This window comes from Mycobacterium sp. NGS62 (genome assembly GCF_059812285.1).
Genome location: NZ_JCALCK010000006.1, coordinates 111,612 through 167,069 on the forward strand (window position 1 = coordinate 111,612; position 55,458 = coordinate 167,069).

The 55,458-nt window shown below is 64.8% G+C and carries 58 protein-coding genes and 1 pseudogene (2 of these 59 running past the window's edge); 30 read left to right on the forward strand and 29 right to left on the reverse strand.

Annotation, left to right across the window (positions count from 1 at the left end):
* Nucleotides 1-894 carry the 5' portion of a 3-oxosteroid 1-dehydrogenase gene (kstD, locus tag AC5Y49_RS17045; protein WP_499889072.1) on the reverse strand. The gene continues 786 nt to the left of window position 1, outside the view, so 894 of the gene's 1,680 nt are visible here — the first part of the coding sequence; it begins with the start codon at nt 892-894; its stop codon lies off the left edge, out of view.
* A 72-nt stretch (nt 895-966) separates the two neighbouring features.
* Between kstD and AC5Y49_RS17050 the strand changes: the two genes are divergently transcribed.
* The 3 genes from AC5Y49_RS17050 to dmpG are packed head-to-tail and all read left to right on the forward strand — an operon-like array spanning nt 967 to nt 3,724.
* The gene (locus AC5Y49_RS17050; protein WP_499889074.1) at nt 967-1,752 is read left to right on the forward strand and encodes a 2-keto-4-pentenoate hydratase; all 786 of its coding nucleotides are present in this window, start codon (nt 967-969) and stop codon (nt 1,750-1,752) included.
* Nucleotides 1,753-1,763: 11 nt separating this feature from the next.
* The gene (locus AC5Y49_RS17055) at nt 1,764-2,681 is read left to right on the forward strand and encodes an acetaldehyde dehydrogenase (acetylating) (protein WP_499889076.1); all 918 of its coding nucleotides are present in this window, start codon (nt 1,764-1,766) and stop codon (nt 2,679-2,681) included.
* The gene (gene dmpG / locus AC5Y49_RS17060; protein ID WP_499889078.1) at nt 2,678-3,724 is read left to right on the forward strand and encodes a 4-hydroxy-2-oxovalerate aldolase; all 1,047 of its coding nucleotides are present in this window, start codon (nt 2,678-2,680) and stop codon (nt 3,722-3,724) included. The genes AC5Y49_RS17055 and dmpG overlap by 4 nt, the downstream gene beginning before the upstream one ends.
* Here dmpG and AC5Y49_RS17065 read toward each other — a convergent pair.
* Nucleotides 3,714-4,649: a TIGR03619 family F420-dependent LLM class oxidoreductase gene (locus AC5Y49_RS17065; protein WP_499889080.1), complete on the reverse strand. Its 936-nt coding sequence runs from the start codon at nt 4,647-4,649 to the stop codon at nt 3,714-3,716. The two genes, dmpG and AC5Y49_RS17065, sit on opposite strands and share 11 nt — an antisense overlap.
* Before the next feature lie 208 nt (nt 4,650-4,857).
* Between AC5Y49_RS17065 and AC5Y49_RS17070 the strand changes: the two genes are divergently transcribed.
* The 5 genes from AC5Y49_RS17070 to AC5Y49_RS17090 all read left to right on the forward strand — a co-directional run bounded on the left by AC5Y49_RS17070 (nt 4,858) and on the right by AC5Y49_RS17090 (nt 8,547).
* Nucleotides 4,858-5,031: a hypothetical protein gene (locus AC5Y49_RS17070; RefSeq protein WP_499889082.1), complete on the forward strand. Its 174-nt coding sequence runs from the start codon at nt 4,858-4,860 to the stop codon at nt 5,029-5,031.
* A 67-nt stretch (nt 5,032-5,098) separates the two neighbouring features.
* Nucleotides 5,099-5,401, forward strand: a complete 303-nt coding sequence (locus AC5Y49_RS17075; RefSeq protein WP_499889084.1) for a hypothetical protein — start codon at nt 5,099-5,101, stop codon at nt 5,399-5,401.
* A gap of 88 nt (nt 5,402-5,489) precedes the next feature.
* Nucleotides 5,490-6,617 carry a hypothetical protein gene (locus tag AC5Y49_RS17080; RefSeq protein ID WP_499889085.1) on the forward strand — a complete coding sequence of 376 codons (1,128 nt, stop codon included), beginning with the start codon at nt 5,490-5,492 and terminating at the stop codon, nt 6,615-6,617.
* 2 nt (nt 6,618-6,619) lie between these two features.
* Nucleotides 6,620-7,402: an SDR family oxidoreductase gene (locus AC5Y49_RS17085; protein WP_499889292.1), complete on the forward strand. Its 783-nt coding sequence runs from the start codon at nt 6,620-6,622 to the stop codon at nt 7,400-7,402.
* A complete protein-coding gene (locus AC5Y49_RS17090) occupies nt 7,402-8,547 on the forward strand; it encodes a sulfotransferase family protein (protein ID WP_499889087.1) in 1,146 nt (381 codons plus the stop codon). Before AC5Y49_RS17085 ends, AC5Y49_RS17090 begins: the two co-directional genes overlap by 1 nt.
* A 3-nt stretch (nt 8,548-8,550) precedes the next feature.
* Here AC5Y49_RS17090 and AC5Y49_RS17095 read toward each other — a convergent pair whose 3' ends face one another.
* The gene (locus tag AC5Y49_RS17095; RefSeq protein ID WP_499889088.1) at nt 8,551-9,012 is read right to left on the reverse strand and encodes a hypothetical protein; all 462 of its coding nucleotides are present in this window, start codon (nt 9,010-9,012) and stop codon (nt 8,551-8,553) included.
* The gene (locus AC5Y49_RS17100; RefSeq protein WP_499889090.1) at nt 9,009-10,160 is read right to left on the reverse strand and encodes a 3-ketosteroid-9-alpha-monooxygenase, oxygenase component; all 1,152 of its coding nucleotides are present in this window, start codon (nt 10,158-10,160) and stop codon (nt 9,009-9,011) included. The genes AC5Y49_RS17095 and AC5Y49_RS17100 overlap by 4 nt, the downstream gene beginning before the upstream one ends.
* Before the next feature lie 115 nt (nt 10,161-10,275).
* On the opposite strand from AC5Y49_RS17100, the gene AC5Y49_RS17105 reads away from it, so the two are divergent.
* A complete protein-coding gene (locus tag AC5Y49_RS17105) occupies nt 10,276-10,800 on the forward strand; it encodes a gamma carbonic anhydrase family protein (RefSeq protein ID WP_499889091.1) in 525 nt (174 codons plus the stop codon).
* Here AC5Y49_RS17105 and AC5Y49_RS17110 read toward each other — a convergent pair.
* The 5 genes from AC5Y49_RS17110 to AC5Y49_RS17130 are packed head-to-tail and all read right to left on the reverse strand — an operon-like array spanning nt 10,797 to nt 15,320.
* Nucleotides 10,797-11,213 carry a nuclear transport factor 2 family protein gene (locus AC5Y49_RS17110; RefSeq protein ID WP_499889095.1) on the reverse strand — a complete coding sequence of 139 codons (417 nt, stop codon included), beginning with the start codon at nt 11,211-11,213 and terminating at the stop codon, nt 10,797-10,799. The two genes, AC5Y49_RS17105 and AC5Y49_RS17110, sit on opposite strands and share 4 nt — an antisense overlap.
* A complete protein-coding gene (locus tag AC5Y49_RS17115; RefSeq protein ID WP_499889097.1) occupies nt 11,201-12,079 on the reverse strand; it encodes a TIGR03619 family F420-dependent LLM class oxidoreductase in 879 nt (292 codons plus the stop codon). Before AC5Y49_RS17115 ends, AC5Y49_RS17110 begins: the two co-directional genes overlap by 13 nt.
* A complete protein-coding gene (locus tag AC5Y49_RS17120) occupies nt 12,076-13,245 on the reverse strand; it encodes a thiolase family protein (RefSeq protein WP_499889098.1) in 1,170 nt (389 codons plus the stop codon). Before AC5Y49_RS17120 ends, AC5Y49_RS17115 begins: the two co-directional genes overlap by 4 nt.
* Nucleotide 13,246: 1 nt before the next feature.
* The gene (locus AC5Y49_RS17125; RefSeq protein WP_499889100.1) at nt 13,247-14,308 is read right to left on the reverse strand and encodes a thiolase family protein; all 1,062 of its coding nucleotides are present in this window, start codon (nt 14,306-14,308) and stop codon (nt 13,247-13,249) included.
* Between the two features lie 10 nt (nt 14,309-14,318).
* Nucleotides 14,319-15,320 (reverse strand): Zn-ribbon domain-containing OB-fold protein, encoded by a 1,002-nt coding sequence (locus AC5Y49_RS17130; RefSeq protein ID WP_499889102.1) that lies wholly within the window; start codon nt 15,318-15,320, stop codon nt 14,319-14,321.
* Nucleotides 15,321-15,366: 46 nt separating this feature from the next.
* Here AC5Y49_RS17130 and AC5Y49_RS17135 point away from each other — a divergent pair, with 46 nt between their 5' ends.
* Entirely contained in the window at nt 15,367-16,398 is a 1,032-nt protein-coding gene (locus tag AC5Y49_RS17135; protein WP_499889104.1) for an LLM class F420-dependent oxidoreductase, read from the forward strand.
* A 125-nt stretch (nt 16,399-16,523) separates the two neighbouring features.
* On the opposite strand, the gene AC5Y49_RS17140 is transcribed toward AC5Y49_RS17135, so the two are convergent.
* Entirely contained in the window at nt 16,524-17,246 is a 723-nt protein-coding gene (locus tag AC5Y49_RS17140; RefSeq protein ID WP_499889107.1) for an acetoacetate decarboxylase family protein, read from the reverse strand.
* Between the two features lie 16 nt (nt 17,247-17,262).
* On the opposite strand from AC5Y49_RS17140, the gene AC5Y49_RS17145 reads away from it, so the two are divergent.
* Nucleotides 17,263-18,486, forward strand: coding sequence for a cytochrome P450 (locus AC5Y49_RS17145; RefSeq protein WP_499889109.1), 1,224 nt, complete (start codon nt 17,263-17,265; stop codon nt 18,484-18,486).
* A 38-nt stretch (nt 18,487-18,524) separates the two neighbouring features.
* Here the strand turns inward: AC5Y49_RS17145 and AC5Y49_RS17150 are convergent, their stop codons facing one another.
* Entirely contained in the window at nt 18,525-19,364 is an 840-nt protein-coding gene (locus AC5Y49_RS17150) for a type IV toxin-antitoxin system AbiEi family antitoxin (RefSeq protein WP_499889110.1), read from the reverse strand.
* 108 nt (nt 19,365-19,472) lie between these two features.
* On the reverse strand, nt 19,473-20,261 hold the full coding sequence (locus AC5Y49_RS17155; RefSeq protein ID WP_499889112.1) for a crotonase/enoyl-CoA hydratase family protein: 789 nt from the start codon (nt 20,259-20,261) through the stop codon (nt 19,473-19,475).
* A gap of 68 nt (nt 20,262-20,329) precedes the next feature.
* On the opposite strand from AC5Y49_RS17155, the gene AC5Y49_RS17160 reads away from it, so the two are divergent.
* Together AC5Y49_RS17160 and AC5Y49_RS17165 are read left to right on the forward strand one after the other, a co-directional pair.
* Complete coding sequence (locus AC5Y49_RS17160; protein WP_499889114.1) at nt 20,330-21,964, forward strand: acyl-CoA synthetase; 1,635 nt, start codon at nt 20,330-20,332, stop codon at nt 21,962-21,964.
* A gap of 18 nt (nt 21,965-21,982) precedes the next feature.
* On the forward strand, nt 21,983-23,533 hold the full coding sequence (locus tag AC5Y49_RS17165) for an acetolactate synthase large subunit (RefSeq protein WP_499889116.1): 1,551 nt from the start codon (nt 21,983-21,985) through the stop codon (nt 23,531-23,533).
* Nucleotides 23,534-23,537: 4 nt separating this feature from the next.
* Here the strand turns inward: AC5Y49_RS17165 and AC5Y49_RS17170 are convergent, their stop codons facing one another.
* The 9 genes and pseudogenes from AC5Y49_RS17170 to AC5Y49_RS17210 form a co-directional block, all read right to left on the reverse strand.
* Complete coding sequence (locus AC5Y49_RS17170; protein WP_499889118.1) at nt 23,538-24,383, reverse strand: TauD/TfdA dioxygenase family protein; 846 nt, start codon at nt 24,381-24,383, stop codon at nt 23,538-23,540.
* 14 nt (nt 24,384-24,397) lie between these two features.
* Complete coding sequence (locus tag AC5Y49_RS17175; RefSeq protein ID WP_499889120.1) at nt 24,398-24,733, reverse strand: hypothetical protein; 336 nt, start codon at nt 24,731-24,733, stop codon at nt 24,398-24,400.
* On the reverse strand, nt 24,726-25,997 hold the full coding sequence (locus AC5Y49_RS17180; protein WP_499889123.1) for an aromatic ring-hydroxylating oxygenase subunit alpha: 1,272 nt from the start codon (nt 25,995-25,997) through the stop codon (nt 24,726-24,728). Before AC5Y49_RS17180 ends, AC5Y49_RS17175 begins: the two co-directional genes overlap by 8 nt.
* Before the next feature lie 12 nt (nt 25,998-26,009).
* Nucleotides 26,010-26,759, reverse strand: a complete 750-nt coding sequence (locus tag AC5Y49_RS17185) for an SDR family NAD(P)-dependent oxidoreductase (protein WP_499889125.1) — start codon at nt 26,757-26,759, stop codon at nt 26,010-26,012.
* Nucleotides 26,752-27,018: pseudogene (locus AC5Y49_RS17190) on the reverse strand (2Fe-2S iron-sulfur cluster-binding protein); the annotation flags it as partial. The pseudogene AC5Y49_RS17190 and the gene AC5Y49_RS17185, both read right to left, overlap by 8 nt.
* Nucleotides 27,019-27,085: 67 nt before the next feature.
* Nucleotides 27,086-27,544, reverse strand: coding sequence for a MarR family winged helix-turn-helix transcriptional regulator (locus tag AC5Y49_RS17195; protein WP_499889127.1), 459 nt, complete (start codon nt 27,542-27,544; stop codon nt 27,086-27,088).
* A gap of 8 nt (nt 27,545-27,552) precedes the next feature.
* Nucleotides 27,553-28,860: a metal-dependent hydrolase family protein gene (locus AC5Y49_RS17200; RefSeq protein ID WP_499889129.1), complete on the reverse strand. Its 1,308-nt coding sequence runs from the start codon at nt 28,858-28,860 to the stop codon at nt 27,553-27,555.
* On the reverse strand, nt 28,788-29,117 hold the full coding sequence (locus AC5Y49_RS17205) for a hypothetical protein (RefSeq protein ID WP_499889130.1): 330 nt from the start codon (nt 29,115-29,117) through the stop codon (nt 28,788-28,790). The genes AC5Y49_RS17200 and AC5Y49_RS17205 overlap by 73 nt, the downstream gene beginning before the upstream one ends.
* Nucleotides 29,117-30,382: an aromatic ring-hydroxylating oxygenase subunit alpha gene (locus tag AC5Y49_RS17210; protein ID WP_499889132.1), complete on the reverse strand. Its 1,266-nt coding sequence runs from the start codon at nt 30,380-30,382 to the stop codon at nt 29,117-29,119. The genes AC5Y49_RS17205 and AC5Y49_RS17210 overlap by 1 nt, the downstream gene beginning before the upstream one ends.
* Before the next feature lie 100 nt (nt 30,383-30,482).
* Between AC5Y49_RS17210 and AC5Y49_RS17215 the strand changes: the two genes are divergently transcribed.
* On the forward strand, nt 30,483-31,937 hold the full coding sequence (locus tag AC5Y49_RS17215; protein ID WP_499889134.1) for an aldehyde dehydrogenase: 1,455 nt from the start codon (nt 30,483-30,485) through the stop codon (nt 31,935-31,937).
* Here AC5Y49_RS17215 and fadD17 read toward each other — a convergent pair.
* The 3 genes from fadD17 to AC5Y49_RS17230 are packed head-to-tail and all read right to left on the reverse strand — an operon-like array spanning nt 31,927 to nt 35,714.
* Nucleotides 31,927-33,435 (reverse strand): long-chain-fatty-acid--CoA ligase FadD17, encoded by a 1,509-nt coding sequence (gene fadD17, locus AC5Y49_RS17220; protein ID WP_499889136.1) that lies wholly within the window; start codon nt 33,433-33,435, stop codon nt 31,927-31,929. The two genes, AC5Y49_RS17215 and fadD17, sit on opposite strands and share 11 nt — an antisense overlap.
* Nucleotides 33,432-34,523 (reverse strand): acyl-CoA dehydrogenase family protein, encoded by a 1,092-nt coding sequence (locus tag AC5Y49_RS17225; RefSeq protein WP_499889138.1) that lies wholly within the window; start codon nt 34,521-34,523, stop codon nt 33,432-33,434. The genes fadD17 and AC5Y49_RS17225 overlap by 4 nt, the downstream gene beginning before the upstream one ends.
* Before the next feature lie 9 nt (nt 34,524-34,532).
* Nucleotides 34,533-35,714, reverse strand: a complete 1,182-nt coding sequence (locus AC5Y49_RS17230; protein WP_499889140.1) for an acyl-CoA dehydrogenase family protein — start codon at nt 35,712-35,714, stop codon at nt 34,533-34,535.
* 134 nt (nt 35,715-35,848) lie between these two features.
* On the opposite strand from AC5Y49_RS17230, the gene AC5Y49_RS17235 reads away from it, so the two are divergent.
* From AC5Y49_RS17235 to AC5Y49_RS17290, 12 genes are all read left to right on the forward strand, one after another.
* Nucleotides 35,849-36,040, forward strand: a complete 192-nt coding sequence (locus AC5Y49_RS17235; RefSeq protein ID WP_065012624.1) for a ferredoxin — start codon at nt 35,849-35,851, stop codon at nt 36,038-36,040.
* 69 nt (nt 36,041-36,109) lie between these two features.
* Nucleotides 36,110-37,024, forward strand: a complete 915-nt coding sequence (locus AC5Y49_RS17240) for a 3-oxoacyl-ACP reductase (protein ID WP_499889142.1) — start codon at nt 36,110-36,112, stop codon at nt 37,022-37,024.
* 260 nt (nt 37,025-37,284) lie between these two features.
* Nucleotides 37,285-38,049, forward strand: a complete 765-nt coding sequence (locus AC5Y49_RS17245; RefSeq protein WP_499889144.1) for an MlaE family ABC transporter permease — start codon at nt 37,285-37,287, stop codon at nt 38,047-38,049.
* A gap of 4 nt (nt 38,050-38,053) precedes the next feature.
* On the forward strand, nt 38,054-38,896 hold the full coding sequence (locus tag AC5Y49_RS17250) for an MlaE family ABC transporter permease (RefSeq protein ID WP_499889146.1): 843 nt from the start codon (nt 38,054-38,056) through the stop codon (nt 38,894-38,896).
* Nucleotides 38,897-38,956: 60 nt separating this feature from the next.
* Nucleotides 38,957-40,159, forward strand: coding sequence for an MCE family protein (locus AC5Y49_RS17255; protein WP_499889148.1), 1,203 nt, complete (start codon nt 38,957-38,959; stop codon nt 40,157-40,159).
* Entirely contained in the window at nt 40,159-41,208 is a 1,050-nt protein-coding gene (locus AC5Y49_RS17260) for an MCE family protein (RefSeq protein WP_499889150.1), read from the forward strand. The genes AC5Y49_RS17255 and AC5Y49_RS17260 overlap by 1 nt, the downstream gene beginning before the upstream one ends.
* Nucleotides 41,198-42,259 carry an MCE family protein gene (locus AC5Y49_RS17265; RefSeq protein WP_499889152.1) on the forward strand — a complete coding sequence of 354 codons (1,062 nt, stop codon included), beginning with the start codon at nt 41,198-41,200 and terminating at the stop codon, nt 42,257-42,259. Before AC5Y49_RS17260 ends, AC5Y49_RS17265 begins: the two co-directional genes overlap by 11 nt.
* Nucleotides 42,256-43,638, forward strand: coding sequence for a virulence factor Mce family protein (locus AC5Y49_RS17270; protein WP_499889154.1), 1,383 nt, complete (start codon nt 42,256-42,258; stop codon nt 43,636-43,638). The genes AC5Y49_RS17265 and AC5Y49_RS17270 overlap by 4 nt, the downstream gene beginning before the upstream one ends.
* A complete protein-coding gene (locus AC5Y49_RS17275; protein ID WP_499889157.1) occupies nt 43,635-44,789 on the forward strand; it encodes an MCE family protein in 1,155 nt (384 codons plus the stop codon). Before AC5Y49_RS17270 ends, AC5Y49_RS17275 begins: the two co-directional genes overlap by 4 nt.
* On the forward strand, nt 44,789-46,498 hold the full coding sequence (locus tag AC5Y49_RS17280) for a virulence factor Mce family protein (protein WP_499889159.1): 1,710 nt from the start codon (nt 44,789-44,791) through the stop codon (nt 46,496-46,498). The genes AC5Y49_RS17275 and AC5Y49_RS17280 overlap by 1 nt, the downstream gene beginning before the upstream one ends.
* Nucleotides 46,495-47,208, forward strand: coding sequence for an Rv1363c family protein (locus AC5Y49_RS17285; protein ID WP_499889161.1), 714 nt, complete (start codon nt 46,495-46,497; stop codon nt 47,206-47,208). Before AC5Y49_RS17280 ends, AC5Y49_RS17285 begins: the two co-directional genes overlap by 4 nt.
* On the forward strand, nt 47,208-47,690 hold the full coding sequence (locus AC5Y49_RS17290) for a mammalian cell entry protein (RefSeq protein ID WP_499889163.1): 483 nt from the start codon (nt 47,208-47,210) through the stop codon (nt 47,688-47,690). The genes AC5Y49_RS17285 and AC5Y49_RS17290 overlap by 1 nt, the downstream gene beginning before the upstream one ends.
* 19 nt (nt 47,691-47,709) lie before the next feature.
* On the opposite strand, the gene AC5Y49_RS17295 is transcribed toward AC5Y49_RS17290, so the two are convergent.
* Genes AC5Y49_RS17295 through AC5Y49_RS17305 form a run of 3 tightly spaced genes read right to left on the reverse strand, consistent with a single transcriptional unit; the run spans nt 47,710 to nt 49,945 of the window.
* A complete protein-coding gene (locus AC5Y49_RS17295; RefSeq protein ID WP_499889165.1) occupies nt 47,710-48,273 on the reverse strand; it encodes a hypothetical protein in 564 nt (187 codons plus the stop codon).
* 40 nt (nt 48,274-48,313) lie between these two features.
* Nucleotides 48,314-49,780: an alpha,alpha-trehalose-phosphate synthase (UDP-forming) gene (locus tag AC5Y49_RS17300; protein ID WP_499889167.1), complete on the reverse strand. Its 1,467-nt coding sequence runs from the start codon at nt 49,778-49,780 to the stop codon at nt 48,314-48,316.
* Entirely contained in the window at nt 49,781-49,945 is a 165-nt protein-coding gene (locus AC5Y49_RS17305; RefSeq protein ID WP_156657405.1) for a hypothetical protein, read from the reverse strand.
* Between the two features lie 155 nt (nt 49,946-50,100).
* Here AC5Y49_RS17305 and AC5Y49_RS17310 point away from each other — a divergent pair, with 155 nt between their 5' ends.
* Together AC5Y49_RS17310 and AC5Y49_RS17315 are read left to right on the forward strand one after the other, a co-directional pair.
* Complete coding sequence (locus tag AC5Y49_RS17310; RefSeq protein ID WP_499889169.1) at nt 50,101-51,036, forward strand: enoyl-CoA hydratase; 936 nt, start codon at nt 50,101-50,103, stop codon at nt 51,034-51,036.
* A gap of 96 nt (nt 51,037-51,132) precedes the next feature.
* Nucleotides 51,133-51,963 carry an SDR family oxidoreductase gene (locus AC5Y49_RS17315; RefSeq protein WP_499889171.1) on the forward strand — a complete coding sequence of 277 codons (831 nt, stop codon included), beginning with the start codon at nt 51,133-51,135 and terminating at the stop codon, nt 51,961-51,963.
* On the opposite strand, the gene AC5Y49_RS17320 is transcribed toward AC5Y49_RS17315, so the two are convergent.
* The gene (locus AC5Y49_RS17320; protein ID WP_499889176.1) at nt 51,946-52,833 is read right to left on the reverse strand and encodes an NAD(P)-dependent oxidoreductase; all 888 of its coding nucleotides are present in this window, start codon (nt 52,831-52,833) and stop codon (nt 51,946-51,948) included. The genes AC5Y49_RS17315 and AC5Y49_RS17320 overlap by 18 nt on opposite strands.
* Nucleotides 52,834-52,910: 77 nt before the next feature.
* Between AC5Y49_RS17320 and AC5Y49_RS17325 the strand changes: the two genes are divergently transcribed.
* A complete protein-coding gene (locus AC5Y49_RS17325; protein WP_499889178.1) occupies nt 52,911-53,702 on the forward strand; it encodes an SDR family NAD(P)-dependent oxidoreductase in 792 nt (263 codons plus the stop codon).
* The gene (locus AC5Y49_RS17330; RefSeq protein ID WP_499889179.1) at nt 53,699-54,565 is read left to right on the forward strand and encodes an alpha/beta fold hydrolase; all 867 of its coding nucleotides are present in this window, start codon (nt 53,699-53,701) and stop codon (nt 54,563-54,565) included. The genes AC5Y49_RS17325 and AC5Y49_RS17330 overlap by 4 nt, the downstream gene beginning before the upstream one ends.
* Before the next feature lie 111 nt (nt 54,566-54,676).
* Here AC5Y49_RS17330 and AC5Y49_RS17335 read toward each other — a convergent pair whose 3' ends face one another.
* A protein-coding gene (locus AC5Y49_RS17335) for an LCP family protein (protein WP_499889181.1) crosses the window boundary here: on the reverse strand, nt 54,677-55,458 show its 3' portion. It continues 742 nt past the right edge of the window; the window shows 782 of its 1,524 coding nt (coding positions 743-1,524); its start codon lies off the right edge, out of view — the gene reads right to left on this strand; it ends in the stop codon at nt 54,677-54,679.

Below are 55,458 nucleotides of genomic sequence, written 5' to 3' on the forward strand. Positions count from 1 at the left end.
ACCGGTGTTCGCTTTGGCGCCTACCGTCCACTCGGTGGTGATCGGCGCCCGCTGATACTTCACCCGCATCTGCTCGTTGTGCTCGAAGCCGCCGCTTGCGAGGATCACGCCGCGTCGCGCCGTGATCAGGGTGGGCTCCGCCGCGTCGGAAGCGCTGTCGACGACATACACGCCGCGCACCACGCCGTCCTCGACGTAGAGATCCGTCAACGCGGTGTTGAGAAGCACCGGAACACCGGCCTGCTGCAACCCGATTCGCAGCGGCCCGATCAGCGCGCGCCCCATACCGACGAGGTTCTTACCGGTTGCTTTGGCCCACATCGTGCGGGCACCGACTTTCAGGCTGCGCAGCACGCCGCGCGGGTGTCGCTTCAACTGGTTCAGTCGGACGTAGTCCTGCTGCATCACAACGACATTGAGTGGAACCTTGCCGTACGGCGGCTCCAGCCCGGGCAGATCAGGTCCGAGCTTGTTGGCGTTGAACGGCTTTGGCTCGATGGAACGGCCGCCGGGACGCCCGCCAGGCGCCTCCGGGTAATAGTCGGAGTAGGCCGGTACCCAGCACATTTTCAGCGGTGTGTGCTCGAGAACGAACGACAGCATTTCGGGTCCGCGCTGCAGATAGGTGTCGATGCGTTCGGGCTCGACGACGTCGCCGACGATTCCGTGCAGGTATTTGCGTGCCGCTTCGGCGGAGTCAGTGACACCGTCGCGCTTGAGAACCTCGTTGTTGGGAATCCAGACGCCACCCCCCGAGCGAGCGGTCGAACCGCCGTAGTGTGCGGCCTTCTCGACGACTAGTGTCGAGAGACCCCGGTGAGCGGCGGTGAGGGCAGCAACCATGCCCGCGCCACCGCTGCCGACTACGACGACGTCGTACTCCTGAGCTGTCATGTAGAACACGTTATAGAATTGCCCTGGCTGGGCGCTACCGACCCGGTCACACCGACGAGGGGACTTCGGTCAATGATCCCGGTTGCCACCCGTGACGAGCTGGCCGCCGACCTGGCGCAGGCTGAGCGGAGTCGTGAGTCGATTTCGCCGTTGACGGCCGCGCACCCGGAGATCGACGTCGTCGACGCCTATGAGATCCAGCTGATCAACATCCGTCAGCGGGTGGCCGAGGGGGCCCGCATCGTGGGCCACAAGGTGGGGCTGTCGTCGCTGGCGATGCAGCAGATGATGGGTGTCGACGAACCGGACTACGGCCACCTGCTCGATGAAATGCAGGTCTTCGAAGACCAGCCCGTCACCGCGGCGAATTATCTCTACCCGCGGGTGGAGGTCGAAGTGGGATTCATCCTGGCCGCCGACCTCCCTGGGGCCGACTGCACTGAGGACGACGTACTGGCCGCCACCGAGGCGTTTGTGCCGTCGATCGAGTTGATCGACACCCGCATCACCAACTGGCAGATCAAACTGTGCGACACCATCGCCGATAACGCATCGTCGGCCGGCTTCGTGTTGGGCCAGGCGCGGGTGTCACCGGCCGACATCGACATCACGACGATCGACGCGGTGTTGACCCGACGCGGGGAAGTGGTGGCCAAGGGCCGCAGCGACGCGGTGCTGGGCAACCCGGTCACCGCGGTGGCGTGGCTGGCGCGCAAGGTGGAAAGTTTCGGGGTGCGCCTGCGGGCCGGCGACATCGTGTTGCCGGGCTCATGCACCCGGGCCATCGATGCGCGGCCGGGCGACGATTTCGTCGCCGATTTCGCCGGACTGGGGTCCGTCCGGCTGACGTTCGAATAAGAGGAGCAAACATGCCGTCCAAGGCAACCGTCGCCATTGTCGGATCGGGCAATATCAGCACCGACCTGCTGTACAAGCTTCTGCGCTCGGAATGGCTGGAGCCGCGCTGGATGGTCGGCATCGATGCGGAGTCCGAGGGTCTGGCCCGGGCCCGCAAACTGGGCCTGGAGACCACCCACGAAGGAGTGGACTGGCTGCTGGCGCAGGACGAAAAGCCCGACCTGGTGTTCGAGGCCACCAGCGCTTATGTCCACCGCGACGCGGCCCCGCGCTATGCCGAGGCCGGGATCCGGGCCATCGATCTGACCCCGGCCGCCGTCGGACCGGCGGTGATTCCCCCGGCGAACCTGCGCGAGCACCTGGACGCCCCCAACGTCAACATGATCACCTGCGGCGGGCAGGCCACCATCCCGATCGTGTACGCGGTGTCGCGGGTGGTCGACGTGCCCTATGCCGAGATCGTGGCGTCGGTGGCGTCAGTGTCGGCCGGGCCGGGCACCCGGGCCAACATCGACGAGTTCACCAAGACCACGTCCAAGGGGGTGGAGACGATCGGCGGCGCCAAGCGCGGCAAGGCGATCATCATCCTCAACCCTGCCGATCCGCCGATGATCATGCGCGACACCATCTTCTGCGCCATCCCCGAAGACGCCGACCGTGACGCGATCGCGCAGTCCATTCGCGACGTGGTGGCCGAGGTCCAGACCTATGTGCCCGGCTACCGGTTGCTCAACGAACCGCAGTTCGACGACCCGTCGATGAACTCCGGCGGGCAGGCGCTGGTCACCACCTTCGTCGAAGTCGAAGGCGCCGGTGATTACCTGCCGCCCTACGCCGGCAACCTCGACATCATGACTGCTGCCGCAACCAAGGTCGGCGAGGAAATCGCCAAGGAATCACTATCAGCCACTGCAGGAGGCACCCGATGAGCACCGATGTCTTCTTCAATCCGGTGTGGGACGTCCGCATCACCGACACCAGCCTGCGCGACGGCAGCCACCACAAACGCCACCAGTTCACCAAAGAGGAGGTCGGCGCCATTGTCGCGGCGATCGACGCCGCCGGCGTGCCGGTGATCGAGGTGACCCACGGCGACGGATTGGGCGGGTCGAGCTTCAACTACGGGTTCTCCAAAACCCCCGAGCAAGAGCTGATCAAACTGGCCGCCGAGACCGCCAGCGAAGCCAAGATCGCCTTCTTGATGCTGCCCGGTGTCGGCACCAAAGAGGACATCAAAGAAGCCCAGAACAACGGCGGGTCGATCTGCCGGATCGCCACCCACTGCACCGAGGCCGACGTATCCATCCAGCACTTCGGCCTGGCCCGCGAGTTGGGTCTGGAAACCGTCGGGTTCTTGATGATGGCCCACACCATTCCGCCGGAGAAGCTGGCCAAACAGGCCCGGATCATGGCTGACGCCGGCTGCCAATGTGTTTACGTGGTCGATTCGGCGGGCGCGCTGGTGCTCGAAGGCGTGCGCGACCGGGTTGCCGCGCTGGTCGCCGAACTCGGCGACGACGCCCAGGTCGGCTTTCACGGGCACGAAAACCTCGGGCTCGGGGTGGCCAACAGCGTCGAGGCGGTCCGTGCCGGAGCCAAGCAGATCGACGGGTCGGTGCGGCGCTTCGGCGCCGGCGCCGGCAACGCGCCGGTCGAGGCGCTGATCGGGGTGTTCGACAAGATCGGCGTCAAGACCGGCATCGACTTCTTCGATATCGCCGACGCCGCCGAAGACGTGGTGCGTCCGGCGATGCCCGCGGAATGTCTGCTCGACCGCAACGCGCTGATCATGGGCTATTCGGGGGTGTATTCCAGCTTCCTCAAGCACGCCATCCGGCAATCCGAACGCTACGGCGTGCCCGCCCACGAACTGCTGCACCGGGCCGGTCAGCGCAAACTCATCGGCGGCCAGGAAGACCAGCTGATCGACATCGCACTGGAGATCAAGCGCGAAGAAGCTGCTAGCACGTAACCGCGCGGAACGCTTCGACGAGTCCGGTCAGCAGATCAGTCGCGCGGCTGACCTCACGCGGCAGCGACATGGTGACCCGCACATCGGTCACACCGGCTGAGATCAGCGGCGCAGCCGATGCCACGGTCGCAGCTATGTCGACCGAACGGTCGGGTCGCTTGACGGTGGTCGCATGACCGAGGACCTGCAGGTCAACGGGGTCGCCACCGAGGTCGGCGATCTTGTCCTTCATTGCTGCGATCGCTCCCGCAGGATCGCTCACGGCGGGGCCCCACGGGATCCAGCCGCGACCGAATTTGCTCAACCGGCGTGCGACGGCGTCGTTCACCGTTCCACTGACCCAGATCGGTACTCCGCCAACCTGAACTGGTTTGGGCATCTGGTGAATCTTGTCGAACGACAATTCGGGTGACCGATAGGAACTGCGCTGCTGTGTCCACAGTGCATTGCACACTTCCAGCGTGTGATCGAGCAGCCTTCCCCGGCGCTCGAACGGCAAGCCTGCTGCCTCGTACTCCTCGCGCTGCCAGCCCACACCCACACCCAGATCAACCCGGCCGCCTGACAACACGTCCAGGGTCGAGACCTGCTTGGCAAGGACAGCAGGGCGGCGCAGCGCCGCCAGCAGCACCGCTGTGCCGAGCCGGATGCGGGTCGTCATCGCCGCCAGCGCAGTGAGCACTGTCAGCGGCTCGAGCCACTGACCATCGGGGCCTGTCGGTTGGCGGCCGCCGGCGATCCCACCCAGCGCCGGGTTGCTGTACGCGTCCGGATTTTCGCCGAACACGACGTGGTCAGAGACCACGACGCGGTCTACGCCCGCAGCATCCATGGCCTGCCCCAACGCCAGCGTCGAAGTCCACGCGTGGTCCTGATCATCGGTAAAGGTGCGCAGCTGAAGCGAGATCTGTGGCGATATCGGCATGTCTCCTCCTACCCGGCGGACGTGATGCCGCTAGCGCGTCGTTGCACATCGCCTGTCGCGCATAACTTTATGACGCCACCGGCGACGCCGACCGCCCGCCGCGTCGTCGTTTCACGCCGACCGCTCAACCGATCCATGTTTGGCCTGCGGCGCATCGGGCAATGGTTGTGGGCGGGTGGGGATCTTGCTAACAGCGAGGAGCAGTCCGATGCACATGTCAGCGACGGCCCTTCGTCGTGGGCTTTACGGAATGTTTGCCGGCGCGCTACTGACGGCCGGGGTGGTGGCCATGGTGCCCGCTGCGCACTCCGCGCCGAGCCCCTGCAGCTCGATACGCCAGGCGCAGGTGCATTTCCCGGCCTGCCAGGCCCAGCTGCGCTAACGCTGTCGCGAGTACCCTCGATTAGCAGACATAGAGCGATGGAATACCGCACAAAAGGACCGAGCCGATGACCGCTTCCAACCACATTCGCCGCAGACCGCACGGCCTGCTCGCCGGGGGGCTACTAAGTGCAGCCGCTGCGGCCGTGATCGCGCTGCCCTTGGCGGGCACAGCCAACGCGGAACCCGCGTGCGATCAGACCGTCGGTAATTCCATCGACGCGTACCTGCAGCGGCACCCTGACCTCCACGCGCAACTGCAAGCCAAATCGCGGGCCGAGGGCGGTAACGGCAGCGCCATCGACTACCTGAACCGGCATCCCGATGTGCGGCAGCATCTGATCGACCTGTCGCAGCAGTGCGCGCCGTAGTGAGTCGCGCTCGTCGTTGAACGCCGCGGCCGACGCCCCGGAATGTTCGCCCATTGACGAAAACTAGAACACGTTCTAGCGTCTAGGCGTGTTCTCCCAGCCGCTCATCGACGCCATCGCCGAGGCCGAGGAACTCGTGGTGGCCGCGCCGCACATCGAGACCGAAGCCGACCTGCTCGAAGGACTGCAATACCTGGCTGGCTGTATCGCCGCCTGCACGCACCTGGCGTTCGACTATGAGCGCGACCACCCATTCCTGCTCTCTGGCACGGGTCCGTTCACCAAGATGGGTTTGGACAATCCGGACACCCTCTACTTCGGCTGCCGGGTGCATGCCAACCACGACTACCTGGTCACCGGCACGCGCGGCACCACGACGGATTTGAGCTTCCAATTGCTCGGCGGCGAATACACCGACGACAATGTGCCGGCCAGCCAGGCCGCGTTCGACGACCGCGAGCTCGAGATCGCCGACGACGGCAGTTTCGAGTGGCGGGTGCGGCCGACGGGTCCCGCACAGCTGGTGATTCGCGAGGTCTACGGCGATTGGTCGCAGCAGCGCGGCACCGTGGCGATCACCCGCCTGGACACCGCGGGTACCGCGCCGCCGCCGCTGACCCGCGCCACTATCGAAAAGCGTTACAGCACAGCAGGAAAGCAACTCGTCAACCGAATAAAGACCTGGATCCAGTTCCCACAGTGGTTCTATCTGAACATCCCGGTCAACACCATGGTCTCACCGCGGCTGACGCCGGGCGGCTTGTCAACCCAGTACTCGTCCGCCGGGCATTTCGACCTACGGCCCGACCAGGCCCTGATCATCACGTTGCCGGTGACGGACGCGCCGTATCTCGGCTTCCAACTGGGCAGCATGTGGTACATCTCGCTGGACTACATCAACCACCAAACCTCGCTGAATGCCGCTCAGGCTCAGGCAGATCCCGACGGCAAGATCCGCATCGTCGTCGCCGACCAGAACCCCGGCGTCACCAACTGGGTCGAAACACTGGGGCACCGTCGCGGATTCCTACAGTTCCGCTGGCAACGGGTCTCACGCCAGCTCGCCGAGGCGGACGGACCCAGCGTCGAGCTCGTCGACTTCGACGCCGTCCCGGCCGCGCTGCCGCATTACGAGCACAACAAGATCTCCGAGGACGGCTGGCGCGCGCGAATCGCCCAGCGCCAAAACCAAATCGCCAACAGAATGCTGGGGTAGTGATGCCAGGAATGCTCGACGGCAAGGTCGTGGTGATCAGCGGCGTGGGCCCTGCCCTCGGCACCACGCTGGCCCGGCGCTGTGCCGAAGATGGCGCCGACCTGGTGTTGGCGGCGCGCACGGTCGAACGCCTCGACGACGTCGCCAACCAGATCACCGACACCGGCCGGCGCGCGGTGGCGGTCTCCACCGACATCACCGACGACGATCAGGTGGCTAACCTGGTGGAAGCTTCGCTGGCCGCCTACGGCAAAGTCGACGTGTTGATCAACAACGCTTTTCGGGTGCCGTCGATGAAACCGTTGGCCGGCACCACGTTTCAACATATCCGCGATGCCATCGAACTCACTGTGCTCGGCGCGTTGCGGCTCATCCAGCGATTCACGCCCGCGCTCGCCGAGTCGAGCGGCTCGATCGTCAACGTCAATTCGATGGTGATTCGGCACTCGCAGGCCAAATACGGCGCTTACAAAATGGCCAAGTCCGCGTTGCTGGCGATGTCCCAGTCGCTGGCCACCGAGCTCGGTGACGACGGAATTCGAGTCAATTCAGTTGCACCAGGCTATATCTGGGGCGACACCCTCAAGGGATACTTCACGCATCAGGCTGGCAAATACGGGACGACGGTGGATCAGATTTACGCCGCCACCGCCACGAACTCCGACCTGAAGCGGCTGCCCACCGAGGACGAGGTCGCGTCGGCGATCCTGTTTTTCGCCAGCGACCTGTCCAGTGGCATCACCGGACAGACGCTCGACGTCAACTGCGGAGAGTACAAGGCCTGATGACCTCGCGAACCGACGTCGCAACCGTCGACGACTTGCACGCCTCGGCGACCAAGTTGGTTGGGCTGGACGATTTCGGCACCGACGACGACAACTATCGGGAAGCACTGGGCGTATTGCTCGAGTCTTATCAGCGGGAGGCCAACCTCACCGAACTGGGCAGCAAGATGAACCGGTTCTTTTTGCGTGGCGCGCTGGTGGCCCGCTTGCTGTCCCAAGCCGCCTGGCAGCAATACCCCAGGCATGCCGACGTTGTGATCCAGCGGCCGATCTTCGTCACCGGGCTGGTGCGCACGGGAACCACTGCGCTACACCGCCTGCTCGGCGCCGACCCCGCGCATCAAGGCTTGCAAATGTGGCTGGCCGAATACCCGCAGCCACGTCCGCCGCGGGAAACCTGGGACTCCAACCCCATCCACCGAGAAATCGACGCCCGGTTCACCCAGCACCACAACGAGAACCCGGACTACACGGGGCTGCACTTCATGGCCGCCGACGAATTGGAGGAATGCTGGCAGTTGCTGCGGCAGTCATTTCATTCGGTGTCCTACGAGACGCTGGCGCACCTGCCCAGCTACGCGAAATGGCTGTCGGGCCAAGATTGGGGCCCGGCATATCGACGGCACCGCAAGAACCTTCAGTTGATCGGACTCAACGATCCCGGAAAACGCTGGGTGCTCAAGAATCCCAGCCATCTGTTCGCCTTGGACGCGCTGATGGCCACCTATCCCGACGCGCTGGTGGTGCAGACGCATCGCCCGGTCGAGACGATCATGGCGTCGATGTGCTCGCTGGCCCAGCACACCGCCGAGGGCTGGTCGAACACGTACACCGGCGCTCAGATCGGACACGACTCGATGGATACGTGGTCACGCGGGCTGGAGCGGTTCAATGCGGCACGGGCTGAGTACGATCCGGCACAGTTCTGCGATGTGGACTACGCAGACTTCGTCGCGGACCCAGTCGGCACCGCAGAAGGTGTGTACCGGCACTTCGGCTTGACGCTCACCGATGAGGCGCGGGCCGCGATGGAACTCAGCCACGCCGAAAGCCAGACCGGCCCGCGCGCGCCCAAACATACGTATTCGCTGGCCGATTACGGGCTGACTGCCGAGGCGGTCAGGGAACGCTTCGCCGGGCTGTGATCGCTAGCCGTCGCCGGGGGCCGGTGCGCTGGACTCTTCCTCCAGACAGCCTTCGGCGACTGCGTGTTTGATGCTGTCGGCCAGCTTGGGGCATGACCGGGCGCGGCTGCTGTGTCCGCCTTCGGCGCGCAGGTCGGCGAAGAATGCGCAGCGCTGCGCCGCCTCGGAATTCCACTGCACCGCAGTGTGTCCCGGTCCGAGCTTCTTGACGGCAACGGTTGCGTGGCAGAACCGGCAGTCCACCGGCACCAGGCCCGCTGAGAGGTAACGCTCGCGGTCGGCGCGGGAGGATTCGGCGATAGCGGCGGCCCGCTGAGGGTCGTTCGCGAAATCCGGTGCCTTCGCCCAGCGTCCGCCGGCGGGATCGCCGGACGGCGCATGGTCATGGTCGTCGTGTGGGCCGTGCAGGGCCAACATCGACCGGGCAAGTTGGTCGACGTTGGGCGGCTGCTCGCTGCCGGTCATGACGACGCCTGGTCGGCCTTTTCTTCCTCGGCCTGCCGTTTGAGGTTCTCTTCCACTTCGACGTGCCACTTCTCGTTGGCCACAGTGGTGTCCACCTCGATTTCGAAGCGATCGGTCATCTCCGCGGTGACATCGGCGGCATCGACATAGAACTGTTGATACCAGCGCCGCATCTGGTAGACCGCGCCGTCCTCCTCGACCAGTAGCGGATTGTCGATGCGGGTCTTGTGTTTCCAGATTTCGACGTCCTGCAGAAAGCCCTTGCTGACTCCGTCGGTCATCGCATCCGCGAGCTTCTCGGTCATCGCTTCGTCCATGCCCTTGGGCTTTTCGACGATCACACCCCACTGCAGGACGAACTTTTCCTGTGTCACCGGGTAGTGGCAGTTGATCAGGATGGATTCGGCCTTGTAGCCGCCGTAGCTGTTGTGCAGCCAGTTGATCATGAACGACGGTCCGAAGTAACTGGCCTCCGAATCCAGGTGTGCCTCCCCGTAGGTGGTGCCCATGTCGTTCACGTCGGGTCGGCCGACGTTGTGTAGGTACTGCGAGGCGATGTGGCCCTCGAACACGTTCTTGAAATACGTGGGCAGCCCGTAGTGGATGTAGAAAAAGTGCGCCATGTCGGTGACGTTGTCGATGATGTCGCGGCAGTTGGAGTTGATCTCCATGCTGTTCCACCGCCAGTCGGTCCACTCACCGCCGGACCACTCGGGGATCTCCGGGATCCGTACCTCGTCCGGCGGCGGGTTGCCCTCATGGTCGTGCCAGACGAACAGCAGTCCGCCGCGGACATCGGTGGTCCAGGCACGGGTGCGGGCCAGCCGCGGCGTGCGCTTGGCGTAGGGCACCAGCTTGCACTTGCCGTCGCCGCCCCAGCGCCAGTCGTGGAATGGGCAGGCGAGTTCGTCGCCTTTGATGGTGCCCTGCGCCAGGTTGCCGCCCATGTGCCGGCAATAGCCGTCGAGGACGTTCAGTCCGCCCTGCGAGTCGGCGAACACGACGAGGTGGGTGCCGAAGATTTCGATGCCGTGGGGCTGCCCGTCCAGGAAGTCCTTGACCGGGCCCAAGCAGTGCCAGCCCCGGGCGTACCTGTCGGGCAGGGTGCCTGTGTCGATCTCGCGAATGCCGGCCGTCTCGGTAGCCATGCCACGCCTCCAACTTTGTCAGCTTCTAACTAGAACACGTTACAGTTTTTCTATCGGATCGCGCAATCATGGCCGCTCTCACTAGGGCCTACCCGCTCTGAGGTATATCTGAACGATGCCGTTGTTTTCCTTCGAAGGCCGCGCGCCGAAGATCGATCCCACCGCCTTCGTTGCGCCCACCGCGACCTTGATCGGTGACGTGACGATCGAAGCCGGCGCGTCAGTGTGGTTCAACGCCGTACTGCGCGCCGACTACGGGCCGGTCGTCGTGCGCGAGGGCGCCAATGTTCAGGACGGATCGGTGCTCCATTCACCGCCAGGCATCCCGGTCGACATCGGCCCGGGGGCCACGGTGGCGCACATGTGCACCATCCACGGTGTGCACGTCGGGGCCGAGGCGCTGATCGCCAACCACGCCACCGTCCTGGACGGGGCGGTGATCGGCGCACGCAGCATGGTCGCAGCCGGTGCTCTGGTGCTCGGTGGCACGAAGATCCCCGACGAGGTGCTGGTGGTGGGCGCACCGGCCACTGTGAAGGGGCCGATCGCGGGCACCGGGGCCGAGATGTGGGTGAAGGCCAACCCGCAGGCCTATCAGGACCTGGGCCGCCGTTACCTCACCGGCTTGGAACCGCTCTAGATTTTGCGCGCCGACGCCGTTGCGCGGTCGACCTCCCAGTACGCGCGCAGTGCCACCAGTCTGCCGTCGTCGTCGGCCTTGTAGGTGAAGACGCCGTCGGTGGTGATCCGGTACCCACCCATGGTGATCACAATGTTGCCGACGTTGGCTTCCTCGTTGCCGCACTGGAACGTGTCGACAAAGTTGAACTCGATCTTGTCGGTCGGGGCGATCGCCTTGTCCCAGAACGCCGAGATGGCGTCGCGGCCGCGATGGCCCTTGCCTTCCGGATCGAAGTGAGATGGACCGATGGGGTCTTCGACGCTCGCGTCGTCGGCGAAAACCTCCAGCCAGGCCGCCTTGTCGCGGGCGATCACCGCGTCGCGGGAACGCTTGCCGGCCAGGTGTGCGGGCGAGTCTGTCACTGTTGCCATCCCGAGTGGATATAGGTGTCGGCGAAACGCTTCAGCGAATCCTTCTTCTTGTCGAGCGGCGCGTCGAAGCCCAGTCCGTCGAACACCCAAGGGATCACGATGTTGTCGGTGACGCCGATGTCGGCGAGCTCGCGGTGGCCATCGACCCCAAACTTGTCGATGCATACCGCCTGGAACTCGAAAGGCTGGTCGGCACCGCCGTATTCGGCGCGCAAAGCATTGAGCTTGCCGATGGTTTCGGCGAGTTGGTCAGCGGTCATCATGGCGCTGGTCCAGCCGTCGCTGACGCGCGCCGCGCGCTTGAGTGCGACGTCGGTGTGGCCACCGACGTAGAACGGCACCGGCTGGCTGGGGGCCGGGCTCATCTGCAGTCGGTCGAAGTCGTAGAACTCGCCGTGGAATTCGACCATCCCACCGCCCAGTACCAGTTTGATGACTTCGATCATTTCGTCGACGCGTGCGCCGCGGCGCTTGTAGGGCACCCCGCACCACTCAAATTCCTCCGGCGCCCAGCCGATCCCGACACCGAAGCCGAACCGGTTGCCGGTCAGGTTGGCCACCGAGCCGACCTGGCGAGCCAGCAGCAGCGGATTGCGGGAGCCGAGTTTCATCACGTTGGTGTAGAACCGCAGTGTCGAGGTCACTGCGCCCATCGCACCGGCGGCGATCAGCGGGTCCACCCACGGCGTGTTCTCGTCCCACATCCGCGAGCCGTCCGGGGTGTAGGGATAGTCGGCCGCGGCTTTTTCCATGTAGAACAGCGAGTCTGGCAGCGCGATCGCGTCGAACCCCACCTCCTCGGCGGTTCTGGCCAGCTCGGTCAGCTGGTCGATCGGCCCCATCGCGACGCTGCAGGTGTACTTCATGGCTTGTCTGCCCCCACCACCCACATCGAGTAATACTGCGAACCACCGCCGTAGGCGTGTCCGAGTGCCTTCCGGGCGTTAGGTACTTGGTGATCGCCTGCTTTGCCCATCACCTGGATGGCGGCTTCGGCGAACCGGATCAAACCCGAGGCGCCGATTGGGTTAGACGACAGCACGCCGCCGGAGGCGTTGAGCGGGATGCGCCCGCCGATCGCGGTTTCGCCGGCTTCGGTGAGCTTCCACCCCTCGCCCTCGGGGGCAAACCCGAGGTTCTCCAGCCACATCGGCTCGAACCACGAGAACGGCACGTAGATCTCGGCGGCGTCGATTTCGTCGATCGGGCTGGTGATGCCGGCCGCCTTCCACAGCGCCTTGGCGGCGTCGCGCCCGGCCTGCGGGTTGACCTGGTCGCGGCCGGAGTACGCCAGCGGTTCGGTGCGCAACGCGGTGGCGTGGATCCATGCCACCGGATGGCCGTCGGCGACCCGCTTGTCGGCGGCGTCTTCGTTGCCGATCACCACCGCGCAGGCGCCGTCGGACGACGGGCACGTCTCGTCGAAACGGATGGGGTCCCACAGCATCTGCGACGACATCACCTTGTCCAGCGTGATGTCCGGTTGATGCAGATGCGCCAACGGGTTTTTGGCGCCGTTGAGCCGGTCTTTGACCGCCACCATGGCACCGATGTGCGTTGGTGCGCCGGATCGGCGGATGTAGGAGCGCACGTGCGGAGCGAAGTAGCCGCCCGCGCCGGCGCCGACAGGCTTGGTGAATGGCACTGGAATGCTCAACGCCCACATGGCATTTGACTCGGACTGCTTTTCCCAGGCCATCGCCAGCACCCGCCGGTACTTGCCCGACTGCACCAGGCTGGCCGCCACCACACCAGTAGACCCGCCGACCGAACCCGCGGTGTGCACCCGGATCAGCGGCTTGCCCGTCGCGCCGACGGCGTCGGCCATGAACAGCTCCGGCATCATCACGCCCTCAAAGAAGTCGGGCGCCTTGCCGACCACCACGGCGTCGATGTCTTCCATGGTCGACCCGGAGTCGGACAATGCCTTGTCGATGGCCTCGCGAACCAGCCCGTTCATCGAGACGTCCTGGCGCTTGGCGACGTACTTCGTCTGGCCGGTGCCGAGCACCGCCGCAAGCTGGCCTGCCATCTTATTTCCCTTCCAGCACGGCGACGAGATTCTGTTGCAACACTGGGCCGCTGGTGGCGTGCGCCAGCACCCGGCCTGCCGAACGGTCGAAAATGTGTTGTGCTGCAAAGCCGATGCGCTCCAATCCTGCGGAGAACATCGGGTTGGCGGCCAGCGTGCCGCCCGACGGGTTGACCTTCGTTGACGACGGCAGGCCGATCGCCTCGGTCAGGATCAGTTGCTGATGGGTGAACGGCGCGTAGATCTCGGCCACCTCGATCGAGCTGGTATCTCCGCCCGTCGCGGCCTTGGCTGACGCCTCTGTTGACGGCGAGGTGGTCAGGTCGCGGGCGCCGAGGATCGGGGTCTCGATGCGGTGCTCGAACCCGGTGATCCAGGCTGGGTTCTCCCGCAGCTCGCGGGCTTTGTCGCCGGCAGCCAGCACGATCGCCGACGCGCCGTCGGTGATCGGCGCAATGTCGTGGCGCCGAAGGGGATCGGCGAAGAACGGCCGGGCCAGCAGTTCGTCGATGCTCTTCGCCGGCTTTTCCGAATCGGTGCGCTCGGCAGCCGCGAACGAGTCCAGCGCCACTTGCGCCATCTGCTCGGCAGTCCACTTGCCGGCGTCCAAGCCGAAACGGGCCTGCAGCCCCGCCATCGACACTGCGTCCGGCCACAGCGGCGCGACGGTGTACGGATCGGTCTGCATCGCAAGCACCCGGCGCAGCGTGCCCGCGGAGGACTTGCCGAAGCCGTAAACCAGCGCGGTGTCGACCTCACCGGTCAGCAGCTTGATGTAGGCCTCGTAAAGCGCCCATGCGGCGTCCATTTCCACGTGCGACTCGTTGATCGGGGGCACCGCCCCGATCGAGTCGATTGCGGAGATAAACGAAAATGCCCGACCCGCAAGGTAATCCGACGAGCCGGAGCACCAGAAGCCGATGTCGGTCTGCTCAAGCCCGAGTTCGTCATAAAGTGCATGGAAGCACGGCATCAACATTTCGACGCCGTTGGTGGTGCCGTCGGTGCGGCGCACATGCGGCGCATGGGCGAATCCGACGACAGCTACATCGCGATCGGTCACGTTATCCCTCTTACAGGTGGTGTTTGTAGGTGTCGTAGTCGGCGTCGGGTTCGCCGGTCGGCTTGAAGTATTCGATGTTGTCGATGCCCAGGCCCCATTCCTCCTGAGGCTTCCACACCGCTTGCACCCGCATGCCCATCCGCACCTCGGCGGCGTCGATCTCCTGAATCAGGTGCAGGAAGGCGATGTCGGCGCCGTCGAGGAGGACGTAAGCGGCGACGTACGGCGGTTTGATGCGCTGGCCGGCGAACGGGATGTTGATGATCGCGAACGTCGTCACTGTGCCCTTGTCGGGCAGTTCGACGAAGTTGTCGAGTTCGCGGCCCGTTGCTGGATCTGCCTCCTTCGGCGGGAAATACACCTTCCCGTCCTCGCCGGTGCGGGCGCCGAGCAGCTTGCCCTCTTCAAGGGCACGCAGAAACGCGGTCTCGGGAAGTGAAGCGGTGTGCTGGATTTCGATGCTGCTAGGCGTTTCCTGGACGGTCACCGGGTCACGGTCGTCGGTCGTTTCGGCAGTTTGGTTACTGGGTTCGGTCTGCTCGCCGAGCGCGAAGTAGGCGATATCGGTGATCGCGCCCACCGGCTGGTCGACCCAGTGCGCATGCACGCGGGCCCCGGTAATGCTCGCGTCGGACGATCCAACATCGACGGCGTGTAGCAGGCCGACGTCGGCACCGTCGAGCTTGATCAGTGCCCAGGCGAACGGCCGGTCCAGCGGCTGCCCCTGCAGAGGCGCGGGCTGCCAGGTCCACGACAGCACGGTCCCGACACTGGCCACCGGTACGATCTCGGTCAATCGTTCATAGGTCACGGGGTCGAACTCGGCGGGCGGGACGTAAACCCGGCCGTCCGAGCCCCGGACACCGACGATGCGTCGCTCACGCAGGGCGGTGAAGAACTGGCTGAGGGTAGGTCCGACCGAACGGGTGTAGTCGAAGGACAGCTTCAGAGGTGCCGCGAGAGGCCGCTGATCGGTATCGATCTGCACCGGGCTGCTTTGGCTGGTGGTCACAGCAACGAGTAGAACAGGTTCTAAGAATCTGAGCAAGGAGCCGGGAATGAAGCTGGGACTGCAACTGGGTTACTGGGGCGCACAGCCGCCGGAGAACGCGGCTGAGCTGGTGGCGGCGGCCGAAGACGCCGGCTTCGACGCGGTGTTCACCGCGGAGGCCTGGGGCTCGGATGCCTACACGCCACTGGCCTGGTGGGGAGCGTCGACGAGCCGGCTGCGGCTGGGCACCTCGGTGGTGCAACTGTCTGCGCGCACCCCGACCGCGTGCGCGATGGCGGCGCTGACCCTGGATCACCTTTCCGGCGGGCGCCACCTGCTGGGCCTGGGTGTGTCCGGTCCGCAGGTGGTCGAAGGCTGGTACGGGCAGAAATTCCCCAAGCCGCTGGCCCGCACCCGGGAATACATCGACATCATCCGGCAGGTATGGGCCCGGGAGAAGCCGGTCACCAGCGACGGCCCGCACTATCCGCTGCCGCTAACAGGTGACGGCACAACGGGTCTGGGCAAGGCGCTCAAACCCATCACCCATCCGCTGCGGTCCGACATCCCGATCATGTTGGGCGCGGAAGGCCCGAAGAACGTGGCACTGGCCGCCGAGATCTGCGACGGCTGGCTGCCGATCTTCTACACCCCGCGACTGGCCGACATGTACAACGAATGGCTCGACGAAGGTTTCGCCCGCCCGGGGGCCCGTCGCAGTCGCGAGGATTTCGAGGTCTGCGCGACCGCCCAGGTGGTCATCACCGACGATCGGCCCGCGGCGTTCGCCGGCATCAAGCCGTTCCTGGCGCTCTACATGGGCGGCATGGGTGCCGAGGACACCAACTTCCACGCTGACGTCTACCGACGGATGGGCTACGCCGAGGTCGTCGACGAGGTCACCGCACTGTTTCGCGGTAACCGCAAGGACGAGGCCGCCAAAATCATTCCCGATGAACTCGTCGATGACGCGGTGATCGTTGGCGACATCGACTACGTGCGTAAGCAGATCACGGTCTGGGAGGCCGCAGGCGTGACGATGATGGTGGTCTCGGCGCGCAGCATAGAGCAGGTCCGCGAGCTCGCCGCTTTGGTGTAGTTCCCGCGCCTTGTCGGCACGACTTCTTGTCACGCGGTTAGAACACGTTCTAGCGTGGCGATCGCAAGCGCGGCGGAGCCGGGCGCAGCGGGTCGCCACTACGTTAGATTGGCCGGATGACCCGCTCAGCCGAGCGCGTGGGCGTCGCCGAACGACATTTCCACATTGGCGACCGATCCCGACACCATCGCTCGCTTCGGCAGGCCCAGCGACGCCAACTCCGCGGCGTAGGGGTGATCGCCCAATCGCACGGCCGCCCCGCCGATCCGGCCGCGCAACCCGCTGACCTTCATCTCCCACGGCACCTCGCGGGTAGTGCCCTCGGCGTAGGTGTAGGTCTTGAGCACCTGCGGTTTCGTCGTGAACAGCGACGGAACGGGCAGACCGCGGCGGAAATCGATGCCCGCGATGTGCGAGCCTTCGACGCTGACGTCGAACCCGAAGTTGCCGTCTTCACGAACGCTGAAGTCCGCCATGATCTTCGGAAATCCCCAGATGGTGCGCCCGGCCTCCAACGTGAAGCTCTGGTCGACCGGCAGGTGGTGGATGAACGCTGCCGCGTCCTGCAGCGCCCGCCAGCCGTGGGCCTGCGAGCCGGGCGGATTGACCATCACGCAGGTGCCGAATTCGTGGTACTGCCCGAGGTCGCCGTCGATGTAGCGCGCCAGCATCAGATTGACCACGGCGCGGCCGGGGCGGTGTTGGCAGACCTGCAGGCCGCTGTAGTCGATGAGCCGCTGGGCCGCCTCGGCGTCCACCGAGAACATCGCCGTGTGCACGTCTGCCTTCCGAACCCGCACCGGCATAGTCAGTACCGTTCCGGCGATGGTGTGTTGTGATTCAGGCATATCTGGAGGTTAGTCCATGACAGTCACGATTCCCGATGTCGATTTGACAGACGGCACGTTCTACGCCGACGGCCGGCAAGCCCGGGAGGCGTATCGCTGGATGCGCGCCAACCAGCCGGTGTTTCGGGATCGCAACGGGCTCGCCGCGGCCACGACCTATCAGGCAATCATCGACGCCGAGCGCAACCCAGAGCTGTTCTCCAGCACCGGGGGGATTCGTCCCGACCAGCCCGGCATGCCGTACATGATCGACATGGACGACCCCGCACACCTGTTGCGGCGCAAGCTCGTCAACGCCGGCTTCACCCGCAAGCGCGTCCGCGAGAAGGAGCCGTCGATTGCGCGGCTCTGCGACACGCTGATCGACGCGGTCTGTGAGCGCGGCCAGTGTGACTTTGTCCGTGACATCGCAGCTCCGCTGCCGATGGCCGTGATCGGCGACATGCTGGGCGTGCTGCCCGAAGAGCGGGGGATGCTGCTCAAGTGGTCTGATGACCTGGTCACCGGGCTGAGCTCGCACATCGACCCGACGTCGGCAGAGTTCCAGGCGGTCATGGACGCGTTTGCGGCCTATACCGAATTCACGATGGGCATCATCACCAAGCGTCGGGCCGAGCCGACCGATGACCTGTTCTCCATCCTGGTCAACGCCGAGGTTGAGGGACAGCGGATGTCGGATGACGAGATCGTCTTCGAGACCCTGCTGATCCTCATCGGCGGCGACGAGACCACCCGGCACACGCTGTCCGGCGGCACCGAACAACTGCTGCGCCACCGCGACCAATGGGACCAGCTGGCGGCTGACCCGTCGTCGCTGTTGCTAGGAGGCGCCATCGAGGAGATGCTGCGGTGGACGTCGCCGGTGAAGAACATGTGCCGGACGTTGACCGCCGACACCGAATTTCACGGCACCTCGCTTCGCGAGGGCGAGAAAATCATGCTGCTGTTCGAGTCGGCGAACTTCGACGAGTCGGTGTTCGAAAACCCCGAGCAGTTCGACATCCGGCGAGACCCCAACAGCCATCTGGCCTTTGGCTTCGGCACGCACTTCTGTCTGGGCAATCAGCTGGCCCGCCTGGAGCTTTCGCTGATGACGTCGCGTGTTCTGCAGCGTCTACCTGATCTGCGGCTGGCCTCTTATCACGACGGAGCTTTGCCGCTGCGGCCGGCCAACTTCGTCAGCGGCCTCGAGTCGATGCCGGTCGTGTTCACGCCCAGCGCGCCTCTGCACCGAGCGTGAAGCTGTTGCGAAGAAACAGCCAAAACCTCGCAACAGGTTCACGTTCGACGATCCCAGGCCGCTGAAACCCGGCCGATCACCCCGCCTTCGGTGTCCTCTGCCGTCACCCATATATCGACCCAGCCCAACTCTGCGACGGCTTCGGCGCGCCTGATGTCGTGGTTGAATTGCCGCCGATCCATCCGGTGGTGATCGCCCTCGCAGTCCACCGCCAGCTTGATGTGCTCCCAGCCCATGTCGAATACGGCGACGAGTTGGCCGTATTCGTCGTAGGCCGGGATCTGCGTCTGGGGTGGGGGGAAGCCCGCGCGGATCAGCACCAGGCGCAGCCACGTTTCGCGCGGTGATTCGGCACCGGAGTCAACGAGTGGCAGTGCAATCCGCGCGCGTCGGATGCCGCGACGGCCTTTGTAACGCTCGGCAAGCAGTTCCACGTCCGCCATTTTGAGGTGTGTTGCGCGGGCCAGCGCGTCGATCATTGCGACGCTCCTAGTGATGCGATATCGGCACGCCAAGTCCAAGGCGGTGCGCGCTGGGGTAGTTACCTTCATGCCGTCGACTGGTGCGACTTCGTCGTCTTCTATGCAGTCGGACCATGTTCGGATCGATGACGGTGCATGGCGATTGTCGTAGATGATCTCTGCTGGATTGTTGGCATCGACCCACTTGGCCCTGTGCAGCGCCGAAGCGGAGCGGCCTGCTACGACGCCGCGTCGCCGAGACCACAGCCAAGCCGCTTTGGCCCGGCTGAGCGCGGTGAGCTCGGTGCCGCGCGGCATGAAGACGTCCCGGTGAATCGCAACGTGTCTGCTCCGTAGGGCATACGGCGTCAGGGCACCGGATGCGACGGCCTCACTGCCGATAAACGGCTCTTCCATGACCGGAGTGTGCCGTGTAGGACTGACACGTCATCGAGAGTGAAGCTGTTGCGAAAAAACCGCGCGAAACTCGCAACAGTTTCACGCTCGGCGCCAAGAGCGGACGCGTCAGCGGCCGCGGAAGACCGGCGCGCGCTTCTCTTTGAAGGCCAGCGGGCCTTCTTTGGCGTCGTCGGACAAGAACACCTTGATACCGATCTGGGTGTCGATCTTGAACGCGTCGTTTTCGGCCAGGCCCTCGGTCTCCCGGATGGACCGCAGGATCGCCTGCACCGCCAGCGGCCCGTTGTTGGAGATCGCGTCAGCAATCTCCAACGCTTTGGTCAGCGCCTGCCCGTCCGGAACGACGTGCCCGATCAGCCCCATCTCCTTGGCCTCGGCGGCGGTGATGTGCCGCCCGGTCAACAACAGGTCACACGCCACCGTGTAGGGGATCTGCCGAACCAGCCGCACCGCTGAGCCGCCCATCGGATACAGGCTCCAGCGGGCCTCGGAGATCCCGAACTTGGCGCTTTCGCCGGCGACCCGGATGTCGGTGCCCTGCAGGATCTCGGTGCCCCCGGCGATGGCCGGGCCTTCGACCGCGGCAATCAACGGTTTGGTGAGCCGGCGGCCCTTGAGCAGAGCGTCGATGCGCGACGGGTCGTAGCTGCCGTCTTTGAACGAGTCACCGGGCGGTTTGGCGGTGGCCGCCTTGAGGTCCATGCCGGCGCAGAAGTAGCCGCCTGCTCCGGTCAAGATGCAGCAGCGGATGTCGGGATCGTTGTCGACGCGGTCCCACGCCTCGACCATGATCTGCATCATTTCGCCGCTGAGCGCATTGCGGGCGTCGGGGCGATTCAGCGTGACGATCAGGGTGTGTCCGCGCTGGTCAATCAGTGCATGAGCATCGCTCACCGGTGTCTGCCTTTCTGCGCGGCTGTCACAAACTTGTCAAGAAATGTAACACGTTCTAGTTTGGGTCCGTGGCCCTGAACATTGCCGACCTTGCCGAGCATGCCATCGACGCCGTGCCTGACCGTGTCGCCCTGATCTGCGGCGACGGCCAGCTCACGTACGCGCAGCTGGAGGATAAGGCCAACCGTCTCGCGCACTACCTGATCGACCAGGGCGTCAAAAAGGACGACAAGGTCGGCCTGTACTGCCGCAACCGCAACGAGATCGTGATCGCGATGCTGGGCATCGTGAAAGCCGGGGCCATCCTGGTCAACGTCAACTTCCGCTATGTCGAGGGTGAGCTGCGGTATCTGTTCGAAAACTCCGACATGGTCGCGGTGGTCCATGAGCGTCAGTACGCCGACCGGGTCGCCAACGTGTTGCCGGAAACCCCGAACGTCAAGACGGTGCTCGTCGTCGAAGACGGCTCAGACGCGGATTACCAGCGCTATGGCGGGGTGGAGTTCTACTCCGCGCTCGAAGAAGGCTCGCCGGAGCGTGACTTCGGTGAGCGCAGCGCCGACGACATCTACCTGCTCTACACCGGCGGCACCACCGGGTTCCCGAAGGGCGTGATGTGGCGCCACGAGGACATTTACCGCGTGCTCTTCGGCGGGACCGACTTTGCGACAGGCGAATTCGTCAAGGACGAGTACGACCTGGCCAAGCAGGCCGCGGCGAATCCGCCGATGATCCGCTATCCGATCCCGCCGATGATCCACGGCGCCACTCAGTCGGCCACGTGGATGTCGCTGTTCTCAGGTCAAACCACCGTTCTGGCACCGGAATTCGACGCCGACGAAGTGTGGCGGACAATCCATGACCACAAGGTCAATCTGTTGTTCTTCACCGGTGACGCGATGGCCCGCCCACTACTGGACGCACTCATGAAGGACAACGACTACGACCTGTCATCGCTGTTCTTGTTGGCCAGCACTGCGGCGCTGTTCTCACCGAGCATCAAGGAGAAGCTTCTCGAGCTGCTGCCCAACCGGGTCATCACCGACTCGATTGGCTCGTCGGAGACCGGCTTCGGCGGCACCAGCATCGTGGCCGCAGGCGAGGCGCACACCGGTGGGCCGCGGGTCACCATCGACCATCGCACGGTCGTACTCGACGACGACGGCAACGAAGTGAAGCCCGGCTCGGGTGTGCGCGGCATCATCGCGAAGAAGGGCAACATCCCCGTCGGCTACTACAAGGACGAGAAGAAGACCGCCGAGACGTTCAAAACCATCAACGGTGTGCGTTACGCGATCCCCGGGGACTATGCACAGGTGGAGGCCGATGGAACGGTCACCATGCTGGGCCGCGGTTCGGTGTCGATCAACAGCGGTGGGGAAAAGATCTACCCCGAGGAAGTCGAGGCCGCACTCAAGGGCCATGCTGACGTGTTCGACGCGCTGGTGGTCGGCGTGCCCGACGAGCGCTACGGCCAGTGCGTGGCCGCCGTCGTACAGCCACGCCCCGGAACACGCCCGGCGTTGACCGACCTCGACCGGTTCGTGCGCAGTGAGATCGCGGGATATAAAGTCCCCCGGGCACTTTGGTTTGTCGACGAGGTCAAGCGGTCGCCCGCGGGCAAGCCCGACTACCGCTGGGCCAAGGAACAGACCGAGGCAAGGCCGGCCGACGACAGGCATGCCAATCACGTAAAGGCCTGATGCGTTTACAGTCGGAGTGTGAATGGCGCTCACGTACTGATCAACACTCTGGTCGGCGGCGGGGTCGACGTGTGCTTCGCCAACCCCGGCACCTCCGAGATGCATTTCGTGGCCGCACTGGACGCGGTGCCGCGGATGCGTGGGGTGCTGGCCCTGTTCGAAGGCGTGGCCACCGGAGCGGCCGACGGCTATGCGCGCATCGCCGGCCGACCCGCGGCGGTGCTGCTGCACCTCGGGCCGGGGCTGGGCAACGGGCTGGCCAACCTGCACAACGCGCGCCGGGCGAGGGTGCCGATGGTGGTGGTTGTCGGCGACCACGCCACCTATCACAAAAAGTACGACGCACCACTGGAATCCGACATCGACGCGGTGGCCGGTAGCGTTTCCGGGTGGCTGCGCCGAACCGACGGCGATGTCGCGGCCGACGCCGCGGAGGCTATCGCCGCTAGCCAAAGCGGGGAACAGGTTGCCACCCTGATTCTGCCGGCGGACCTTTCGTGGAGCGAGGTCACACACACCGGCCATCCGACACCTGCCCAGTCAACGACGTCAACCGTCGACACGGACGCGGTCAAGCTGGTAGCCGAGGTGCTGCGTTCCGGCGAGCCCTCGGTAATTCTGATCGGCGGCGACGCCACCCGAGCTCCCGGCCTGCAGGCGGCGGCCAGGGCCGCATCGACGACCGGTGCCCGCTGGTATTGCGAGACATTCCCTACCCGGCTGGAGCGCGGTGCAGGCATTCCCGCGGTCGAACGCATCGCCTACTTCGCCGAAGCCGTTGCCGCGCAACTCGACGGCGCCAAGCATCTGATCCTGGCCGGTGCGGCGTCACCGGTATCGTTTTTCGCCTATCCAGGCAAACCCAGCGACCTGGTACCGGACGGCTGCGAAGTCCACGTGCTCGCACACCGCACCGGGGCCGCCGACGCGTTGGCGGCACTGGCTGACGAGGTGGCGCCGGACACCGTCGCCGAGGCTGCTGCGCTGTCGCGCCCGCAGCTGCCCACCGGTGCGTTGACCGCCGCTTCGGCCGCCGACGTGATCGGTGCGCTCATGCCGGAACGCGCAATCGTGGTCGACGAGTCCAACACTTCCGGGCTGCCACTGGCTGCTGCGACGGCCGGGGCGCCGGCACACGATTGGCTCACCCTGACCGGGGGAGCGATCGGCTACGGCATCCCCGCCGCGGTGGGCGCCGCGGTCGCTGCGCCGGACCGTCCGGTGCTGTGCCTGGAATCCGACGGCTCGGCGATGTACACCATTTCGGGCCTGTGGACTCAGGCGCGGGAGAAGCTCGACGTCACCACCGTCATCTACAGCAACGGCGCCTACGACATTCTGCGGCTTGAACTGCAGCGCGTCGGAGCCGAGGGCGCACCCGGCCCCAAAGCGCGCGAACTACTCGACTTGACCGGCCCAAGAATGGATTTCGTCAAGCTCGCCGAGGGAATGGGGGTACCGGCGCGCCGGGTCGGCACCGTTGAGGAGCTCGCCGACGCACTGCGTGTGAGCTTCAGCGAAACCGGACCGCACCTCATCGAGGCGATAGTGCCTTCAATGCTGGGATGACGGGCTACTGGATCGGTTCGTCACCGAGCACGGTGGTGCGCAGCATCTCTCGTGGGGAGTCCGGGTCATAGGGTGCAGCCCGGTGCAGTACCCCGCGGTTGTCCCAGATCACCGTGTCGCCGACCGACCACCGGTGGCTGTAGACCTTGGCGGGCACTGTGGCGCGGTCGAGCAGTTCGGCCAGCAACTCGCGGCCCGCGTCGAGATCCATACCCACGACATAGTCGGCGGAGGCGCCGAGCACCAGCGACTTGCGGCCGCTGCTATGTGTCCACACCAGCGGATGCTCGTGGGTGCGGCGCGCCCGCCACCGCGCTAGCTGCTCGGGTGTGGGATCGGGCGTGACGCGCCGCTGCGAGGCTTCCAGGGAGTGAACAACTTTCAACGACCCGTAGCGCTGCCTCTCGTCGTTGTTCAACGCGTCGTAGGCGGCATATGAGCTGGCGAACTCGGTTTCGCCGCCGCGTTCGGCGACGTGGACGGCCGTCAGCACGGTAGCTTTCTGCGGGCATTCGTCGCCGATCGGGGTGCAACCGTCGATATGCCAGTCGAAGGTGGCTCGCAGATAGGCTGCCGAGGAATTCTTCGACACATCCAGCGTGATCGGATAGATTCCCGGCACCCGATGGTGTCCGTCTGAGGAGTAGTCAACCTCGCCAAGCCGACGGCAAAACGCCACCTGTGCTTCAGGATTCAGGTGCAGCCCGGGAAAGACCAACACGCCGTTTTCTTCCAGCGCGTCGAGGACCGCCTTCCCGAGGGTGTCGTCGGTGGCCAGTCGATCGGGATCAATACCGTCGACCTCGGCGCCCACCGTGGTCGTGAGCTTGTTGATGGCAAGCAGACTCATCGCCTGTCCTTTCCTCATGGCACCGGTTCGCTGATTCGTGTCATGACGGCGTCGGCGGCGTCGGTGGGTTTGATTTGATGCATGACCTCCACTGACATGGCGACCAGGATCAGCGAATAGATGAGGTGCAGCAGATGCAGCGCGTCGTCGGGAAGGTCGTCGAGCGAGAACTTGTCGCAGTATTCGATTGCCTCTTCCAGCCGCGGGAAAAAGGCGTCGTAAAACTGCCGCATGTCGGCCATGCTGCTGGCCATTCGTCTATCCCACCGCTCAGATTCCGTCGGTAGACACCAGGTTTCGGCGTAAGGCTCGAGTTCGGCGAAGGCACTGGGCAGAAGCGGGTCAGACATGGGCCGCCCCCGCCGGTTCGTGCTCGCGTTGGTACTCGGCGACCCAGTCGCCGACCGTCTTGTGCAGGTGGCGGACCAGGATTTCCTGATCGTTGAGTGGGAAGCCGTCGACGATGCCGGTTTCCAATGCGGCCTGGGTGCCGCCCAGCATGCCGGCGTCTTGCAGCGCGAACTCTTTGAGCACCACCGCGGCGACTTCGTGTTCGATGCGCTCACGCACGCTGCGAGCAGGGTGAAACGCGGTGTAGGCCTCGAACCGATGGGTGTTGTGCGACGTCGGCCAATACCGGTAGAGCAGGTACCAGCCGCCGTAGATCAGGATTTCCAGGTTGGGGAAAATCTGGAAGTTGCTGATGCCCCATGGATCGATGCCACCGGGGTTGAGCCCGGCGGGCAGGTCACCTAGATCCGGGGTTCGCCAGGGCCCGACAAGACCGCTGCGGGTGGCTCGTTCGATCGGATACATGTACTCCGGTGCCATCAGCCAGCGGCGGGTACCGGCGGTAGACACCAAGCGGTGTGGTCCGTCGATCTGAAAATGGGCGCATTCGAATCCGGCATTGGGGTCGCGCACCGCGGGTGGAACCTGTTGTGGGTGCAGCGCGGGAACGTGGTAGTACTCCTGGAACGCGTCGGCAAAGATCTTCCAGTTGCTGTTGTTGTCGGCCACCCAGTCGTAGCGTTCAGTGAGCTTGTGGAACGGATAGTCGTCGAGTCCGGTGATCATCGGTCCGAGAAACTCCCGCAGACTTTGCCGCGGCTCGGCATCGAAGTTGACGAAGATGAAGCCGTTCCAGATGTCACAGTGCACCGAACGCAGCCCGTATGAGTCGGTGTCGAGATCGAAGAACTCTCCTGGCTGCTGTACGAATGTCAACGCACCGTCGAGGTCATAGCGCCAGCCGTGATATTTACAGGTGAACTGCCGGCATGCACCTTTGGTTTCCGCATTGGGGAAGTCGTTCCACACCAACTTGTTTCCGCGGTGTCGGCAAATGTTATGGAAGGCGCGCACCACTTTGTCTTTGCCTTTGACCACGATGATCGACGTGCCTGCCGCCGCGATGTCCTTGGTGAAGTAGCTGCCGACGCGCGGGACGTCCTCGATGCGGCCGACGTTGAGCCAGGCGCGCTTGAAGATCGCCTCCTGTTCGGCCGCATAGAACTCCGGTGACGTGGAATCTCGGAAGGAAACCGGCCCGGTGCCCAGATCCGGGTAGTGGCCGGTCCAGCTGCCCTCCGCCGGTTTAGGCCATCGCGCCACGTGAACCTCCTGTCACATCACTGCTCCGCCGTTGACGCCGAGTACCTGTCCGGTGACAAACCCCGCCTCTTGGGAGCACAAGAACCCGACGGCCGCCGCGATGTCGTCACCGGTGCCGAGGTGTCCCACCGGAATCTGAGCGGCCATCGTCTCGTTCGACGGCAGGTTTCCGTCGGCTTGTGATTGGTGCTGCATCGGAGTCTCGATACCCGACGGCGGAATGTTGTTGACCGTGATTCCGGCACCGGCATACTCACGCGCCAGCGATTTGGTCAGGGTGATCAGCGCGCCTTTCGAAGCGGCATAGTGCGCCATGCCCGGTGATCCGCGCTGGGCGCTGGACGACGAGATCATCACGATGCGGCCCCAGCCCGCGGCCACCATGTCGGGCAGCGCCACCTGGCAGCAGTGAAACGTACCGGTGAGGTTGACATCGATGATCCGCTGCCATGACTCCGGAGTAATCTCGCTGAACGGCTCGAAACCGACCATGCCCGCGCTGGTCACCAAAATGCCTACTGGGCCGAGCTCACTGTGTACCTTGGCGAACGCCTCCTCGACCGCGGGGCGATCGGTGACATCCACCTCCGCCGCCAGTGCGGTGACGCCATCGTTTCGCAGCTCGTCGCAAACCCGCTGGGCCGCTTGGCCGTTGAGATCGAGAACGGCGACCTTGTGCCCGCGGCGGCCAAGCTCGTGACAGGTGGCTTCACCCATGCCCGACGCGCCACCGGTCACCGCCGCAACTCGTTGACTAGTCATAGACCACCCTCACCGAACGACTGGTCGGCAACGACTGGCAGGTGAGGATCCAGCCGTCGTCAACTTCTTCTTCGGTCAGCGCGTCGTTGTTGAGCATCCGCACGCTGCCGTGTACCAGGCGCGCCATACAGGTTGCACACGAGCCGGTTTCGCATGACGACGGCGCGGCCAGGCCAGCCATCCGGGCGGTCTGCAGAACGGTGTTGCCGTCGCGGTACGGCACGACGGTGGTGCGCCGGTCCAGCTGAATCGTCACTTCCTCCGTGAAAGCGTCATTCGTCGCCTGCTCCATCGCCAAGCAGAGTATCAAGTACTTGCGATTGGTATCAAGTACTTGATTCATGGTGATCCGTGAAGAGCGGATTGCCGGTGCCCTGTTCGACCACCCGGGCGAGCAGATCGTGCAGCAGCTGTCGCTCGTCGGCGTCCAGTACGCCGAAGACCCTTTCGTGGGCGGTCAGCGCGTCGGCGAGTACAGCCGAGACCACCGCGCGGCCCTGGTCGGTGAGATAGGACTGCAGGATCCGGCCGTGCTGCGGGTCCTGTTTGCGCTCCACCAGGCCGCGGCTCTCCAGCGCGTTGATCGCCAACTGCACGCCCTGCGGACTGATCAGCAGCCGCCGGGCCAGCTCGGCCCCGGACAGGCCGGGTTCGTTGGCCAACTGACGCATCAATCCGATCTGTGCGGTGGTCACCCCGTGGCTGCTGATCGCGTCATTGACGGTTTTGAGCGAAAAGTGGAAGGCCTGCTTCAGCAGCCACAAGATATTGTCCGTGAGTTCCATGGTGTGTCCTAGGCGCGCGTGTAAACGCGACCGTCTTTCATGACGAACGACACGTCCAGCGTGGTGGCGATGTCGCGGGACGGGTCGCCTGGTACGGCGATGATGTCGGCGAGATAGCCAGCTGCCAGCCGGCCGAGTTCGTGGTCCGCTTCGATGAGCTCGGCGCTGGTCACGGTTGCCGCGCGGATCGCCTGCATCGGTGTCATGCCGCGATCGACCAGTGCGCAGAGTTCCTTGGCGTTCTGGCCATGCGGGATTGCGGGCGCATCGGTGCCGCATGCGATCCGTACTCCCGCCGCAATCGCTTTGGGCAGCATGGCTTTAGCTTGCGGGAAGACCTCGGCCGCCTTCTTGCGAAGCTCGGGTGCGACGCGGTCAACGGCCAGCGCTTCGGTGAGATACGTCGTTGAAACCAGGAAGGTGCCGTGGTCGACCATCATCTGGATGGTGTCGTCGCTGGCCAGGAAACCGTGTTCGATGCAGTCGATTCCGGCGTTGATGCAGGCCCGGATCGCGCTATCGCCGATCGCGTGCGCGGCCACCCGGATCCCGGCGCGGTGGGCCTCGTCTGCGATCGCGGCGAACTCCTCGTCGGAGTACTGCTGCGATCCCGGCGAGGTGCTGTGCGACATGACGCCGCCGGAGGCAGACACCTTGATCACCTTGGCGCCGTGGCGGATCTGGTAGCGCACGCAGGCGCGTACGTCGGGCACGCCATTGGCGATCCCTTCGGCTACCGACAGCGGCATGATGCCTGGGGCCAGGCGTTGGAAGACGGTCGGATCCAGGTGACCGCCATAGGGTGTGACGGCGTGCCCGGCCGGCACGATCCGTGGACCGGCATGCCAGCCCTGATCGATCGCGCGTTCCAGTGCCACGTCGAGCAAATAACCGCCGGTCTTGACCATCAGACCCAGATTGCGCACAGTGGTGAAACCCGCATCCAGGGTGGTGCGGGCGTTCACCGCACCGCGCAGGGTGCGGTAGGCCGGGTCGTCCTGCACACCGTGCATCGGCGACGGCAGTCCCTCCGGCCCGCCCGGGCCGCCGATGAGCAGGTTGAGTTCCATGTCCATCAGCCCGGGTAGCAGCGTCACATCGCCGAGGTCGATCTCGGACGCCGAATCTGGAGGCGGCTCAGACGGATTGACCGCGGCGATCCGCCCATCGTCAATCACGACCACCGCCGGTGAGTGCACCTGTCCGGAGTCGACATCCGCCCAGCGGGCGGCCCGCAGCACGATCACGGCACGGGTTCGCTGACGCAATCCAACGTCGATGCGCCCGAATCGGGAATGCGCGGCTGCTTCCAGCATTCGACCGGGAAAGACACCATGATCATCGAATACAGCAGATACATCAGGTTCATGACGTCGTCGGGCATGTCGTCAAGACTGAACTTGTCGCAGTAGGCCAGCGCGTCCTCGGCACGCGGTGTGATGGCATCGTAGAAGGACTGCATCTCGACCATCGTGCTGGTGAGCCGCTTGTGGTAGCGCTGCGGTTCGCGTGCCAGACACCAATCGGAAAACTGTTTTAGGTCTGTGAATTCGGGTGGCAGGTTAGCCGACATCAGACCCCCACCGAGTTGCGCCGATAGTTCTCGACCCACGCCGCGGTCTCGTGGTGCAGGTGCCGCAGCAGCACCTCCTGGTCGTTGAGGAGGAATCGGTCAACCGCACGCGATTCGATCATCGACTGAGTGGCCTCCAGTGTGTTGGCGTCCTGCAGACCGAATTCCTTGAAGGTCACTGCCGCCAGCTCCTGGGCGACGCGTTCGCGCGGAGTGCGCGGCGGCGGGAAGTACAGGGTGCCCTCGAAGACGTGACTGTTATACGAAGTCGGCCAGTAGTGGTAGGTCAAATACCAGCCCTGTCCCCAGATCAGGATCACGAAGTTGGGGAAGATCTGAAACGAGTCCAGTCCCCATGGGTTGCAATTAGCCGGGTTGACGCCAGCAGGCAGCGTGCCGAGATCGGGGCCGTCCCACGGCCCGAAAAGCCCGCTGCGGCAGATGTCTTCGATGGGTTTGCGCATCTCGGCATCCATCTCCCAGGCTCGCACACCCGACGTCGACACCAGCCGGTGCGGGCCGTCGATACGGTAGTGCGGCGCCTCGAAGCCGGCTTCTGCCGCCGCCTTGGAGTATTTGGTCGGCGACTGGTTCGCGTGCAACACCGGCGCGTGATAGAACTCCTGGAACGCGTCGAGGTAAAGCTTCCAGTTCGCCTTCACTTCCGAGCGGTAGCACCACCGCGACGTCAGTTGCCCGAACGGGTAGCCCTCCAGGTCGGTGATCATCGGCCCCAGAAACTCTCGTAGCGACTGCTCGGGTTCGGCGGCGAAGCTGACGAAGATGAAGCCTTCCCAGACGTCGCAGTGCACCGGCACCAGCCCGTGGCGGTTCTTGTCGAAGGCGAAGAACTCGTTTTCCTGCGGGACATGGGTGAGGTTGCCGTCCAGGTCGTAACACCAGGCGTGGTACTTGCACCGAAATTGGCGGCAAAAGCCGCTGGTTTCCTCCTGCGGCATGTCGTTCCACACCAGTTTGTTGCCACGGTGGCGGCAAATGTTGTGGAACGCTTTGATGTCACCGGTCATGGTGCGCACCACGATGATCGAAGTGTTGGCAACCTTCAGCTCCTTGGTGAAGTAGTTGCCTTTGCGCGGAAGTTGCTCGACGCGGCCGACATTCAACCAGGCCCGCTTGAAGATTGCGGCCCGCTCGAGCTCATAGAACTCCGCTGAGATGGAGTCCTCGTATGACACCGGACCGATTCCGAGCTCTGGGTAGTGCTGCGTCCAGCTGCCTTCCGCCGGCTTGGGGAAACGAGCCATGCCTACTCCTGTCGCTCACGACCACCCGCGTGCAGCGCTGACCGTATATGCTCGAGACCGCAATCGCAAGTAGTTGATATTCAGCCGCGGGGAGGTCTGCGTGCAGCGACACGACGCACTGTTCATCGGTGGGAATTGGTCATCACCCCGTAGCGACGCGGTGATCGAGGTGACCTCACCGGCCACCGAAGCTCCGGTAGCGCGCGTGGCGTCAGCCGGACCTGCCGACGTCGACGCTGCCGTCGCAGCTGCGCGTGCGGCATTCGACCAGGGGCCGTGGCCGCGGCTCGATCCCGCCGAGCGCATTACCGCGGTACGGCGACTGGTCGAACGCTACGGCGAGCGCCGCCCGGAAATGGCCGAGCTCATCACCACTGAGATCGGCGCTCCAATCAGCTTCGCCCAGCGCGCCCAGGTCGGACTGCCGTGGATGATGATGACCGCGTTCTGTGATCTGGCTGAAAGCCTGTCGTGGCACGAGATTCGGGCCGGCCGCTACGGCGCCGATATTCACATTCGCCGCGAACCAGTCGGGGTGGTCGCCGCGATCGTGCCGTGGAACATGCCGCAGTTCCTGATCGTCACCAAGCTGGTGCCGGCGCTGCTCGCCGGTTGTTGCGTGGTACTCAAGCCGGCGCCGGAATCGCCGCTGGACGCGCTGCTGCTCGCCGAGCTCATCGAGCAACTCGAGCTGCCACCCGGTGTGGTCAGCGTGTTGCCCGGCGGCGCCGACGCCGGTGAGTACTTGGTCGGCCATCCCGGCGTGGACAAGGTGTCGTTCACCGGATCGACGGCTGCGGGCCGGCGGGTAGCCGAAACCTGCGCCGCCGGTTTGAAACGGGTGAGCCTGGAGCTTGGTGGCAAATCCGCGGCGATCGTCCTCGACGATGCCGACCCGGGCGCGGTGGCGGCCGGCATCCGGTCAGCCAGCCTGTCCAACAGCGGGCAGATTTGCAACGCGCTGACCCGAATCCTCGTGCCGGACAGCCGAAGAGACGGTTTCATCGACGCGCTGGCGACCGAGATGCAGACGATCGTCGTCGGTGACCCTACCGATCCCGCGACCCAGATGGGCCCCCTGGTGGCGCGGCGGCAACACGAGCGGGTGACCGGCTACATCCAGACCGGCCAGGCCGAAGGCGCCCGGCTGATCACCGGCGGAACCGGGATGCCGGACGGCGTCGAGCGCGGATGGTACGTCCGGCCCACGCTGTTCGCCGACGCCGACAACACCATGCGGATTGCCCGCGAAGAAATCTTCGGACCAGTGCTCACCGTCATCGGCTACCGCGACGACGACGACGCGGTGCACATCGCCAACGACTCCGATTACGGTCTGGCAGGGTCGGTATGGACCGACGACATCGAGCGCGGGGTGGAGTTGGCTGCGCGCATCCGTACCGGCACCTTCGGTGTCAACCAGGGTTACACGATGGACCCCTACGCGCCGTTCGGCGGCGTCAAGTCCAGCGGCTACGGCCGGGAGTTGGGCCGCGAAGGAATTGAGAGCTACTTAGACACCAAGTCGATCTCAGTGGCGCCCACTAGCGTTTGATCGGCCACACCGGATCCGCGCACTCGACACCTTCGCCGGAGAGCTCCCGTTTGAGCACCTTGAACGTCGCGGTGCGCGGCAGCGCCGTACTGATGCGGACGTAGGACGGCCACTGCTTGGGCCCCAGATCGGGCTGCTCGGCCAGGAATGCGCGGAACGTGTCGGCATCGAATTCCGTGCCCGCGGCCATTACCACTGCGGCCATCACCTGGTCGCCGACGGCCGGGTCGGGCACGGCGTACACCGCGACCTCGCTGACCCCCGGGTAGCGGGCCAGTACCCGCTCGATCGGCGCAGTGCCGAGGTTCTCCCCATCGACCCGCAACCAATCACCGAGCCGCCCAGCAAAATACACGTACCCGTTCTCGTCGCGGTAAGCCAAATCACCGCTGTGATAGACACCGTCAGCCATCCGCTGCGCGTCAGCCTCCGGGTCGTTGTAGTAACCCTCGAACCGGCCTGGGCCGGCGATGTTCACCAACTCACCGATCGCTCCCGGCGGGCAGGGGTCGCCGGTGTCGACGTCGATGATCCCGATGCCATCGGGCAGCGGACCCAACGAGCCCTCGGGCGTGTCCGGTGTGCGGGCGATGGCGACTCCGCCCTCGGTAGAACCGAAGCCGTCGACGGCGATACAGCCGAATCTGCCGGCAAACCGCTCCACGTCGGCCGGTGCACCCTCGTTGCCATACACCACTTTCAGTGGGTTGTCGGCGTCGTCGGGCAGCTCGGGAGTGGCGAGCACATACGACAGCGGCTTGCCTACATAGTTGGCGTAGGTGACGCCGTACCGTCGGATATCGGGTATGAATCCCGAAGCCGAGAACTTACGGCGCAACACCATTGAGCCGCGGCACGTGACGGCTACCGACCACCCGACCAGCACCGCGTTGGAGTGGAACAACGGCATGGACACATAGCAGCGGTCGTCGGGGCCCAGGCCGAAGCGTTCGGTCATCGTCACGCCGGCGATCGCGACCTTGCCCTGACTGCATTTCACTGCTTTGGGATCACCACTGGTGCCGGAGGTGAAGATCAGCATGAATAGATCGGCGGCCGTCGCGGACCGGAACTGCGCCGGTGCATCCGCGTGTGCGGCCACCTCGTCGGCCCAGGCCGTCGAGTCAACATCGATATGCGGCACACCACCCAGTGCCGCAGCAGATTTCGAATCGGTCAACACCAGCTGGCAGTCTGCGTGGTCGACATCGCGGGCCAGCGCGGCTCCCCGGCGGACGGGGTTGAGCCCGACTGGCACGAGGCCCGATAGCCCGGCCGCGACCAGTAGGGCAGAGAAGAACGGAGTGTTTTCCAATAGCACCCCGACGTGGGGTGGCCGCCCGGGGTCGAGTCGCTCGCCTAACGCGGCGGCCACCGCTGCGCCGTGCCGAAGGTGCTCACGCCAACTGGTGAACGAATCTTCGAAGTAGATGCCACGATCGTCGACGTCGACCAACGGCTTGAGCAGGTCGGTGACGGTCGGGAGATCTTGCGTCACGCAGGCGTGTCCGCCAGTTCACGACCTATCTTGCGCAGCGCCCCGGTGGCGCTGCCCAGCGCGAACTCGGTCTCTTTGGCCGCCAGGAAGTAGCGGTGTACCGGGTGGTCGATATCGATACCGACACCGCCGTGCACGTGGACAATGGTGTGCGCCACCCGGTGTCCCGCCTCGGCAGCCCAGAATGCCGCGGTTGCCACCTCGGTGTCGGCAGGCAAGTCCTCGGTCAGCCGCCATGCTGCCTGAGTGAGCGTCAACCGCAAACCTTTGACGTCGATGTAGCCGTCCGCCAGCCGTTGGGCCACCGCCTGGAAGCTGCCGATCGGACGATCGAATTGTTCGCGGGTGCGCGCATATTCGGCAGTCAACTGCAGCCCGCGATCCAGCGCACCGAGCTGAAATGCGCTGCGACCCAACGCAGCATGCGTGGAAAGCCAAGCAACCACGTCGTCGCCGCCGACCCGCCGCGCATCACCCACCTCGACCCCGTCGAGCCGCAGATGTCCCACACTGCCCAGACCGGTGGTCTCCAGCGCGGTCACCGATGCCTCTTCAGCAGTAACTACGAAAACAGCTGTGCCGGAATCGGTTTCGGCTGGCACCAAGAATGCATCGGCCACCGGCCCGTAAAAGACTTGAGTACGTGTTCCGGTCAGCCGGTAGCCCGCACCGGAACGCGTGGCCTGCACCGGCCCGTCGCCCATTTCACCGTCCAGCGCCACGGTGAGGATCTTCTCGCCGCTTACCGCTGGCGCGCCCCACTGCTGCTGGAGGTCCGCGGAGCCGAACCGGGCCAGCGCGCCACCGGCCAGCACCACCGACTCCAGATACGGCACCGCGGCCAGCCCCCGGCCCAGCGCAACCAGCACGGCGGTCTGCTCCAGCACCCCGTACCCGCCGCCGCCCAGCGACTCCGGTGCCGCGGTGCTCAAAATGTCGGCCTCGATGAGCTTGCGCAGAAGGTCGCGGTCGAACCGTTGGTCCAGGCCGTCTAATTCGCGTTGGTGCTCGGGCGTGCACACGGCGTCGACGATCGTGCCGGCCAAATCACCGAGGTCGTGCGCTGCTTCTGTTGTCGAGAAATCCATCAGAATCCTTTACCGGTTGGCTCGAGGCAGACCCAGCGCCACCATGCCGATGATGTCGCGCTGGACTTCGTTGGTGCCGCCGCCGAACGTGAGAATCAGGCAGGCTCGGTGCATCCGCTCGACCCGACCGCGCAGCAACGCGCCGGGCGAGTTCTGCCGCACCGTCGCGGCGGTGCCGAGCACCTCCATCAGCAGCCGGTAGGCCTCGGTGGCCAGCTCGGTGCCGAACACCTTGGCGGCCGACGCATCCGCCGGCGACGGGGCGGCGTCGGCTGCTGACGCCAACTCCCAGTTGATCAGCTTGAGCACCTCGACTTTGGCGTGCACGCGCGCCAGGTTGAGTTGAACCCACTCGGAGTCGATCAGCCGGGCCCCGCCGCCGTCCTTGGTGTTCTGCGCCCATTCCCGGACCTGGTTGAGCGCCAAAATGATCGGTTGCGCGGACACCAACGCGACGCGCTCGTGGTTGAGCTGATTGGTGACCAGTTTCCAGCCGCCGTTCTCCTCGCCGACCCGATTGGCCACCGGTACCCGGACATCCTGGTAGTAGGTGGCGCTGGTGTCCACGCCCGCCATGGTGTGCACCGGTGTCCAGGAGAAGCCCTCGGAGGCAGTGGGGACGATCAGCATCGAGATGCCTCGGTGCTTCTTGGCTTCGGTGTTGGTGCGCACCGCCAGCCACACGTAGTCGGCGTAGGCGATCAGGCTGGTCCACATCTTCTGCCCGTTGACGATGTAGTCGTCACCGTCGCGCACCGCAGAGGTCCGCAGGTTCGCCAGGTCCGTACCCGCTCCGGGCTCGGAGTAGCCGATAGCGAAATGCAGGTCACCGGATGCGATCTTGGGCAGGAAGAACTTCTTCTGTTCCTCGGTGCCGAACGCCATGATCGTGGGCGCGACGCTGTTGATGGTCAAAAACGGCACCGGAGCCCCGGCGACCGCGGCCTCGTCGGCGAAGATCAGTGAGTCCATCGAGGAGCGGTCCTGGCCGCCGTACTCTTTCGGCCAGTTCAGGGTGAGCCACCCGTCCTTGCCCATCTGTGCGACGGTCTCCCGGTAGACGTTGCCTTCACCGACCTCGCCCGACGTGGAGCTCAGGGCCTCGCGGCGCTCGGGAGTGATCAACTTGGCGAAGTACGACCGCAGTTCGCGGCGCAGTTCCTCCTGCTCCGGGGTATAACTGATGCGCATTGGCCGTCCCTTCGGGATCCCGTTTACCTCCCTGGTTGTAACACGTTCTAGTCTGGGGGTCCAGCGGCCGATTCGCCCAACCTTCCGTCGTATGGTGGGAATACCGGCACTCGGAAACGCCCAAGGAGGATCCCGTGCGAGTGATAGTGGACCGCGATCGGTGCGAGGGCAACGCGATATGCGTAGGAATCGCGCCGGATGTCTTCGAACTGGACGACGAGGATTACGCCGTGGTCAAAACCGATCCGATTCCTGCCGATCGGGAGGTGCTGGCCGAGCAGGCCATCGCCGAATGCCCGCGTGCGGCGCTGAAACGCGAAGATTAGCGGTGATCGCAAGCGCGGCGAAGCCGGGCGCAGCGGGTCGCCGCCCGACAGACTAGAGGTATTCATAAATTGACTAGCAGCACGAACGCGACCGATCTGTCCGGGAAGGTCGCGGTGGTCACCGGTGCGGCCGCTGGCTTGGGACGCGCCGAGGCGATCGGCTTAGCCCGAGCCGGCGCCAGCGTCGTCGTCAATGACATCGCCACCGCGCTGGACGCATCCGACGTGCTCGACGAAATCAGCGCCGCCGGCTCCAAGGCGGTCGCGGTGGCCGGCGACATCAGCCAGCGCTCGACCGCCGACGAACTGGTCAGCTGCGCCGACGGCCTGGGCGGCCTGAGCATCGTGGTCAACAACGCCGGGATCACCCGCGATCGGATGCTGTTCAACATGTCCGACGAGGACTGGGATGCGGTCATCGCAGTGCACCTGCGCGGTCACTTCCTGCTTACCCGCAACGCGGCCACCTACTGGCGGTCCAAGGCCAAGGAAGCCGGTGGGTCGGTCTACGGCCGGATCGTCAACACATCGTCGGAAGCAGGTTTGGTCGGTCCGGTCGGGCAAGCCAACTACGGTGCGGCCAAAGCCGGCATTACCGCGCTGACCCTATCTGCCGCGCGGGCGCTGGGCCGCTACGGCGTCTGCGCCAATGCGATCTGCCCGAGAGCGCGCACAGCGATGACCGCCGAGGTCTTCGGCGAGGCACCTGAGGTCGGCGCGGGCCAGATCGACCCGCTCTCACCCGAGCACGTCGTCACGCTGGTCCGTTTCCTGGCCTCTCCGGCGGCTGAAGCGGTCAACGGCCAGGTTTTCATCGTCTACGGACCCCGGGTCACGCTGGTGGCGGCGCCGACTGCAGAACGTCAGTTCACCTCGGACGCGCAGGCGTGGGACCCCGACAAGCTCAGTGCAACACTGCACGATTACTTTGCTGAACGCGACCCCGAGGTGAACTTTTCCGCGTCCACCTTGATGGAGTCCTGATCCGGTGAGGGAGACAGGCGTCCCGGCTCGACGGAGCTAGAACACGTTCCAGAATGACCTGCGTCACAATAGCTTCTGACCTGGTCAAACAATTAATCTTGACCTAATTTTGCAGTTCTTTGACACTGCGAACTTGTTCTAGTTAATATGATCCAGCTCACGCGGAGCGTCGTCTGCTCAGAAGGAAGCTTTGACGGCGCCGACCGGAGAAGTATAGCTTCGCTCCAAGTTGCAGGCGGCCGCGGGAGAAAGGGACCAGGTTGATCCAACAGCTTGCGGTTCCGGCCCGGGCCGTGGGCGGATTCGTCGAAATGTCCCTGGAGACGTTCAGCAAGACGGTCCGGCGCCCATTCCAATTCCGCGAGTTTCTCGACCAGACCTGGATGATCCCCCGCGTCTCGCTGATCCCGACGCTTCTGGTCGCGATCCCGTTCACGGTTCTGGTGGCGTTTACTCTCAACATCCTGCTGCGCGAACTCGGTGCAGCCGACCTATCCGGCGCGGGAACCGCCTTCGGGACCATTACCCAACTCGGTCCCGTCGTCACCGTGCTGGTGGTGGCCGGCGCGGGCGCCACCGCGATCTGCGCCGACCTCGGCGCCCGGACCATCCGCGAGGAAATCGACGCTATGCGGGTCTTGGGTCTCGACCCGATCCAGCGGCTAGTAGTCCCCAGAGTGTTGGCGTCGACGTTCGTCGCGCTGTTGCTCAACGGCCTGGTCTCGGCGATCGGCATCGCCGGCGGGTACGTCTTCTCGGTGTTGCTGCAGGGCGTCAACCCGGGTGCCTTTGTCAACGGACTGACCGTGCTCACTCACCTGGGCGAGCTGGTCCTCTCCGAAGTCAAGGCGCTGTTGTTCGGTGTCGTGGCCGGTCTGGTCGGCTGCTACCGGGGGCTGACCGTCAAGGGTGGCCCGAAAGGGGTTGGCGTCGCCGTCAACGAAACCGTGGTCTACGCATTCATCTGCCTGTTCGTGATCAACGTGATCATGACGGCGATCGGCGTTCGAGTGTTGGCCCGGTGAACCGATGAGTTACGACGCCACGCTGCGCTTCCGCCGGTTCGTTTCCCGGTTCGCCGAACCGGTCGACAACTTCGGCGAGCAGGCGCTGTTCTACGGCGAATCGATGCGCTATATCCCGAATGCGCTGACCCGATACCGCAAAGAGACCATCCGGCTGATCGCCGAAATGACGATGGGCACCGGCGCGTTGGTGCTGATCGGTGGAACGGTCGGTGTCGCAGCGTTTCTGACGCTGGCATCAGGCGGTGTCATCGCGGTGCAGGGCTACGAGTCGTTGGGCAATATCGGCATCGAGGCACTGACCGGGTTTTTGTCGGCGTTTCTCAATGTCCGCATCGTCGCCCCCGTGGTGGCCGGTATTGCGCTGGCCGCCACTATCGGCGCCGGCACCACCGCACAGCTCGGCGCCATGCGGGTGGCCGAGGAGATCGACGCGATCGAATCGATGGCCGTGCACTCGGTTTCGTATCTAGTGTCCACCCGGTTGATCGCCGGCCTGATCGCGATCATCCCGCTGTATTCGTTGGCCGTGCTGGCCTCATTTTTCGCCGCTCGGTTCACCACCGTGTTCATCAACGGTCAGTCGGCGGGGCTGTATGACCATTACTTCAATACATTTCTGAATCCGACCGACCTGCTGTGGTCGTTCCTGCAAGCCATCGTGATGTCGATTGCGGTCATGCTGGTCCATACGTATTACGGCTACAACGCTTCTGGCGGCCCGGTGGGCGTCGGCCTAGCGGTCGGCCAGGCGGTGCGCACGTCGCTGATCGTCGTCGTGGTTATTACTTTGTTCATCTCGCTGGCTGTTTACGGCGCGTCCGGTAACTTCAACCTCTCCGGGTAGGCAGGCAGCGATGCAAAGCGAAGCGAACAAGCGAAGCCGGGGAATCCGGTAGAGGGAGCGATGGCAAGCACGGGCGCACGGCGCACACATGTCAGGCTGGCAGCAACGCTGCTGGCCTCTCTATTAGTGGGCTTTGCGCTGTTGACGTACCTGTCCTACAACGCCGCCTTTTCCTCGACCGACACCGTCACGCTGACCGCGCCGCGCGCCGGGCTGGTGATGGACCGAGACAACAAAGTGAAATACCGCGGCATCCAGATCGGCAAGGTCAAGAACGTCAGATACAGCGACGAGCAGGCCCAGCTCGAGTTGGCTATCGACAGCCGAGAGCTGCGTTTCGTTCCGTCCAATGCAACCGTCCACATCGCCAGCAACACCATCTTTGGGGCCAAGTCGGTGGAATTCATTCCGCCGCAGACACCGTCGGCGACTTCCCTTCGTCCGGGAGCGCACCTGAAGGCGGACGCGGTTTCGTTGGAAGTCAACACGTTGTTCCAGTCGCTGATCGATCTGCTGCACAAGATCGACCCGGTGGACCTCAATGCCACCCTGAGCGCCGTCGCCGAGGGGCTGCGCGGTCACGGCGATGACCTGGGCGCGCTGCTGGCGGGGACGAATACCCTCACCCAACAGGCAAACCCGCAATTGCCGACCCTGCGGCAGGACTTCGCCAAGGTGGCCGAGGTGGCCAACATCTACGCGGCCGCTGCACCCGACCTCGTCACCGTCTTTCAGAACACGCCGACGATCGCCAAGACCGTCGTGGACCAGCAGGGCAACTTGAATGACACGCTGTTGGCGACGATTGGCCTGTCCAACAACATCTATGACACGCTGGCGCCCGCTGAGCAAGACCTCATCGACGGCATCAAGCGGCTGCGAGCTCCGCTGAAGGTCGCCGGCGACTACTCGCCGGAGTTCGGCTGCATGTTCAAGGGAATCCAGCGGGGTCTCGACGAGTTCGCGCCGCTGCTCGGCGTGAACAAGGCCGGTCTGTTCACCTCGTCGAGCTTTATTCTGGGCGCGCCGTCGTACACGTATCCGGAGAGCCTGCCGATCGTCAACGCCTCCGGCGGCCCTAATTGCCGTGGGCTACCCGACATTCCGACCAAGCAGACCGGCGGCTCCTGGTTCCGGTCACCGTTCCTGGTCACCGACAACGCCTACATCCCGTACGAGCCGTTCACCGAAATGCAGGTGGATGCGCCCTCGACGCTGCAATTCCTGTTCCACGGCGCGTTCGCAGAACGGGACGATTTCTGATGGCCGCCGGGCACGAGTCGCACCGCTCGATGATGGTGAAGGTCGGCATCTTCACCGTGACCATGCTGCTGGTCGCCCTCGGGCTGGTGGTGATCTTCGGTGAGTTCCGGTTCGGCCCGTCGAACTCCTATCACGCCAACTTCTCCGACGCGACGAAGTTGAAGTCCGGGCAGAAAGTCCGCATCGCCGGTGTGCCGGTCGGCGCGGTGAAGGGCGTCAAGCTCAACCACGACAACAGCGTTGACGTGGCGTTCACCGTCGACAAGCGCTACACGCTGTATTCCTCGACCCGAGCGGTGATCCGCTACGACAACCTGGTCGGCGACCGGTTCCTGGAGATCACCTCCGGTCCCGGCGAGCTGCGCAAGTTGCCGGCGGGCGCGACCATCGACCGGAACCACACCCAGCCGGCGCTCGATCTCGATGCGCTGCTCGGCGGCCTGCGCCCAGTGGTCAAAGGCTTGGACGCCGACAAGGTCAACACGATCAGCGGCTACGTGATCCAACTGCTGCAGGGTCAGGGCGGAGCGCTGTCCAACCTGCTGGCCGACACCAACGCCTTCAGCTCGGCGCTGGGCGCACGTGACCAGGTCATCGGTGACGTGATCACCAACCTCAACGCCGTGCTGACTACCGTCGACGACAAGGGTGCACAATTCTCGGCCAGCGTCGATCAGCTGCAGCAATTGATCACCGGGCTGGCGCAGAACCGCGACGCGGTGGCCGGTGCAATCCCCCCGCTGGCATCCACGACCGCAGATCTGACCGAGTTGCTCAAGGGCGCACGCAGGCCGCTGCAGGGCGTCATCGAAAACACTCGGCCCATCGCCACCGAACTTCACGATCGCCAAGACGAAGTGAACAACGACATCGAACAGCTGGCCGAGGACTATCTGCGGCTGTCCGCGCTCGGTGCGTACGGGGCGTACTTCAACATCTACTTCTGCACGGTGTCGATCAAGATCAACGGGCCGGCCGGTAGCGACATCCTGATCCCGATGGGCGGCCAGCCGGACCCCAGCAAGGGGAGGTGCGCTTTTGCCAAATAGAGCAGAAGGCCGCGATCCGCTGCGGACCGGCATTTTCGGACTGACCCTGGTGATCTGCATCGTGTTGGTCGCATTCGGCTACACCGGGCTGCCGTTCTGGCCGCAGGGCCGGGGTTACGACGCCTACTTCACCGACGCCGGCGGCATCACGCCCGGCAACGACGTCTACGTGTCGGGTATCAAAGTGGGCCAGGTGAAGTCGGTCGCGCTGGCCGGGGACGCCGCCAAGGTGTCCTTCACCGTGGACCGCCACATCGCCGTCGGCCGTCAGTCGCTGGCATCGATTCGGACCGACACCATCCTCGGTCAGCGAGCGATCTCGGTGACGCCTGCGGGCAGCGGTAGCGCCACGGCGATCCCGCTGAGCCGGACGACGACGCCGTATGCCCTCAACTCCGCGCTGCAGGATCTGGGCCGCAACTCCGGCGATTTGGACAAGGACCAGTTCGAAAAGTCGCTGCAGGTTCTCACCGATTCGCTACGGGATGCCACCCCGCAGTTGCGCGGTGCCCTGGACGGCGTGACGTCATTGTCTCGCACGCTCAACCGTCGTGACGAAGCGTTGGGAAGCCTGCTGGCACACGCGAAGTCGGTGACCGCCATCCTGGCTGACCGCGCCGGCCAGGTGAACCAGCTGATCCTGGACGGTAACCAATTGTTCGCCGCGCTAGATGCGCGCCGTGCTGCTCTGGGCCAATTGATCGGCGGGATCGACGATGTCTCCCACCAGCTTTCCGGTTTCGTGGCCGACAACCGCAAAGAGTTCGGCCCGTCGCTCTCCAAACTCAACCTGGTGCTCGATCAGCTCAACGAGCGCCACGAGTACATCAGTGAGGCGCTCAAGCGACTGCCCTCATACGCGACCACGCTGGGTGAGGTGGTTGGCTCGGGACCCGGATTCAACGTGAACGTCTACGGCGTGATACCGGCACCGATCGTCGGGATCATGTTCGACGCCGTCTTCCAGCCCGGCAAGATCCCGGACAGCTTGGCAGATTACCTGCGTGGGCTGATTCAGGAGCGGTGGATCATAAGGCCGCAGTCGCCATGACCGTCCTTTCTGTCCTCCAACAACGCAGTCGCGCCCTGCGACTGACGCTGGTCGTCACGCTGGCGGTTCTCATCGCGGCCGGCGCTTACCTGGTCTGGCCGGCCCGCACCGGTCACAAGATCGTCGGCTACTTCACCTCCGCTGTCGGGCTCTATCCCGGAGACCAAATCCGCATTGTCGGGGTGCCGGTGGGCAAGATCGACTCGATCGAACCGCGCGCGGCGGACGTGAAGATCACCATGTCGGTAGACCGCGGCGTCAAAGTCCCCCAGGATGCCCGAGCGATCATCATGGCTCCGAACCTGGTGGCAGCGCGCTTCATTCAGCTCGCTCCCGCCTACACCGGCGGGCCGGCGATGCCCGACGGGGCAAGCATCGACTTGTCTCGCACCGCCGCGCCGGTGGAATGGGACGAGGTCAAAGAAGCGCTGACGGATCTGGCCAACCGGCTCAGTCCGGCAGCGGGACAGATGCAGGGACCGCTGGGCAAGGTGATCAACCAGGCCGCGGACACCTTCGACGGCACCGGCGACTCGTTTCACAGCGCGCTAACCGAACTGTCGCAAGCGGCCGGCCGGTTGGGCGATTCGCGCACCGACATCTTCGGCGCGGTAAAGAGCCTGCAGGTGTTGGTCGAAGCGCTGTCGTCGAGCAACGAACAGATCGTCGCGTTCTCCGGGCATGTGGCCTCGGTGTCGCAGGTGCTCGCCCACAGCTCGGACCATCTCGATCAGACCATCGGCACGCTCAACCAGGCGCTCAACGATGTCAAAGGCTTTTTGCACGAGAACAACTCGACGTTGATCGGAACGGTCAACAAGGTGGGCGACTTGAGCAAGACCTTCAGCGACCAGAGCGAGAACATCGAACAGGTGATGCACGTTGCCGGTCCGGGGATCAGCAACTTCTACAACATCTATGACCCTGCGCAGGGCACGCTGAATGGTCTGTTGTCGATTCCGGAATTCTCCAACCCGGTTCAGTTCATCTGCGGTGGCTCGTTCGACACCGCTGCCGGTCTGGTGGCGCCGGACTACTACAAGCGCTCCGAGATCTGCCGGGAGCGGTTGGGTCCGCCGCTACGCCGATTGACCGCGAACTACCCGCCGATGATGTTTCACCCGATCAATTCGATCACCGCGTACAAGGGTCAGATCATCTATGACACGCCGGCCACCGAAGCCAAGGCGCAGACGCCGATTCCGGAGCTGACCTGGATACCGGCGCCCGGTGTTATTCCGCCCAACCCGGACGACTTGCAGGCGCTATTGGTTCCACCCGCCCCCAGCGCGCCCAGCGGTTCGGCTCCCGGACCCGCACCGGCGCCCGCCGCCGCCCCGATCGGACCGCTGCCCGCTGAGCAGGGAGCCGGCGGATGAGCCGAAAAGTGTTGCGTGGCATAGTAATCGGGGCGGGCAGCGTGCTGCTCGCCGGCTGTCAGTTCGGCGGCTTGAACTCCATCGCACTGCCTGGCACCGCCGGTCACGGCATTGGCGCTTACTCGATCACCGTGGATTTGGCCGACGTGGCAACGCTGCCGCAGAACTCGCCGGTCATGGTCGACGACGTCACCGTCGGCAGTGTCTCGGGAATCGACGCGGTGCAGCGCCCGGACGGAAGTTTCTTTGCCGCAGTCAAGTTGGCGCTGGACCGCAACGTGGTGCTGCCGGCCAATTCGACCGCCAAGGTGGCGCAGACCTCGCTGCTGGGCTCCCAACACATCGAACTGGCTGCTCCGAAGAAGAATCCGGCGGGCAGGCTGGCCGACGGATCGACCATCCAGGAGTCGCACACCAGTCGCTATCCCACCACCGAGGAGGTGCTCTCGGCGCTGGGCGTGGTGGTCAACAAGGGTAATCTCGGTGCGTTGCAAGAGATCACCGACGAGACATATCGCGCGGTGGCAGGCCGGGAAGGCGCATTCGAGGGCCTGGTGCCGCGGCTCGCGGAGTTGACCGCGGGATTGAACACTCAAGTCAACGACATCATCGCCGCCATCGACGGCTTGGACCGGTTCTCGACGATCCTGGCGCACAACAAGGACAGTCTCGGACGGGCGCTGGACTCGCTGCCGGAGGCGTTGCTGGTTCTCAACAAGAACCGGGACCACATCGTCGAGGCGTTCGCCGCGCTGAAGAAGACGGCGACGGTAGCCTCGCACGTGCTCGCGCAGACCAAGGTCGACTTCACCGAGGACGTCAAATACATCTACTCGGCGACCAAAGCGATCGCTGACACCAAGAAAGAATTCGTCAGCTCGCTACAGATATTGCTGACGTTCCCATTCCCGAACTACGGCATCAAGCAGGCGGTGCGCGGTGACTACCTCAACGTGTTCACCACGTTCGACCTGACAGTGCGGCGGCTGGGTGAAACATTCTTCACCACATCGGTTTTGGATCCGAATATGCGTCACATGGACGAGATCCTCAACCCGCCGGACTGGCTGATCGGCTCGATGGCCAACCTGTCCGGCCAGGCGGCTGACCCGTTCAAGATTCCGCCCGGGGCGGTCGGAGGGCAGAGCTGATGATCGACCGGCTGACCAGAACGCAACTGATCATCTTTGGGGTGGTCACCGTGATCACGGTTGCCGTGATGGCGACGTTCTACCTACGGTTGCCCGCTGCGTTGGGCGTCGGTACCTACCGGGTGACCGCGGACTTCGTCGCCGGTGGCGGTTTGTACAAGAACGCCAACGTCACTTATCGCGGCGTCGAGGTCGGCCGGGTGGAGTCGGTGACGCTGAACTCGCATGGCGTCGATGCGGTCATGCGGCTCAACAGTGGAACTACGGTCCCGTCGAATGTGACTGCCACAGTGAAGAGCGTGTCGGCCATCGGTGAGCAGTATGTCGACCTGGTACCCGGCGACAACCCGGCGGCGACCAAGCTGCACAACGGATCTCGGATCGGCCAGCAGAACACCCGAATCGGCCAGGACGTCGCCACCCTGCTGCGCCAGTCCGAGACGCTGGTCAACAGTGTGGCCGACACCCGGCTGCGCGAGCTGCTGCATGAGACGTTCAAGGCGTTCAACGGAACTGGCCCGGATTTGGCAAGGCTGATCGAGTCGTCGCGGCTGCTGGTGGATGAGGCCAACGCCTTCTATCCGCAGACCTCGCAGTTGATTGATCAGGCGGGTCCGTTCTTGCAAGCCCAAATCCGCTCGGGTGACGACATCAAGTCGCTGGCCGACGGGCTGGCACGGTTCACGTCCGAGGTGCGGCAGGCCGACCCACAGCTTCGCGAGCTGTTGGCGGTGGTTCCGTCCGCGGCCGACGAAGCCAACACGGCGTTTTCGGGTATCCGCCCGTCGTTCCCGATGCTGGCGGCCAGCCTGGCCAACCTGGGGCGGGTTGGTGTCATCTACCACAAGTCGATCGAACAGCTGCTGGTGGTGTTGCCGGCGCTGTTCGCCGCAATCACCACTTCCGCCAACGGTGCGCCCCAGGACGAGGGCGCCAAGCTGGACTTCAAAATCAACATCGACCCGCCGCCCTGCAACACCGGCTTCATCCCGCCGCCAATGATCCGAACCCCCGCCGACGAGACGGTGCGGGAAATCCCGACCGATATGTACTGCAAGACCGCCCAGAACGACGCGTCCACCGTCCGCGGCGCGCGCAACTATCCCTGCCAGGAGTTCCCGGGCAAGCGGGCGCCGACGGTGGCACTGTGCCGCGACCCGCGTGGCTACGTGCCGATCGGCACCAACCCGTGGCGCGGACCGCCGATCCCCTACGGCACCCCGATGACCAATGGGCTGAACATCCTGCCGCCCAACCATTTTCCGTATATCCCGCCGGGCGCCGACCCGGATCCGGGCATACCGATAGTGGGGCCGCCCCCGCCTGGTGTGGCCCCCGGACCCGGCCCGGCTCCGCACCAGCCGTTCCCGACGCCGCCGCCACCCAACACCGGCGGCACCGATGGCCGGCAGGCGTGGATACCGCCGGCGCCGTACCCGCCGCAGCCGCCGCAAATCCCGTTCCCGAAGAACCAACCACCGCCGCCGCCGCCGATCGGAATCAATCCGCCGCAAGGCCCGCCGCCGGAAAAGCCGTGGGGCCCGCCGCCCGGACCGGTGCCGCAGGCCAGCGGTGCGGCCTACACGACCTATGACCAGGCCACCGGGACTTTCCAGGACCCGTCAGGCGGCACTGGTATCTTCGCGCCCGGCAGACCATCGACCGCGGAGAACTGGGTGGACCTCATGCGCGATCCGAGGCAGTTGTGACCGACGCCGAGCCCGGCGCCGAGCCGACGGCGGCCGAGTCCGACGCCGAGTCGACGAAGCGTCGCACGCGTCGGCGGGCTTCGCGCGCCGCCGGCCCGACCGGCGGTGAGACGGCTACCGCTACCACGGTCCACGTAGAGACACCGTCCGAACCGGCCAAGCGGCGGGCCGCGCCGCTCGGACCGCCGCCACGCCGGCCCGCACATCGCCGCCTGGTGGGCGCAATCGCGCTGACTGCCGGACTGGTTGGGATCGCAGCGCTGACTGCCGGAGTGGCCCTGTTGTTCTTCCAGCAGCGCGATGCCGACGCCCAGCGGGCGCGAGACCAGCGCTTCGTCGACACCGCCACCCAGACGGTGGTCAATATGTTCAGCTATACCCAGGAGACCATCGACGAGAGCGTGACTCGAGCGGTCGACGGCACCAGTGGGCCGTTGCGGGGCATGCTCAGCAGCAACGCCGAGAACATCAAGACCCTGTACCGCCACACCGACGCCACCTCAGAAGTGGTCGTCAACGGCGCCGCGTTGGAGGGCGTCGACGATGTCACCGACAACGCGTCGGTGCTGGTATCGGTGCGGGTCACCGTCACCGACCTCGACGGCGTCAACAAGCCGTCGTCGCCCTACCGGATGCGAGTCATCGTGCACCAGGACGACGCTGGACGGATGACTGGCTATGACCTGAAGTATCCGGAGGGTGGCAATTGATGCGGTGGTTGATCGCCGCCGCCGTCAGCCTGATGACTACCGCCTTCGTCGGGTTGGCCGCGGCCGGTGGCTGGTTCTACTGGGACCGGGTGCAGGCTCACGGCGAGCAGTCGGCGCGAGCCGTTCTGGCGCCGTTGGCCGCCAAGGAGATACCGCAGGTGTTCGGCTACGACTACCAGACGGTCGAGCGCAGTCTGACCGCCACTTATCAGCTGCTCACGCCCGGCTATCGGCAAGAGTTCGAAAAGAGCGCCACCCAGCAGATCATCCCGGAAGCCAAAAAGCGCGAAGTGGTCGTCCAGGCCAACGTGGTCGGTGTGGGAGTCATGGCAGCCAAACGTGATTCGGCATCGGTCATGGTCTATCTGAACCGCACGGTGACCGATAAATCCCGGCAACCTGTCTACGACGGCAGCCGATTGCGGGTGGACTACAAGCGCGTCGATGGCAAGTGGCTGATCAACTACATCACGCCGATTTAGCCCTCAGCGGCAGTTCGGCTCAGCGGCAACTGCCGATCGGGTCACACTCCAGCGGGTAGCGCTCGACCGGGTTGGGCAACGGTCCCTTGAGCGCCAGCGTGAACGGTGTTTTCGTCATCGCCGGCTCCATGCCGCACACCGCGCCGTGGAGGCTGGTGTGGGTGCCCGTCAGCGATACGTCGTCGAAGGCGTAGGTGTCCGTGGAGGCCGCGGTGGTGCCGTCCGGACACGACACGCCATTGGACTTCCCCACCTTGAATGTCCACAGATCGCTCGTCAACCGGGCCCGCCCGATGTAGTTCGCCCGCTTCTCGCCGATAGAGATGACCCGCGGCGTCGTGCTCGAGACATTAAGTGCGCAAAGGTCTGCGGCGATGACGGGGTCAGTGAAGTCGGGAATGGCACGCTGGCGGGATATCGGGTCACACAGCGCGGTGATCTTCCAAGTCCCCGCCGGCACACCCGCTTCGGTGAACGTGTAGATACCGTCGGGCGGCGGGCCCAGCGCCTGGGCGGGGCTCGCGGATCCCACAGCCACCAGTGCCATGCCGGCAGCGGCGCTCAGGCCGCGGAAGATGTTCACGCGTTGAGTATCGCAGCGTCGCTGCACCGGAAGCAACGATTCAGCTGTTCTGGGGCCGCGCATCGGCAAGCGCATCGAGAAACGACCGGGCCCAGCGGTCCACATCGTGGGCGAGCACCTGACGGCGCATGGCCCGCATCCGGCGCCGGCCATCCTCCTCGGACTGGTTGAGCGCAGCCTCGATTGCGTCCTTGATGCCTTCCGTGTCGTGCGGGTTGACCAGGTAGGCCTGCTTGAGTTCAGCTGCGGCGCCAGTGAATTCGCTGAGAACCAGTGCGCCGCCGAGATCGCTGCGGCAGGCGACGTACTCCTTGGCCACCAGGTTCATCCCGTCGCGCAGCGGTGTGACCAGCATGACGTCGGCGGCCGTGAAAAACGCGATGAGCTCGTCGCGCGGGACCGGACGGTGCAGATAATGCACCACCGGATGGCCGACTTCGCCGTACTCGCCGTTGATGTGGCCGACCTGGCGTTCGATGTCGTTGCGCAGGATCTGATAGCTCTCGACCCGTTCGCGGCTGGGGGTGGCCAGCTGCAGCAGCACGGTGTCGTCGCGTTTGGCGCGGCCCTCGGCGAGAAGTTCGGAGAACGCCTTCAGCCGAACGTCGATGCCCTTGGTGTAGTCCAGCCGGTCGACGCCGAGCAGCACCTTGCGGGGGTTGCCGATCTCGGCCCGGATCTCTCGTGCGCGCCGCCGGATGGCGCGGTCTCGGGCCTTGTGGTCCAGATCGCCCGCGTCGATGGAGATTGGGAAGGCGCCCACCCGTACGGTGCGGGAATCCATTTCCACCTGGCCGAACCGCGTCCGCACGCCCACTGATCCGCGAGAGGTGTTCGCACCGACCAGACGTCGGGACAGAATCAAGAAATTCTGCGCCCCACCGGCCAGATGGAAGCCGACCAGGTCGGCGCCAAGCAGCCCTTCGACGATCTCGGTGCGCCACGGCATCTGCATGAACAGTTCCACCGGCGGAAACGGGATATGCAGGAAAAACCCGATGGTCAGGTCCGGCCGTAGCTCACGCAGCATCTTGGGGACGAGCTGTAGCTGGTAGTCCTGCACCCACACCGTCGCACCCCGGGCCGCAGCGCGTGAGGCGGCTTCGGCGAACCGGCGGTTGACGTCGACGTAGCGGTCCCACCATTGCCGGTGGTAGATCGGCTTGACGATGACATCGTGATACAGCGGCCACAGCGTGGCGTTGGAAAACCCCTCGTAGTACTCGGCGACGTCGTCGGCGGACAGCCGTACCGGATGAAGCCGCAGGTCTTCCGCCTCGATCGGGTCCTCGTCGGCGTCGGTGATGCCCGGCCAACCGACCCAGGCGCCACGCCGCCGTCGCAGCAGCGGCTCCAGGGCCGTGACCAGCCCGCCCGGGCTGCGCTTCCAGGTGGTGCTCCCGTCGGGAAGCCGCTCCATGTCAATGGGCAGCCGATTGGCGACCACCACGAAGTCGGAATCCCCGGGGCCCGAGTCTTTGGAGCTCTTGCCGCCCCCGGGAGCCATTTAACTCTCGGTTTTCGCTGGCCCAATACCGAGCATCGACAGGAAAATGCGGCACTCGTCGGCGTCGTTCGCGTAGGCGGCGACTACCCGCCGGGCCTGGCGTGCGGTGCTGTCAGCTAGGGGTTCCACATCGCCGATTTCGGCAGTATCTGATTTGGCAGGCATGACATAACTGTATGCGAAGTGTGTTTTGCGTCGCAGCCGCGCTGGCAGCCGGGGCTGGCGGAGGCATTGTTCGACGTGGCACCCGGCGCCGCACGCGTTACGTTCTGGCCGTAATGTGCAAAGCGTCTGGAACGAGAACAAGCGAGGTGGGCACAATGACGAGCCCGGATCATGCCGGCGCCAGCGCGGTCAACGGCGAATCCGCCGATCTGGTGGCCTACGAAACTCTCGACGAGGGCCGAATCGCCCGGATCTGGCTTAATCGGCCCGACGCGCACAACGCGCAGAACCGGACTCTGCTGGTCCAGCTCGATGAAGCGTTCGCCCGCGCCGAGGCGGACGACGACGTTCGGGTGGTGATCCTGGCGGCGCGTGGCAAGAACTTCTCCGCCGGTCACGATTTGGGGTCGGAGGCGGCGTTGCTGGAGCGTAAGCCCGGCCCGAGTCAGCACCCGACGTTCCGCGGGTACGGCGCGACCCGGGAGCCGATCGCCGAGAAGACCTACTTGCAGGAGTGGCACTTCTTTTTCCAGAACACCTGCCGGTGGCGCGACCTGCGCAAGATCACCATCGCCTCGGTCCAGGGCAACGCGATCTCCGCGGGTCTGATGCTGATCTGGGCCTGTGATCTGATCGTCGCCGCCGACAACGCGAAGTTCAGCGATGTCGTCGGCGTCCGCATGGGTATGCCGGGCGTCGAATATTATGCTCACCCCTGGGAATTCGGTCCACGTAAAGCCAAAGAGCTACTGCTGACCGGTGATTCGTTGGACGCCGACGAGGCCTACCGGCTGGGCATGGTATCCAAAGTCTTTCCACGCGACGAGCTCGAGGACAAGACGTTGGAGTTTGCGCGACGGATCGCCGAACGGCCCACGATGGGGGCGCTGCTGATCAAGGATTCGGTCAACGCGGCCTCCGATGCGATGGGATTCACCGAGGCGCTGCGGCACGCCTTCCATATTCACGAGCTGGGCCATGCGCACTGGGCGGCGCACAACGAGAACCGGTACCCCATCGGGCTGCCGCCCGATGTCGACGACTGGCGTACCGCGAAGCCGTCGAAAGTGGCCCGCCGGGACGAGCCGTAGTCCCACTCGAACCCAGCACCACGCTGGCGTGACGCTCGGCGGCCACGGCCACGCTGGCGTGACGCTCGGCAGAACACTTCATTCTGAGGAGCCAATGTGCAGCTTTCGTTCGAGGACCGTACCTACCTGGTCACCGGCGGTGGTAGCGGAATCGGTAAGGGCGTAGCCGCCGGCTTGGCAGTCGCCGGGGCTGCGGTCATGATCGTGGGCCGCGACCCCGACAGGCTGGATACCGCCGCCCAGGAGATCGCGCCGCCCGGCGGCGCCGGTGAGATCCGATGTGAGCCCGCCGACATCACCGACGAGGACCAAACCGTCCGGGTCGTCGAAGCCGCCACCGCCTGGCATGGCCGCCTGCACGGGGTGGTGCATTGTGCCGGTGGGTCGCAGACCATCGGGCCGATCACCCAAGTCGACTCCGACGCGTGGCGGCGCACCGTCGACCTCAACGTCAACGGCACCATGTACGTGCTCAAACACGCCGCGCGCGAACTGGTCCGCGGCGGCGGCGGGTCATTCGTCGGGATCTCGTCGATCGCGGCCAGCAATACCCACCGCTGGTTCGGCGCCTACGGGGTGACCAAGTCGGCGCTCGACCACCTGATGATGTTGGCTGCCGACGAACTTGGCCCGTCGTGGGTGCGGGTCAACGGCATCCGTCCCGGACTGATTCGCACCGAGCTCGTCGCGGCGATCACCGAATCGCCGGAGCTGAGCGAGGACTACCGGATGTGCACTCCGCTGCCCAGAGTGGGCGAGGTCGAAGACATCGCCAACATGGCGATGTTTCTGCTCAGCGACGCCGCCGGCTGGATCACCGGCCAGATCATCAACGTCGACGGCGGACACATGTTGCGCCGCGGCCCCGACTTCACCGCGATGCTGGAACCGGCGTTCGGGGCTGACGGATTACGCGGAGTGGTCTGAGCCCGAGTCTCGGCTGGCGAGCGTGGCGATCGCCGACCAATCCAAGTGGCCGCCACCGCTGGCCAGCAGTGTGAGGAAGCGGTCGCGCAGCAGGCTTGCCACCGGCAGCGGTACCGCCAACTCCTCGGCGGCGGCAAGCACCAGTCGAATGTCTTTGAGCCCCAGCGTCGCGGCGAATCCGGCCGGCTCGAACTCTTGGCTCGCGATCAGCTTGCCGTAGGTCTGGTAGGCCGGCGCGCTGAACAGCGTCGACGTCAGAATGTCGACGTAATGCAATGGGTCGACCCCAGCCTTGCCGACCAGTGCAACAGCCTCGCCGATCGACTCGATCACCGATGCGATCAGAAAGTTGCCGGAGAGCTTGACCAGGTTGGCGGCATGCTGTTGCTCGGACACGACGAAGGTCCGCTGGCCGATCGCATCGAACAACGGGACTAGTGACTCGAGCACCTGCGGTGGGCCGGCGGCGACCACGAAAAGCTTTGCAGCAGCTGCGGCTTCGGGGCGGCCGAACACCGGCGCGGTGACGTAGTGCTGTCCGGCGTCGGCGTGTGCGGCGGTCAGGCGCTTGGACAATTCGACACTGATGGTGCTCGCCGAGACGTGAGTGGCGCCGGCCCGCAACGACGACAGCACACCGTGCTCACCGAACACCACATCCTCGACCGCCGGGTCATCAGCAAGCATCGTGACGACGACGTCCCCGCCGCACGCGTCGGCCACCGTGCGCGCGTGCGTCGCGCCTTGCTGAGCCAACGTCTCGGCCTTGGCGGGGGAGCGGTTGTAGACGGTGACGGCGTGCCCCGCCTCGATCAGGTTGGCAGCCATACCGCGGCCCATGTTCCCTAAACCGATGAATCCGATCTCCATGGTCTCCACCATGCCGTGTATTGCTATGCATTGTTGGTGAAAGATGTGCTGAAACAGCAGCCATGACGGGAGGTCTGATGAAACGACTGGACGGTAACCGGATCCTGGTGACCGGGGCAGCGTCAGGTATCGGGCAGGCCACCGCACTGCGCCTGCTCGACGAGGGCGCCGCCGTCGTCGCTGCGGATATCGCCGCCGACGGACTCGACAAGACCCGTGCGCAGGCCGGGGAGGCGGGCGTCGGCGAACGCCTCACCACACTGGAGATGAATGTCGGCGACGAGAGGTCGGTGGTTGACGGCGTGCGGTCGGCCGTCGACACGCTCGGCGGCCTGGATTCGGTGGTCAATGCCGCCGGCATGCTGCGTGCCGCGCACACCGATCAGATGACGAGCGCCCTGTGGAACCAGATCATCGGTGTCAACCTGACCGGGACGTTTCTGGTGGTACGCGAGGCGTTGCCGACGCTGCTGAGCAACCCGCGCAGCGCGGTCGTCAACTTCAGCTCGACCTCGGCGTCCTTCGCGCACCCCTACATGGCGGCCTACGCGGCCAGTAAGGGCGGTGTCCAGTCGTTTACGCATGCGCTGGCGCTTGAGTACGCCAAGCAAGGTTTGCGCGCCGTGTGCGTGGCGCCGGGCAGCATCAAATCCGGAATCACCGACGCCACTGGTGGTTTCATTCCGCCGGATGCGGACTGGACGCTGTTCGGCAGGTTGTCACCGATCATGCCCACCACAGAGGAATCCAGCGGGGCGCCGATGGCCGCCCCCTCCGCCGTCGCCGGCGTGATCGCCATGCTGGTGTCTGGTGACGGCGCGTTCATCACCGGTACTGAGATCCGCATCGACGGCGGAACCCACGCATGACAGACATCACGTACGAAGGCACGATTCGCGAAATCTCCACGGAGCCAGGTGTGCTGCGCTACCACGAGGCTGGCGACGGACCACCGGTGCTGCTGTTGCATGGGTCGGGACCCGGGGTTACCGGCTGGCGCAACTTCCGCGGCGTGCTGGGCGCATTCGCCGAGCACTTCCGCTGCCTCGTCTTGGAATTCCCCGGGTTCGGCGTCAGCGACGACTTCGGTGGGCATCCGATGGTCACCGCATTCGATGCTGTGGTGCGGTTCGTCGACACGCTCGGTCTGGACGTCGTGGACATCGTGGGCAACTCAATGGGCGGGGGTGTCGCGCTCAACTTCGCAATGGCCCAGCCCGAACGGGTACGCCGACTGGTAACCATCGGAGGTGTCGGGCGCAACATCTTCAGTCCCGGTCCAGCAGAAGGCATCCGACTGCTGCAGGAGTTCACCGAAGAGCCCACCCGCGAACGGCTGATCCGTTGGCTGCACTCGATGGTGTATGACCCGGCAGTGGTGACCGAGGACCTGATCGAGGAGCGGTGGCAGCACGCCACCGATCCCGCCACGCTGGCCGGTGCGCGCCGGATGTACAGCAGGGCAGCGTTCGAGCAGATGATGCAGGCCATGGAGTCGTCCAAGGGTCCGCAACCCTGGGCGATGATGCATCGGGTGAAGGCTCCGACGTTGATTACTTGGGGCCGCGATGATCGGGTCAGCCCGCTGGACATGGCGCTGATCCCGATGCGCACCATCCCAAACGCCGAATTGCACGTATTCCCTAACTGCGGGCACTGGACGATGATCGAAGCGAGGCAAGCTTTCGAGAACGTCGTATTGGCGTTCTTGCTACGTAAAGCGTCTAGTTGACGCCGCGCGACGACGCGCAAGTTGAGTGTGAAATCAGGGCTTTCAGTGTGAGCCCAGGGCGGGAAAATCTCGAAAATCCCGCCCTATGTTCACACTCATTAACGGGCGCGCCTAGTTGACGCAGGGAACGCCCCCGCCGTCGATGGGTGCGCCCTGATCTGGGGTCGGCTCGGCGCTGGTGGTGCGTGAACCGTGATGGGAGCCGGCCATCGGTGTGGCAGAAGATGTTTCGTTGCGCGATGGCCCGGAGTAGTCGTCGCCGACGAAGACTTGAACGCGATCAGCGGTCAGCGATGAATCACTGTGGTCGGCCACTTCGGCGCCCAGCAGCGCCGCGATCGTTTGTGCATCGCTCTTGGCGTCCGGTCCGTAGTCGACTGTCGTGGCGCTCGGTTCGCCGTATTCGCGGTCGCGCACAGTGCCCTTGGTGTAACCGTGCTGACTCAGTGTGCGTGACACGGTGCTGGCAAGTCCGGATGTGCTGCTGGCGTTGACGACGTCGACGACGGTTGCCGGGTTGGGTGCCGTGCTCGTTGTGGTCGTGAACGATCCCCCGGTACCGAACGCCGCTGCCACTTCGGCCTTGATCGCCGCGGGGTCGACGATGTTGACGTCCTGGCCGTTGATGTTGTCGTACCGGACAACCGGCAGCGTCCGGTACTCGATGTCGCCGCCGGCCAGCGCGCCCATCCGGCGGAACTGGCTTTCGTCCCAGCCCGCCGACAACACCACGTCCTTACGAGCCACGGCCATCAGGCTTTTCAGCTTGCTCAGGTCGGTGAAGGTGCCCGAACTTTGGAGTTGGTGCATCACCGAGGATAGGAACGCCTGCTGGCGGTGGGTGCGGTCCAGGTCGCCGTTCTCCAGGCCGTGGCGCTGCCGCACGAACGCCA

Coding starts and splice junctions, on each gene's coding strand:
- AC5Y49_RS17050 (WP_499889074.1), top strand. CDS start 967: ATGATCCCGGTTGCCACCCGTGACGAGCTGGCCGCCGACCTGGCGCAG.
- AC5Y49_RS17055 (WP_499889076.1), top strand. CDS start 1,764: ATGCCGTCCAAGGCAACCGTCGCCATTGTCGGATCGGGCAATATCAGC.
- dmpG (WP_499889078.1), top strand. CDS start 2,678: ATGAGCACCGATGTCTTCTTCAATCCGGTGTGGGACGTCCGCATCACC.
- AC5Y49_RS17065 (WP_499889080.1), bottom strand. CDS start 4,649: ATGCCGATATCGCCACAGATCTCGCTTCAGCTGCGCACCTTTACCGAT.
- AC5Y49_RS17070 (WP_499889082.1), top strand. CDS start 4,858: ATGCACATGTCAGCGACGGCCCTTCGTCGTGGGCTTTACGGAATGTTT.
- AC5Y49_RS17075 (WP_499889084.1), top strand. CDS start 5,099: ATGACCGCTTCCAACCACATTCGCCGCAGACCGCACGGCCTGCTCGCC.
- AC5Y49_RS17085 (WP_499889292.1), top strand. CDS start 6,620: ATGCCAGGAATGCTCGACGGCAAGGTCGTGGTGATCAGCGGCGTGGGC.
- AC5Y49_RS17090 (WP_499889087.1), top strand. CDS start 7,402: ATGACCTCGCGAACCGACGTCGCAACCGTCGACGACTTGCACGCCTCG.
- AC5Y49_RS17095 (WP_499889088.1), bottom strand. CDS start 9,012: ATGACCGGCAGCGAGCAGCCGCCCAACGTCGACCAACTTGCCCGGTCG.
- AC5Y49_RS17100 (WP_499889090.1), bottom strand. CDS start 10,160: ATGGCTACCGAGACGGCCGGCATTCGCGAGATCGACACAGGCACCCTG.
- AC5Y49_RS17105 (WP_499889091.1), top strand. CDS start 10,276: ATGCCGTTGTTTTCCTTCGAAGGCCGCGCGCCGAAGATCGATCCCACC.
- AC5Y49_RS17110 (WP_499889095.1), bottom strand. CDS start 11,213: ATGGCAACAGTGACAGACTCGCCCGCACACCTGGCCGGCAAGCGTTCC.
- AC5Y49_RS17115 (WP_499889097.1), bottom strand. CDS start 12,079: ATGAAGTACACCTGCAGCGTCGCGATGGGGCCGATCGACCAGCTGACC.
- AC5Y49_RS17120 (WP_499889098.1), bottom strand. CDS start 13,245: ATGGCAGGCCAGCTTGCGGCGGTGCTCGGCACCGGCCAGACGAAGTAC.
- AC5Y49_RS17135 (WP_499889104.1), top strand. CDS start 15,367: ATGAAGCTGGGACTGCAACTGGGTTACTGGGGCGCACAGCCGCCGGAG.
- AC5Y49_RS17140 (WP_499889107.1), bottom strand. CDS start 17,246: ATGCCTGAATCACAACACACCATCGCCGGAACGGTACTGACTATGCCG.
- AC5Y49_RS17145 (WP_499889109.1), top strand. CDS start 17,263: ATGACAGTCACGATTCCCGATGTCGATTTGACAGACGGCACGTTCTAC.
- AC5Y49_RS17150 (WP_499889110.1), bottom strand. CDS start 19,364: ATGGAAGAGCCGTTTATCGGCAGTGAGGCCGTCGCATCCGGTGCCCTG.
- AC5Y49_RS17170 (WP_499889118.1), bottom strand. CDS start 24,383: ATGAGTCTGCTTGCCATCAACAAGCTCACGACCACGGTGGGCGCCGAG.
- AC5Y49_RS17175 (WP_499889120.1), bottom strand. CDS start 24,733: ATGTCTGACCCGCTTCTGCCCAGTGCCTTCGCCGAACTCGAGCCTTAC.
- AC5Y49_RS17185 (WP_499889125.1), bottom strand. CDS start 26,759: ATGACTAGTCAACGAGTTGCGGCGGTGACCGGTGGCGCGTCGGGCATG.
- AC5Y49_RS17195 (WP_499889127.1), bottom strand. CDS start 27,544: ATGGAACTCACGGACAATATCTTGTGGCTGCTGAAGCAGGCCTTCCAC.
- AC5Y49_RS17200 (WP_499889129.1), bottom strand. CDS start 28,860: ATGCTGGAAGCAGCCGCGCATTCCCGATTCGGGCGCATCGACGTTGGA.
- AC5Y49_RS17205 (WP_499889130.1), bottom strand. CDS start 29,117: ATGTCGGCTAACCTGCCACCCGAATTCACAGACCTAAAACAGTTTTCC.
- AC5Y49_RS17210 (WP_499889132.1), bottom strand. CDS start 30,382: ATGGCTCGTTTCCCCAAGCCGGCGGAAGGCAGCTGGACGCAGCACTAC.
- AC5Y49_RS17225 (WP_499889138.1), bottom strand. CDS start 34,523: ATGGATTTCTCGACAACAGAAGCAGCGCACGACCTCGGTGATTTGGCC.
- AC5Y49_RS17230 (WP_499889140.1), bottom strand. CDS start 35,714: ATGCGCATCAGTTATACCCCGGAGCAGGAGGAACTGCGCCGCGAACTG.
- AC5Y49_RS17250 (WP_499889146.1), top strand. CDS start 38,054: ATGAGTTACGACGCCACGCTGCGCTTCCGCCGGTTCGTTTCCCGGTTC.
- AC5Y49_RS17255 (WP_499889148.1), top strand. CDS start 38,957: ATGGCAAGCACGGGCGCACGGCGCACACATGTCAGGCTGGCAGCAACG.
- AC5Y49_RS17260 (WP_499889150.1), top strand. CDS start 40,159: ATGGCCGCCGGGCACGAGTCGCACCGCTCGATGATGGTGAAGGTCGGC.
- AC5Y49_RS17270 (WP_499889154.1), top strand. CDS start 42,256: ATGACCGTCCTTTCTGTCCTCCAACAACGCAGTCGCGCCCTGCGACTG.
- AC5Y49_RS17275 (WP_499889157.1), top strand. CDS start 43,635: ATGAGCCGAAAAGTGTTGCGTGGCATAGTAATCGGGGCGGGCAGCGTG.
- AC5Y49_RS17280 (WP_499889159.1), top strand. CDS start 44,789: ATGATCGACCGGCTGACCAGAACGCAACTGATCATCTTTGGGGTGGTC.
- AC5Y49_RS17290 (WP_499889163.1), top strand. CDS start 47,208: ATGCGGTGGTTGATCGCCGCCGCCGTCAGCCTGATGACTACCGCCTTC.
- AC5Y49_RS17300 (WP_499889167.1), bottom strand. CDS start 49,780: ATGGCTCCCGGGGGCGGCAAGAGCTCCAAAGACTCGGGCCCCGGGGAT.
- AC5Y49_RS17305 (WP_156657405.1), bottom strand. CDS start 49,945: ATGCCTGCCAAATCAGATACTGCCGAAATCGGCGATGTGGAACCCCTA.
- AC5Y49_RS17310 (WP_499889169.1), top strand. CDS start 50,101: ATGACGAGCCCGGATCATGCCGGCGCCAGCGCGGTCAACGGCGAATCC.
- AC5Y49_RS17320 (WP_499889176.1), bottom strand. CDS start 52,833: ATGGAGATCGGATTCATCGGTTTAGGGAACATGGGCCGCGGTATGGCT.
- AC5Y49_RS17325 (WP_499889178.1), top strand. CDS start 52,911: ATGAAACGACTGGACGGTAACCGGATCCTGGTGACCGGGGCAGCGTCA.
- AC5Y49_RS17330 (WP_499889179.1), top strand. CDS start 53,699: ATGACAGACATCACGTACGAAGGCACGATTCGCGAAATCTCCACGGAG.